Consider the following 54992-nt stretch of genomic DNA (forward strand, 5'->3'; position numbering starts at 1 on the left):
GAACGCGCCGGCGACGGCGAACAGCAGCGCCGCGGCCCACGGTTCCCCCGAGAGCGTGTGCGGCAAGGGAGTCGTCGAGTAGTCCACGACGTACGCGCGTCGCGGGAGCACGCCGTAGTCGGTGTAGAAGGCCGTCAGCGAACGCGAGCGCCGCGCGAGGTCGGCGAGCAACAGCGTCGCGAGCCCGATCCGAAAGGCGGCGAGCGCGCGCAGGTCGACCGCGACTCGCGCGGCGAGCGCCGCGGAGAGCCGATCGACGGCGTTCGAGAGTCGGGACCGAGCGGTGTCGGTGGAGGGCGTTCGTTCCATAATTTCGTAGCGGAGAGTTCAGCAGGAATCTCAGTTCGGCCGGGATAAGCTTGTTGTATATTGAAACGTTCGTTTGACTCTCGCCGCGTCGGCCGCGAGCGGGATACAGTCGGGGCCGCGGCGACCGGAAGCGTGAACTGGGGCGGGTGCGTACGACCATACCGATGGACGCAGAGACCGCTGAGGCCGACGCGATCGTGCTCTTCGACGGCGTCTGCAACCTCTGTAGCGGGTTCGTGCAGTTCATTCTCCCGCGCGACGACGAGGGCAAGTACCGGTTCGCCTCACTGCAGTCCGACGTCGGACAGGCGCTGCTGGCCGAGCACGACCTGCCGAGGGACGAGCTCGACTCGGTCGTCCTGATCCAGGACGGAGAGAGCTACGTCAAGTCGGCGGCGATACTCCGGATCGCGACGGGACTGGGCGGTTTCTACCGGCTCCTCTCGCCGTTCCGGTACCTGCCCCGATCGGTCCGCGACCGTCTCTACGACTTCGTCGCCGACCACCGATACCGGTGGTTCGGCAAGAAGGACCGGTGTATGATGCCGTCCGAAGACGTCCAGTCGCGGTTCTTGGAGTGAGCGGGCTCGCTCGGGCCCCTCGCGCTGCGACGGCTACCTGAGTGGCTCATCGCTCGCTGACTCGGTATCCGTCCTTCAGAAAGCGGGCCGGGCGCGAATGTTGAACTACGAGAAGACGATCGCTCGCTTCGCTCGCGCTGCGACTTCTCTACTTCAAATCGCGCGAATCGCTTCGCTCGTCGCGGAGTGCTCCTCGCAGAAGCGGGCCGGGCGCGATTTGAACACGCGACCGACGGATTAAGAGTCCGTCGCTCTCCCTAACTGAGCTACCGGCCCTCACCGAATTCTACCCGTGTCGGCGTAAAAGACCTTTTCATTCGGCGGCGTCGATTCACGCGGTGTCACGGTCATTTCTCGTCGGTGGGTCCCCCTGCCAGCGTCGTCGTCGGAGTCGCCCGAAGCCGGCGCCGCTCCCCGTCCCACGCGGAGAGCGCACTCGTTAAGTGTGGTCCCGGGGAAATCACGTGCAATGAGTAGTGGGGCATCCGGATCCGCGCGGACCCGATACGCGATCCTCGGCTGTGGAAGCGTCGGACACGCCGTCGCGGAGGAGCTGACGGACCGCGGCAAGGACGTGCTCATCCTCGACCGCGACGAGAGCCGCGTCGAGGCGCTCCGCGACCAGGACCTCAACGCCCGCGTGCAGGACATCGCCGAGCCCGACGTGGTCGCGGAGCTCGACGACCGTGACATCGTGCTGATCCTCGCCAGCGACGTCGAGGCGAACAAGGCGGCCGTCTCGGCGGTGCGCGACGTCGGCGGCGACCACTACGTCGTCGTCCGCGCTTCCGACCCCGTCAGCGAGGACGAGCTCCGCGACCGCGGCGCCGACGTGGTGATCAACCCCTCGACGGTGATCGCCGACAGCGCCCTCCAGTCGCTCGAAACGGGCGAGCTGGAGTACATGGCGCGCCAGCTCGCGGAGATCATCGAGGAGGGCGGCGGCCGGATGGCGATCCTGACCCACGACAACCCGGAGCCGGACTCGATCGCGTCGGCGACAGCGCTCCAGGCGATCGCGGACGCGTTCGGCGTCGAGGCCGACATCCTCTACTCGGGGGACGTGGGCCACCAGGAGAACCGGGCGTTCGTCAACCTCCTCGGGATCGACCTCGTGGCGCGGTCGGACGCGCCCGACCTCTCGGAGTACGAGACGGTCGCCGCGGTCGACCTCGCGAAGTCGGCCGACGACGGCTTCGACTTCGACGTCGGGATCGACGTGTACATCGATCACTTGAAGGCGGACGTCCCGTTCGACGCCCGGTTCGTCGACGTGCGGACCAACGTCTCCTCGACGTCGACAATCCTCACGAAGTACCTCCAGGAGTTCGACCAGTCGCCGACCGAGGCGGTCGCGACCGCGCTCCTGTACGGGATCCGCGCCGAGACGCTCGACTTCAAGCGGGACACGACGCCCGCGGACCTGACCGCGGCCGCGTACCTCCACCCGTTCGCGAACCACGACACGCTCGAACAGGTGGAGTCGCCGTCGATGAGCCCCGAGACGCTGGACGTGCTCGCGGAGGCGATCCAGAACCGCGAGGTGCAGGGGAGCCACCTCTTCTCGACGGCCGGCTTCATCCGGGACCGGGAGGCGCTCGCGCAGGCCGCCCAACACCTGCTGAACTTGGAGGGGATCACGACGACCGCCGTCCTCGGGATCGCCGACGACACAATCTACCTCGCCGCGCGCTCGAAGGACATCCGCCTGAACATCGGGAACGTCCTCGACGAGGCGTTCTCGGAGATGGGCGACGCCGCCGGTCACTCCACGCAGGGGTCGCTGGAGATCCCGCTCGGCATCTTCACCGGTATCGAGGCGAGCGGCGAGAACCGCGACACCCTCCTCCACCTCACCGAGGAGGCGGTCCGCCGGAAGCTGTTCGACGCGCTCGGCGTCGAAGGCGGGAGCGGGAGCGACGGCGGGAACGGGTCGTAAACCAGCTACCGGTTCGGCCTCCACCGCCGGATCCGTTTTACTCGTCTGACCCGTACCCGGAGCTACGCGGCTGCGCGATCACCATGCACGTTCCCGAGGACACGCCGGACGCCTGCCCCGCCTGCGGCGATCCCTACGAGTCGGTGTCTCGCCACGCCGACGGGTTCGTCGTCAACCTGCTCGACAACGAGCGGTATCAGCGTGTGTGCTTCGATCCCGCGAGCGACGGCGACGGCCCCGCGCTCGACTGTTATCACCACACCCACCGACAGGCCGGCGGCTCGGCGGGCGAGCGGTCGGAAGGCAGGTAACGTCGCACCCGACGAGCGGTTCGGTCGCCGTCGGTCAGAAGCCGTCGGTCAGAAGTCGTCGCCGTCGGTGATCGAGGTGTACGAGCCGATCAGCGCGCCGGAGAGGTTGACGCCCTCCAGCGTGACGCCCTCGTCGATGACGGAGTTACGGATATCGGAGTCGGTGATCGTCCCGTTCGGGAAGACGACCGAGCGGTCGAGCGTCGAGTCGGTGACGGTCGCGCCCGACATGACGTGGACCACGTCGCCGAGGTCGGACCCCTCGACGGTCGCGTCGTCGGCGACGAGCGTGCCGCCCTCGAGCGCGTACTCGACCGCGTCGAGGTAGCTGTCGGCGGTGCCGATGTCGAACCACGCGCCGTCGAAGGTGAACGCGTGAACCGGGCCGCGCCCCTGGAGCCACTGGAGGAACCAGCCCGGTTCGTCGGGGTTGTTCCCGTCCGAGAGGTACGTCGAGAGGTCGGGGAGCGTCTCCGCCGGGAACGCGTAACACGCGATGGAGACGAGCGTGCTCTTCGGGTCGTCGGGCTTCTCCTGGAAGTTCACGACCTCGTCGCCGTCGAGTTCGACGAGCCCGTACGACTTGGCGCGTTCGCGGTCCTCGACGTCGTAGGCGGCCAGCGTCGGCGCCCCCTTCGACTCGAAGAAGTCGGCGAACTCGGCGAGATCGAAGCTGATCATGTTGTCGCCGGCGACGACGACGAGGTCGTCGTCGACTCCCTCGCGGTCGACGAGCTGTTCGAGCGCTCCCACGACGCCGAACTTCTCGTCCTCCTCGACGGTCTCCTCGACCGAGAGCGTCGGCTTCTCGAACGGGCTGTCGCTGAGGTACTCGTCGAACGTGTCCGCGAACCGCTCGTTCGTGGAGACGAACACCTCGTCGACGCGGTCGTCCGCCTCGAAGTCCTCGAATATCTCGTCGATGACGGTGTTTTCCCCGACCGGGAGGAACATCTTCGGTCGGTGCTCGGTGATCGGCCAGAGTCGGGTGGCGTAACCCCCCGCGAGTACGACGGCTTTCATATCACCCCCGTCTCACCCCGGTGACATACTTCTTTTGCTCGTGTCAACCACCGAAAACGCAGGCGGCGGCTTCGTCTTAGTCGCTCAGGCGTTCGGTGTCGATGCTCACGCCCGGCGGAGTGACCACGAGGAACCCGCGGAAGTGCATCAGCTCGCCGCCCATGTCCTTCACCTCGCGGGCGAAGCCGGCGGCGAGCTCGTTGAGGTCGCCGTCGATCGACAACACCAGCGTGTTCCCGTAGTCGACGCTGCGGACCCACTCCTCGGGATCGGTGGTGCCGTCGAGGACGCCGAGGACGACGTCGCCGGCGGCCGCGAACGCCTCGTCCATCTGCTCTTCGGCGTCGCGTAAGTCGAGGTCCCAGTCGCTCATACCTCAGGGTCGCGAGGCGGCGGCAAAAACGTTCGGACCCGCCGAGTGCGTCGCACGCCGGGCGCCACCGCCCGGTCGCGGAGTCGTTAAGTGCGCTCCGGCCCCAGCGGGCAACATGGAACGCACGCGGCGGTCCCTGCTCGCGGGCGCGGCGTCGGTCGGCGTCGTCGGCGCGGCGGGATGTCTCGGCGGCGGAGGCGGCGGCACTACCCTCGACCTCAGCGGCGTCGACCTCGACACCGGCGAGTACGACTGCGACCTGGCGGAGCCGTCGGACCCGAACCTCGACCACCGGCCGACCCTCGGCGACCCCGAGTCAGACGTGGTCGTTCGGGCGTTCGAGGACTTCACCTGCGGTCACTGTGCGAGCTACACGCTCGATCACTTCCCGGCGATCCGCGAGGAGTACGTCGAGTCCGGCGAGATCCGGTACGAACACTGGGACTTCCCGATCCCCGTCAACGAGACGTGGGCGGTCCCCGTCGCCAGCGCGGCCCGCGGCGTCGGCGCCCGGAACGGCTCCGAGGCGTTCTTCGAGTTCGCCTCGGCGGCCTACGAGTCGCAGGGGAGCTACAGCGGCGAGGCGATCGGCGCCGCCGCCGAGGCCGCGGGCGCTGACCCCTGTGCGGCGATGTCGGACGCGCGGTTCGCGGCGTACGGGGAGGCGTCGGCGGACGACAGGTCGGAGGGAACGTCGATGGGCGTCGAGGGGACGCCGACGATATTCGTGAACGGCGAGCCGGTCGACACCTACGAGGCCGCGACCGTCGGGGCGGCGATCGACGAGGCGCTGTAGTCGCGACGACGACGCCCCCTCCCGTATCTCGCGCCGATGACCCCGTAGCGTCGGTCTTTTGCCCGTTCGACTCGTTTTATAAGGCAATGAGCGACGACGACCGCGGGGAGCGACGGCTGCTCGGCGCCGTCGTGCTCGCGGTGCTGATATCGCAGGTACTCCTCTACCCCGGCGTGCCGGACCTCGTGGTCGCCCTCGGCGCGCCGGCCGGCATCGACGCCGGGATGTGGTTCCTCGTCGCGGAGTTCGGCGCCTTCGTCTCCTTCGCGGTCGTCTGGGGGGCCGCCAGCGACGCGCTCGGGAAGCGGGTCCCGCTGATCGTCGCCGGCGCGCTCGGCGGGGCGACCTCCTACCTCGCGCTGGCGGCGGTTCCGGGGCTCGGACTCGGATTCCGAGCCGCCCTCGTCGTCCGCGTCGTCGGCGGTGCGCTCACGATCGGCGCGTTCTCGCTCGCGATCACGTCGCTGATGGATCTGCGCGGCGGCAACGGGCGGAACATGGGCGCCGCCGGCACGGCGATCGGACTGGGCGCGGCGGTCGGCTCCGTCGTCGGCGGCGCGCTCGCCGACCTCGACCCCTTCTACCCGGTGTACGCCGGGGCGGCCGTGCTGGCGGTCGCGGGGCTGCTCGCGTCGACCGTCGACGACTCGACGGCGACGCCCGGGCGGTCGGTCGAGGACAGCCGTGAGGACGCCGGCTTCCGTCACGTGCTCTCGCGGGCCCGGACGACGCGCGGGCTCCTGGTTCCGCTGGCGTTCGGGTTCGTCGACCGGCTCACGGCCGGCTTCTTCGCGCTGGTCGGCGTCTACTACTTCCAGGACCCGGGGACGTTCGGCCTCTCGGCGGCCGGTGCGGGGGCGACGCTCGCGCTCTTTTTCGTCCCGTTCGCGCTGCTCCAGTCCCCGTTCGGATCGCTCTCCGACAGGGTGGGGCGGTTCCTGCCAGTCGTGGTCGGCTCCGTCGCCTACGGGGTCGCCACCGTCGGCGTCGGCGTCGCGCCGGTCTACCCGCTCGCGGCCGGGCTGATGGTCCTCGTCGGCGTCTGCGGCGCGCTGATGGCGCCGGCGACGATGGCGCTCGTCACCGACCTCGTCGAGCCCGAGGCCCGCGGCGCGGCGATGGGGCTGTTCAACGTGTTCGGCTCGCTCGGGTTCCTCGCGGGCTTCCTCGTCGGTGGGAGCGCCACGGAGGCGTTCGGCTACACGCCGGCGTTCCTCGCGGTCGGCGGACTGGAGCTCGCCATCGCGCTGGCGCTGTTCCCGGCCGTGCGGGCGCTCGCGCCGGGCGAGGGCCTGCTCGGGCTCCGCGGCGACGCCGAGCGTTCGACCTCGGAGTAGGTCGCCGAGTCGAGCCTTTTTAAGCCTCGCGCGCCCTCCGTTCGGGCAACCGATGGACATACTCGTCGCGGGCGCGGGCGAGATCGGCCGGTGGATCGCCGACACGGTGTCGGCCGACGAGTCGCCGGTAGAGGCGACGCTCGCGTTCGCCGACCGCGACCCGGACGTCGCCCGCGACGCCGCCGCCTCGCGGGACGCGACGACGGTCCCGGTCGACGGCGACACGACCCACGACGCGGTGTGTCTCGCGGTGCCGATGTCGGCGGTCCCGGCCGCGGTCGAGGCGTACGCGCCCCGCGCGGATCAGGCGATCCTCGACGTCTCCGGCGAGATGACCGACGCGGTCGCCGCGATGCGCGAGCACGCGCCGGGGCTCGAACGCGCGAGCTTCCACCCCCTGTTCGCGCCGCCGCGGGTCCCGGGCAACGTCGCCTGCGTGGTCGACGAGGGCGGCCCGGTCGTCGAGGGGATCGCGGCCGCGATCGAGGCCGGCGGCAACGAGGTGTTCGAGACGACCGCCGCGGAACACGACCGGGCGATGGAGACGGTGCAGGCCGGCGCGCACGCGGCCGTCCTCGCGTGGCGGCTCGCGGGCGACGACGTGCGCGAGGAGTTCCACACGCCCGTCTCGGCCGCGCTCGACGACGTCGCCGACACCGTCACCGAGGGCGCGCCCGGCGTGTACGCCGAGATCCAGCGCGCCTTCGACGGCGCCGACGACGTGGCCGCCGCGGCCCGCGAGATCGCCGACGCCGACTCGGACGAGTTCGCCGACCTGTACGAGGCGGCGCGCGGCGACCGCGAGGGACGGGAGCGACACGAGTGACCGACCGACGACCACGAGTGAGCAGACCGACCACAACAGTGATTCCATGATAGACAGAGACGCGGTCCGGAACAACGCCAACTACCTGCGCAACGTCAGGCCGATCGACCCCGAGGAGATCGCGGAGTACGTCGAGGGGACGCCGCACCCGGCGGTCGTCCGCGAGACGCTCCGCGAGGAGGCGTTCGACCTCCGGCTCCGCGAGCGGGACGACGGGAGCTTCGAGCCGGTCCCCGAGGGGCCGATCCCCGACTCCGAGTGGTCGCCGACGGCGTTCCCCGAAAATTACGCGTTCGCCCTCGAAGACCTCCTCGTCGCCGAGTTCGGCGCGAACTGGCACCGCGGCGAGTCGGGCGCGGAGCTCCGCGAGGCGGTCCGGCGGCTGAAGACCGACTACCTCTACGAGAACGACGTCGAGTACGGTCGGATGGCGGCGCTCGGCTACGCGATATACCACCTCCCCGCCTACTACGCGACGATCGGGTACGTCCTCGACGACCTCGCGGAGAACGGGCTGCTCGACCGGACGCTCCGCGTCCTCGACGTGGGCGCCGGCGTGGGCGGGCCCGCGCTCGGCCTCCACGACTACCTCCCAGACGACGCCGTCGTCGACTACCACGCGGTCGAGCCGAGCGCCGCGGCCGACGTCCTCGACCGGCTGCTCGACGAGACCGGCCGCAACTTCCGCGCGACGATCCACGAGACGACGGCGGAGTCGTTCCTCGGAACCGGCGGGAGAGACGCGGAGTTCACGTCCGACGACCCCTTCGATCTGGTCGTCTTCGGGAACGTGCTCTCGGAGCTCGCGGACCCGGTGGCGGTGGTCGACGCCGCGCTCGACCGACTCGCCGACGACGGGAGCGTCGCCGCCTTCGCGCCCGCCGACCGCAACACCGCGATGGGGCTCCGGGAGATCGAGCGAGCGGTCGTCACGCCGACGAGCGACGTCGACACGTACTCGCCGACCGTCCGGCTGTGGCCGGATGCGACGCCCTCCGACTGCGGCTGGTCGTTCGACGTCGCCGACGACCTCGACGCGCCCCCGTTCCAGCGGCGGCTCGACGAGGGCGCCGACCGCGGCGCGACCGACGAGCCGGGCGAGTTCGTCAACGTCGACGTGCAGTTCGCGTACGCGATCCTCCGACCGGACGGGAAACGCCGGGTCGACGTCCGGGCGAACGACGGCCGCTGCGCGCGGATGGCGGACTCCGAGGAGCACGTCACCGACCGCGTGAACCTTCTCGCGGTGAAGCTCAGCCACGACCTCAGCGCGGGCGACAACGCCCTTTACCGCGTCGGCGACGGCTCGCAGACCGTGGATCACTACCTCGTCTGCACGCGCGAGACCGTGCTCAACGAGGACCTCCGGCGGGCCGACTACGGCGCGGTCGTCTTCGTCGAGAACGGCCTCGTGCTCTGGAACGACGACGAGGACGCGTACAACGTGGTCGTCGACGACGAGACGGTCGTCGACCTGGTCGCGCCCTGAGGACCGGTCGGCCTCCGTCGCGACGCGACGGCGACCGAACGCCGATCGCCCTCCCCCGGGATCACGGACGACCGTTCGCGGTCGACCCGTTCGGACCGCCGTTCACGGCCGACCCGCTCGGACCGACCTCGTCGCGGACGGCGAAGTAGAGGACCCAGACGACGACGCCGCCGAACAGCGCGGCGAGCGTCCACGCGATCGCGTGGCGGCTGTTCCGGTCCGTGGCGTCCAGATAGACGAGCAGGGACACGAGCAGCGCCGGAACGACCAGTATCCCGAGGAGGAGGGCGGCAACGAGCAGTTCCGGACCGCCGGCGACACCGATCTGCAGGGTGGAGGGCATGCTGTCCTTTCATTTGGAAAATAGGTAAAAAAGGATTACTTCCCGCCGACCGGCTCGATCAGCTCCGGCGCGTCGACTCCGGGCGAGTTCACCCGGCTCGACACCGGGTACGCCGTGAGCTCGTCGGCCGGGTACGGGTCCAGCAGCGCGGCGGCCTCGTCGGGGTCCCCGCGGAGCCACGTCTCCTCTTCGTCCGGCGCCAAGAGTACCGCCATCCGGTGGTGGAGGCCGGTGACGAGGTCGTTCGGCTCGGTCGTAACGATCGTGAACGTCTCCACGGGGCCGTCGGTCTCGCCGTCGTCGCTCTCCGCCGACCCGCCGCCGAACGCCCCGAGCCCAGTCTGCGTCGTCTCGGGCTCGGGCGGCTCCCACCGCTCGTAGAGTCCCGCCATCGCGAACGGCCGGTCGTCCTCGAACGCGACCCGGTAGGGCGTCTTTCCGGAGCCGCCCCGTCCGCCGGATCCGCTCCGCTCACTGGCTCCGTTCGGTCCGCCGCCGTCGACCCACTCGTAGAAGCCGTCCGCGGGCACGAGACACCGCCGTCGCTCGAAGGCGTCGGCGAAGCTCCGCTTCTCGCGGACCGTCTCGGCGCGGGCGTTGATGAGGCCGAACGACTCGTCCGCCCACGAGGGGGTGAGTCCCCACTCCATCCGCGTCGCGGCGGTCGGGTCCTCGTCCGTGATCACCGGGAGCTCCTGGCCCGGCGCGCAGTTGTAGCTGGGTTCGACGCCGCCGAAGTCGGCGCCGAACCGGGCCTCCAAGTCGGCGGCGGCGGTGAAAAGCGTATAGCGGCCGCACATTGATAGCGGATGTTGGCGCCGCCGATACTTAAGTAACGGTCGGCCTCGGCGTCGGTCCCCACCCGCGCCGCCTCCCGTCGGGTTTTTGCCCGCGCGCCGCCGCGGTCGGGTATGCGCATCGAGAACAGCTTCATCCCGGTCGAGGGAGTCGGCGAGACGACGGAGCGCAGGCTCTGGCGCGAGGGCGTCACCACCTGGGAGGCGTTCGACCCCGCGGTCGACGTCGCGGGCGTCGGCTCGACCACCGCCGACCGGATCGAGTCGTTCATCGCCGAGGCGCTGACGCGCCTCGACGACGGCGACGCGGCCTACTTCGACCGGACGTTCCCGAGCGGGGAGCGCTGGCGGCTCTACGAGAACTTCCGCGAGGAGACCTGCTTCTTCGACATCGAGACGACGGGGCTCGACGAGCACCGCGACCGCGTGACGACCGTGAGCTTCCACCGCGACGGGGAGACGACGACGCTCGTCGCAGGCGACGACCTCACCGCCGACAGCCTGCGCGAGCAGTTCGCCGACGCCAGCCTGCTCGCGACGTTCAACGGCGCGCGGTTCGACGTGCCCTTCTTGGAGGCCTCCTTCGGGATCGACGTCGACACGCCGCATCTCGACCTCATGTACCCCTGCAAGCGGATCGGGCTCTCCGGCGGGCTGAAACCCATCGAGAAGGAGATCGGGATCGACCGCGACCGCCCGGACCTGTCGGGCCGGGACGCGGTCCGGCTCTGGCGCGAGTACGAGCGCGGGGACGCGGACGCGCTCGACACCCTCGTCTCGTACAACCGCGAGGACACCGAGAACCTCCGAACGCTCGCCGACGTCGTCAGCGAGCGGCTCCACGAGGACGTGTTCGTCGGCGCCGCCGCGGAGCGCTAACGAGCGAGGCCCGACGGCTCGACGGCGGCTACGTCGGCTCCGCGTCGGGGTCGACCGGCGCCTCGGCCGTCTCTGAGCCCGTACCGTCCTCCTCACCGTTCCCGTCAGGAGTCGCGTCGGTCTCCTCGGAGACCGACTCGCCGTCGCTCTCCGGTTCCTCCCCCGCGGCCGCCTCCGCGCTGACGATCGGCGGGTCTTCGCGATCCGACTCCTCGTCTGGCACCGACTCCCCGTCGGGGTCCGACGCTTCGTCGGACTCGGCCGCGTCGTCGTCTCCGGCGCTCTCCTCGTCGACGGTGCTTTCTCCGTCTTCAGCACTTTCCTCGCCTCCGGCGCTCTCTTCCTCCCCGGCGCCTTCCTCGTCGCTCTCGGCGGCGTCCTCGCCGTCGTCGGCCGCTTCGACGCCCTCGTCCGACTCCTCTCCCGCCTCCTGGACCAGCTTCATTTCGCCGCGCGCCCGGAGAGAGCCGTCGATCTCGGCGCCGTCGTGGACGACGAGGTCGCCCGCCGAGACGTCGCCGAGCACCCGCGCGCCGGCCTCGATGGTGACCGTCCCGCCGCGAGTCGTGACGTCGCCGTGGATGACCGTGTCGGCGCCGACGGTCACGCCCTCGCGGGCGCGGAGGGAGCCGAACACCTCGTTGCGCTCGCCGACGTGTACCGATTCGGCCCGGAGGTTGCCGTGGAGCCGGCAGTCGTCCCCGACCGTCGCGGGCGTCGAGACGCGCCACGCGTCGTCGGAGATCTCGGCGCCGCGCGGCACCAACAGGGGGTCGCGCACGTCGTCGCCGTCGGCGAGCGCCTCCGCGAGCTCGTCGGCCGCGTCGGTCTCGCCGACCCGCAGGAGCTGGGAGAGGACGATGAAGTAGAAGACGATCGTTGGGACGGGGTTCCGGATGACGATCCAGCCGTTCGCCTCGAACCCCTCCTCGATCGACACGTCGTCGCCGATGTCGAGGTCCCCGGAGACCATCAGCCGGCCGGTGACGGTGACCCGCTCGCCGAGGTACGCGTCCTCGCCGACGAGCACGTTGCCGTCGACGGTACACCACGTGTCGAGCCGGCAGTCGCCCTCGGCCTCGATGTCGTTCCCGACGCGCACGCGCTCGCCGATGGCGACGTTGCGCCCGCGCAGGCCGAACTCCACCGTCGACTGGCCGCCGACGAGCACGTCGCCGTCGACGACGAGGTCGTGCTCCTCGACGGTCGTCCCGGACGGGACCGCGAGCTCCTCTATCGGACCGTCCCCTCGCAGCGACACACCGGGAGAACTCCCTCCGCGCGTATAAACCGTGTGGGGACGTCCGACGCGCGTCGGACGCCGGCGCGGAAGGGTCGACGCCCCGGCGGGCGCGAGCGGTCGGTCTCGCCCGAGCGGTCGGTCCCGCCCGAGCGGTCGACCCCCAGCGCCGCGCGTGCGACTCCCCCTCGGATCGTCGGCAGGTCACTACCCTTTTGAGTCCGGCGCGGATGGGTCAGGTATGGGATTCGGATCGTACGACGAGAGCGAGCAGAAGAACCAGGACGTTGACACCGACGACGACGCCGCGGTGAACGTCCACGAGCACGACCACGACGGCGAGGTGTCCATCGAGGGCGGCGCGTCCACCGACGACTTGGTCGGGCGGCTCTCGGAGATGAAAGACGACGGCGACGAGGAGTAATCGCCACCGCCCCCTCGCCGAATCGAGACCGGCGACCGGGGACCCGCGAGCGCCGGACCGAGGCCGTGTCACGCTCCTTTTATCCGGTCGACGCCTACGACGGCCCATGAGCACAGACCTGACCTTCACGGACGACGGCGTCGACGTCGTCTACGAGGGGACCGAGTTCGAGCTGGAGAAGGACCTGATCGAGGAGGCGACCGGCAAGGGGTTCCGCGACGTCACCGACCACGAGGTGTTACAGATCGTGGCCGAGGAGCCCGACTTGGACGGCGAGCCCGTCCGGATCGGCGACGTCTTGTAAGGCGGCTCCGCGAAGCGGTACGATTTTACGCGACGGTCGGTTCCGCCGCGGTATGAGTATCGGCACCGTTCTCTCCGCGCTCACGAGTTCGAAACTACGGACCGCTCTCGTCGGGCTGTTGGTCCTCGTGGGCGCCGTCGGCGGCGCGTTCGCCGTCGGGATGCTCGGCGTCCCGAGCGTCGCGACAGTCGACAACACCTTCGGCGACGTGACGAACGAGACCACCGAGGTCGAGACGGACCTGGTCGTCTCGAATCCGAACCCGATCGGCGTCGGGCTCGACGGCGTCTCGGTGAACTACACGGTGTCGATGAACGACATCGAGATGGCGCAGGGCGGTCGCGAGGGCGTCTCCGTCGACGCCGGCAACTCCACCGTCCCCCTCGAAACGGAACTGCGGAACGACGCGATCCCGCCGTGGTGGGTCAGTCACGTCCGCAACGGCGAGCGGACCGAGGTCGGCATCGACGCCAGCGTCACCTCGGACCTGCTCGGGCGGACCGTGGAGTTCAGTCGCGACCGCGAGATAACGACCGACCTGCTCGGCGCCTTCGACTCGAACGAGACCAGACCGGTGAACGCCGACAGCGCGCTGACGGACGATCCCGTCCTCTACGTCAACGAGACGCGGGGCGAGTGGGGGAGCGTCAGCGAGGCCGAGACGCCCATCGACATGGCGTTCACGGTGTACAACCCGAACCTCGAACCGTACGTCGTCACTGAGATCGGCTACGACGTCACGATGAACGGGGTCGAGATGGCCACGGGACGGACCGAGGAGGGGTACGTGATCCCCTCGCGGAGCTCCGAGACGATCGAGTTCACGACCGCGCTCCAGAACCGCCGGCTCGACGAGTGGTGGGTCACGCACCTCGACGAGGAGGTCCGCGGCCACCAGGTGAGCGGTCTCCGGATCGAATTCTACGCCGTCATCGAGTTCCCGGGCGGAGAGGAGGTCACCGTTCCGCTCGACGAGCTGACCTACGAGGAGACTATCGAGACCGACATCTTCGACGAGGGCGAGGACGTTCGGGGCTCGGGCGACACCGACGGGAGCGGGACCGAGGGCGACGGGTCCGGCACGGACGACACCGACGGCGGAAACGATACCGACGACGGAAGCGCCACCGACGACACCTCGGGAGACGGGGATTCCACCGGCGGCAACACCACTGACGACGGGAACGCAACCGACGACGACACCACCGACGACACCACCGACGACGGGTCGGACGACGGCGACGACGGCGTCCTCCCGCTGTAGGACCGCCGCCGGTATCTCTGACTGATAGTCGGGAGCGACCGACGTGACGCCCGCTCGTACGCGGCGTCGAGCCATACGACGCGACCGCGGTCGACGCGATCGACCCCCTCCGAATGAAACGCTGTTTTCATCGATCGGCGAGCAGGCTCGTCTGTCGCAAACGGGCCGCCAGATATACAACACTACTTTATTTGCGGCCGCCGAACAGCCGATAATGGCCGACGCCGATGGCGGAGGATCGCCGGACGTCCTCGAGAACAAGCGGAGCGCGACGCGGTATCAGGTGCTCGTGGAGATCGCGGCCCGCCAGCCCGCCGTGAGTCAGGGCGAGATAGCCGAGACGATCGGGGTGACCTCGCAGGCGGTCAGCGATTACGTTCGCGACCTCGTCGAGGCCGGATACGTCGAGAAGGGAGGTCGCGGCCGGTACGAGGTGACCAAGGAGGGCGTCGACTGGCTCATCTCCCGGACCGACGACCTGGAGACGTACCTCGAGCGAGTGAACTCCGACGTCCTCGGGAGCGTCGAGGTCGACGCCGCCATCGCGCTCGGGAACGTGGCGGAGGGGAGCGAGGTCGGACTGGTGATGCGGGACGGCGTCCTCCACGCCGACCCCTCGGGCGGGACCGCGACCGCGGTCACTGTCACGAGCGCTAAAAAGGGCGAGGCCGTCGGCGTCGCCGACTTCGAGGGCGTCGTCGACTACGACACCGGGACCGTTTCCGTGCTTCCCGTGCCCACCGTCACCGACGAGGCCCCGCCCGATCCGGACGTGATATCGGATCACGTCCCGGAAGGCGGGCTTCTCGCGGTCGCCGGGACGGAGGCGTACGCGCTCGTTTCCCGGAGCGACGCGACCCCGGACGTCCGGTTCGGAACCGCCGATGGCGTCGCCGAGGCCGGCATGCTCGGCCTCGACGTCCTGTTGGTGGCGGTTACAGACGAGATCCCGCGTCACACGTCCAAACTCCGCGACAGGAACATCCCGCACCGGGTACTCGATTCGGACGACCGCTGATCGGGCGTTCGGCCCGCGGTCGCCGCCGAACAAGACGGCGACGGTGCGGTCTCGATACGCCCTCTCAATCCGCCGCGTCGGTGACGCCCCGACTCTCGCCTTCCAACCTCGTCGGTAGCTTACCGTCGAACCCCTCCGGCACGTACGGACAGAGCGGGTCGCTTCCGGTCGGGTCCCCGGTCGCCGCGAACGCCCGGGAGCGGCTCCCGCCGCAGACCCGTCGGAACTCGCAGGCGCCGCACTTGCCCGCGAACTGATCCGGTTCCCGGAGCGACTCGAACAGGCCCGAGTTCCGATAGATGTCCACCACGGACCGGTCCCGGACGTTGCCCGCGGACTTCGGGAGGAACCCCGACGGGTACGTCTCTCCGGTATGGCTGACGAAGGCGAACCCCCGGCCGGCCGTGATGCCGCCGCGTCGACGGACCCCGGCGTCGTCGCCGTCGCGCTGAAGACCGACCCGGCGGTAAAACGGCGCCTCCGTGGTCTTGACGCCGAACCGTTCCGCCTCGGCGACGTCGTGGAGCCACTCCATGACCGCCTCCGCGCGCTCCGGGGAGATCGGGTCGAGGATCCGCCCGCGGCCCACGGGCACGAGGAAGAAGACGCTCCAGAGAACCGCGCCGAGGTCGCGGACCCGATCGCGAATCGCCGGGAGCTCCTCGACGGTCTCGGCGCAGACGGTGGTGTTGATCTGCAGCGGGAGCCCGTCCTCCCGGGCCGCTCGGACCGCAGTCACCGTATCGCCGAAGCTCCGCTCGCCGCGGAACCGGTCGTGGCTTTCTCGGGTCGCGCCGTCGAGGCTGACCGCCATCCGCTGAACGCCGGCCTCCGCGAGCGCCTCGACGCGGTCGGGGGTCAGCGATGCCGTCCCGCTCGGCGTAAGCGTCATGCGGTGGCCGAGGTCGTCGCCGTGCGAGATCAATTCCGTGAGGTCCTCCCGGGCGAGCGGGTCGCCCCCCGACAGGACGACCAGTTGGCCGTCGCCGAACTCGGCGGCGTCGTCGAGGAGCCGCTTCCCCTCGGCGGTCGTCAGCTCGTCGGGGTGACGCTCCGGCTTCGCGTCCGCCCGACAGTGACGACAGGCGAGGCCGCACGCCTGCGTCACCTCCCAGATCAGGACGAAGGGACGCCGGTCAACGTCGAAGTCGTCGAACATGTGCTCGTCCCGCGCTACGACCTTTGCCCCCTTGGGGAATACCCCGAACGTGTTCAGGTAACGTCCCGCTTCCCCGACCGCGGCTCAGCCCTCGCTCCGCCTGCGATCGGTCATCGAGAAACGCGTACCGACGATGTGCGATCGGCGTTCCGGGGAGCGCCGCTCTTCCCGTTCTCTCTGAGGGATTCGGGGGGACAGCGTGAATTCAGACGTGGGCGAAAATTCGTATAGCGGCATATGATTTATACGTCCGACTCGCGACGCGATCCACGTTGCTTTCAAGCCAACAAAATACGATTCGGTCCCCGAAACTATCCCAACAGTCGGTAGACGTTCGCCTCGTACGTCTCCCGGACCTGATCGCCCCAGTTGTGCGTGTAAGTGTCGATCACGTCGTCGGCGACGTCGCCCCGCAGGTATTTGACCACGCCGCGGTCACCGGTCCTGTCGCGCAGGTGCGTCGTGAAGAAGTGCCGGAAGTAGTGGGGCGTGACGTTCTCGGCGGCGCCGCCGCCCGTCCGGTACCAGCCCGCATCGCGGGCGTACCGCTCGACGACGTGTCGCACCGCCTGCGGATCGAGCCGCTCGCCCCATCCCTCCGCCGTCCCGAGGAACAGGGGGTCCGCCGGCGAGGGGCTGTCGGGGCGGATCGCCAGCCAGCGCTTCAGGGTTCGGGCGAGTTCCTCGTCGACGGGGATCACCGTCCCGCGCTTCCGCTTGTTAGACGCCGTCCGCACCTCGCCGTTCAGCTCTTCGCCGACGGTCGCGTCCGGCGTCACGTACAGCGAATTCGGGCGGTCCGCGAGGACGTGACGCGTTCCGAGGTCGTACTCGCCTCGGATCTCGGCGTCGTCGACGGCGAGATCGCGGAGATCGAGGTTACAGCACTCTCCGACCCGCATCCCGGTCTTGAGAAGCGTCACGACGAGGGCCCGATGGAGCGGATGGCGGATCTCGGCGACGAACTCCCGCATCACCGGCACGGGAATGTCTCGGCGAGCGGGGTCCTTATCGACCGTCTCGTCCATTTCCTCCATCACGAGCGTCATCGGGTTCCCCTCGAAGACGCCGACCTCGGTCATGTATCCGTAAAACCGGTGCAGGTAGGCGGCGTACGTCGCCACCGTGCTGTCCGCCACGTCGCCGCGCAGCGAATGGACGAACGACATGCAGTCGCGGTGCGTCGCCGCCGCGGGCGTCGTCTCCGGGCCGAGGAACGACTCGAATCGACGGAGGACGCGCTCGTAAGACTCGCGGGTGCGCTCCGTCTTCCCGTGATACGTGAGGTCCTCGATGAAGTACCCCACCGGGTCCGAGACCTCGTCCGGCGCGCGGGCACTACTCATCGGTGAGAGTGTACCCGCCCTTCCGGCCGTTGTACCGAACGCGGTTGCGATCCTGTAACTCGTCGAGCGCGCCCTCCAACCGGTCCTCGAAATCGCCGACCACCGCCTCGGTGAGTTCCTCCCACGAGAGCGGCCCGTCGGCGAGGGCCGCTTCCACCCGTGTTTCGAGGCCGTCACCCCTGGGGTCAGACCCGGAAGGATCGGGTTCGGCCGGCTTCCCGGAATCGTCCGTCGAGAACCCGCGGCGTCCGGCCTGTACCATCGTCCTGACGAACTCGCTCTGTGACATCCCGAGCTCGTCCGCGTGGTCTCGCCACCGATCCTTTTGCTCGGCGGGAACGTACGTCTTCACCGAGCGGCGATCGTCGCTCATCGTTCGGATTCGGCTTCTCCGGCCGCCGACTTCAATCTATCCCACAATTCCGGATAAAGTCACTTATACTGAGTTATAGGTCTCTCGATGCGGCGCCAAGATGTGTCTATCTTGGTTTCTAGGACTTACTGATCGTATATTAGTCCTAGAATATGGGATATATTATAGGGGCCGTTCTCAAAACCGCCGGATACTGCGGAACATAACTCGAGTAGAACCTCTCGCTCAGGAGGCCGCGCTCTCGCTTTTCGGTTTGGCCTACGCGTCGAGACGCGTCCCTTCGAGTTTTCATTCCCACTGCGACCACCGCGCCGCTGAGAAGCGCACAGCGCCGCGTCGACCGGCCCTGGTCGGCTCCCGGAGCGAGTGCCCGTCCCTCACACTGAGGGGTCCTCTCGTCGTCTCACCCGGCATGAGAGTTGGCGCCTCCTCACTGAAGAAGCAGAGGGCCCCGTCTCACGGGTCGTCCGCAACAGATGTATCGTATGTTGCTATAGAAACAGTGGAGATCAGATTCGGATCTCGGAGGCGGCGTCCTCGACGTCGAGGGCAGCTATCGCGCGCTCGACCCGCGGGTCGCTTTCGACCGCGTTCCGCATCAGGACGGTCTCACTCGGGAAGAGGTGTTCCCCGACGACGAGGCCGTGATCGCGGGCGGTCGACCCGGTGACGGTGAGATAGACGCCGACGCCAGCCCGGGCGATGCCCGCCTCTTCCTCCTCGTCGGGGTCCGGGTAGACGAACTCGACGCCGTCGAGCGCGTCCGTCCCCAGCACCGCGGTAACGAGCCGCTCGTACCGAGGCGAGATACAGAGCGGCCCCTCGTAGCCGGCGAGGAACGCGCGGTCGAGGTCGGTCCCCGGCTGGATCCGCTCCGGTCGGGCCATCAGGGTGTGGTACACGGTGTCACCGAGCCCGTTGACGACGCGGACGTCGGTGTCGACCGGGTCGATCCGCTCGTTGATGTCGGCGATCTCGCCGAGCCCCTCCGGGCGGATCCCGACGACCTCCTCCAGCACGAGGTCCGCCGAATCGAATCCGAGCGCGAACTCATGGGTCCGGAGGGCGCGGAACGGCTCCTCGCGGCCGACGAGCTTCAGCCTGACATCGCCGAGGTCGACGGTCGCCGCGTCGAAGACGATGCGGCGGGGCTTCCCGTCCCGGTCGTCGCGGAGCAGCGTGAACTCCGGCTCGGACGCGGCGTGCGGGTCCGAGTACTCGGCCAGCCGCTCGTAGGGGCCGTCGTCCGCCTCGACGCGGCCTTTCGTGATCGCCTTCTCGTAGCGGAGCGTGTTGCTCACGCCGTCCGCGAGCCCTTCCAGCCGGTCCTCGCGGCCGACGGCCGCGATCCGTTCGAGGACCGCTTCGAGGGGCCGGCCCTTCCGCGGGACGGCGACCGGTACCGGTTCGCTCATTACCCGAGTTGCGTCACCGCGGCTAAAACGGGTTGCGCTTTCGGTCGGGGGAGAACGGCGATCCGACGGGAACAGCGGTCGGGATCGGAACGAACGAATAGAGCGAATTCGGTCGAGAGGGCGCCGTTACGGTCCGAACGCCTCGTTGAGCCGCTTGCGGAACGCCTCGAGCTCCTCCAGGTGGTCGTTGATGGATTCGAGCTCCGTCTCGACGTCGTCGATGTCCTCGCCGAGCCGGTCTTCGATCTCCGTCAGCCGGGTGTCGACCTCCGCGAGGTCGTCCCACAGGTCGTCGAACTCCTCGTCGAAGCGGCCCAGCCGGGACTCCACGTCTTCGACGCGGTCCGCCGTCGCCTCTGCCGCGGCGGCGGCGTCGTCGACCTCTTCGTACAGCGTCTCCACGTCGTCGCCGACGTCGTCGAGCGCCTCGTCGAGCGCGTCCGTCTCCGCGTCGATCCGCGAGACGTCGTCGGTGACCTCCTCGACCGTCGCCTCCACGTCGCCGACGCTGGCTTCGACGCCCTCGACGGTGCCTTCGACGTCCTCGACGGTCGATTCGACCCCGTCGACGCGTTCGGTCACGCCGTCGACGCGTTCGGAAACGCCGTCCACGCGCTCGGTCACGCCGTCGACCTCCGTCGAGACGGTCTCGACGGAGTCGTCCACCCGACCGACCGTCTCGCGCAGGTCATCGCGGTCCGCGTCGGCCGCGTCGACCCTGTCGTCGAGCGCCGCCATCTCCGACTCGACGGTCTCCACCTTTCGGTCGAGCTCGTCGAGGATCTCACGGGCCGTCCCCTCGCCGTCGATGAACTCCGCGAGCGCGTCCGCGTACGCCTCGATGTCGGCGACGCTCGACTGGAGCCGCGAGATGCGGACGTCGACGCTCCGCGGGACGCCGACGTCGAGCTCCTCGCCGATGGTCTCGAGATCTTCGTCCGCGACGTCGCCAGCGCGGATCTCGGCCGCCAGCGCGGCCGCGAGACCGCTCTCGGGCGACGGATCGGGGGCGGAGTCGGAGGCGGACTCGTCCGATTCCGGAGACTCTTCGGTCGCGTCGTCGGCGTCTGTCGAGTCTGTCGCTGCGGCCGCTTCGGCCGCCTCGTCAGCGTCGCTCGCCTCTGTCGTGTCATCCGCTCTCGACTCCGCCGCCTGCTCCGTGTCGTCGACTCCGTCGTCGCCCGTCTCGTCGTGCATCGTCACCGCCGCGCTGCCGCCCGCGGTGACGGTCCGGGGTTCCGGGGCGTCCGCCTCGGCGGCGGTCTCCGCTTCCGGATCCGCCTCGGCGACGGTCTCCGCTTCCGCGTCCGCCTCCGCGTCGGAATCGGCCGCTTCCGCGCCCTCCTCTTCCGCGACCGACCCCTCCATGCCGGGCAGGGTCGCGCGGTCGCCCGAGAGGACTTCCCTGACGGCGTCGGTGTCGCCGGTGCCGAGGACGTCCTCGATCTCCTCGCCGACCGGGACGTGTTCGATCACCGGCGTGCCGAGGAAGCCGTCGAGGTCCGGATCGTCGTCGCGGATGCCGAACACGGTCTCGATCTCGTCTCCCGGGTCGAGCACGCGCTCGAACTCGACGCGGTGGTCCTTGTACGCCGTCCAGTTCTCGCTTTCGTACTCCGGGTGAAACCCGATGCGGTCCATCGGGAACGACTCCGGGATCCGGTCGACGATGCGCACGCGCACGGGCTCTTCGCGGGTCGAAGAGAGCTCGTACATCACCGCGGGTACGGGGAACGCGTCGTCGGTGAAGGATTTCTCGACGCGAATACCGTCCTCGTCGACGGTCGTCGTCGCTTCTGCCGTCCGTTCGCTCATAATCAGTCCCTCCCGGAGCAGGGGCTTAAATTCCACGGGCCGGGTTTCGGGGTTGATAACCCCGGGTGGGGGAGGCGTTTCGCCCGTCTCGGCCGGTCCGCCTACAGGTCGATCCGGTCGCCGATCTCGACTATCTCCAGCCGGTTCGGGTGTTCGAAGCTCCGCACGTGGTCGTGGAGCGCGGTCGGGTCCGCGGTCAGCCCCTTCCACATGTCCCAGTGCGTCGGGACGAGCCGGTCCAGCTCGAGGTCGCTCGCTGTCTTCGCGATCTCGTTCTCGTCGCTGTACCACTTCGTACGGACGGGCTCGCCGGTCTCCTTGTCGGCGATGTTACCGACGGAACCGAACGCGAGGATCCCGAGGTCGATATCGAACTCGTCGGCGAGGGCCGGGAACGACGCCGAGGGCTTGCTGTCCCCGGCGTGGAAGACGGTGCCGGCGTCGTGCTCGATCACGTAGCCGACGGGGTGCGTGGCGTCCGAGTCGTGCGTTTCCACGACGTGGACCGTGAACTCGCCGATCCGCAGTTCGTCGCCCTCGGTCACTTCCAGGAACGCCTCCCCGTCGACGTCCCAGTGTGCGGTCCACTCTTCGTCCTCTCGCGCGACCGCGAGCGAGTCGTCGGGGGCGACGAAGTCCGCGTCCGTGTTCGCGAGGATCGGCGCCTGCGAGGGGCCGTGGACGTGGTCGGTGTGTTCGTGGGTCGCGAGCACCGCGTCCGCCACGTCGATGTCGGCGGGGTCGAAGGGCACCGGGATCATCCGGACCGTGCGCGGCGGGTCGCCCGTCCCGACGTAGGGGTCGATCCAGAGGACGGTGCCCTCGCTGCCCTTGATCGCGAAGCCGTTACAGCCCAAGTACCACAGCGCAACCGTGTCGGGGTCGGCGTCCGCGACCGCGCGCGGCAGCCAGTCGCCCCAGTCGGAGTCGGCCATGTCCCACGCTGTGCGGGCGCGCGGGGTAATGATTCCGGAGTGCGCCAAAATTCCGACTCGCACACGGGGTCAGAAACGTGTCCGAGACCAGTCCCATAAACCGTATATCGCTATATAAAATAGCGCCCGAATCCGAAGCGGACTGGGACGCGAACGCACGGAACGAGAATCGACGAAAAACGGTGGTGTGAGCGCGTCTCTCAGCCGCCGAACTCCCACTCGGCGTCGAGCTCGCGGTGCGAGAACGGGAGCGCGTCCTCGCCGCTGTAGCTCGCGACGAGGTGCCCGTCGCCCTCCAGGTAGTACTTGTAGGTGGTGAGCCCCTCCAGCCCGACCGGGCCGCGCGCGTGGACCTTGCCGGTCGAGATGCCGACCTCGGCGCCGAGCCCGTAGCGGTAGCCGTCGGCGAAGCGCGTCGAGGCGTTGTGGAAGACGCTCGCGGCGTCGATGCCGGTCATGAACGCGTCGGCTGCCGACCGGTCCTCGGTGACGATGGACTCCGTGTGTTTCGAGCCGTGCGCGTTGACGTGGTCGACCGCCTCGAACACGTCGCCGACGAGCTTGATCGAGAGTTCGAGGTCGCCGTACTCCGCGTCCCAGTCGTCGTCGGTCGCCGCGCCGACGTCGACGATCTCGCGGGTGGCGGCGTCACCGCGGAGCTCGACGTTCGCGGCCTCGTAGCGGTCGACCAGTTCCGGGAGTAGGTCGGGCGCGACCGCCTCGTTCACGAGCAGCGTCTCGACCGCGTTACACACCGCCGGGTACTGGACCTTCGCGTCGAACGCGACGTCGGCGGCCATCTCCAGGTCGGCGTCGTCGTCGACGTAGACGTGACAGACGCCCTCCGTGTGGCCGAGCACGGGGATCTGGGTGTTGTCTTGGATGTACGAGACGAACTCCGAGGACCCCCGCGGCATCACCAAGTCGACCGCGTCGTCGCGTTCGAGGAGGCGGTCGACCTCCTCGTGGGCCTCGACGAGCCCCGCCCACCCGTCGGGGAGGTCGGCGGTCGCCTCGCGGATCACCCGGTGGAGGACGCGGTTCGACTCGCTCGCCTCGCTGCCGCCCTTGAGGATGACGGCGTTGCCGGACTTCAGCGCGAGGGCCGCGATCTGGACGAGCGCGTCCGGCCGCGACTCGAAGACGGTCGCGACCACGCCGATCGGCACGGACACCCTGTACAGCTCCAGCCCCTCGTCGAGCTCGCGGGCCGCGAGCGTCCGACCGAGGGGGTCGGTCTGCTCGGCGACGGACTCGACCATCCCGGCGATGTCGTCGAGCTTCGCGGCGTCGAGCTTCAGGCGGTCGACGAGCGCCTGCGTGTACTCGCCGCGCTCCAACATCGCCGCGGCCGCCTCGACGTCCCGCGCGTTCGCGTCGAGGATCTCGGCCTCGTTCGCGCGGAGCGCGTCGGCGATCGCCCGGAGCGCGTCGTCCCGGGTCGCCTCGTCGGCGTTGGCGAGCCGCAGGGCGGCCCGCTGGCTCCGCTCGACCAACTCGTCCGTGTCGCGCTCGATTTCCGTTGTCTCACTCATTCGTCTCACCCGCTGTCGGGACGAATAGCGTGCCCGTCGGTTTACCGGCTGCGATCCGCTCTAAGACGTCCCGGGTCGCCGAGCCGGCGATCACTCCGGGGGTGCCGCTCTCCGCCACGTCGCGGGCGCCCTCGACTTTCGTCTGTATCCCGCCGAAGTCGGTGGCCGTGCTGTCGCCGACCAGCTCCCGGACCGCGTCGTAGTTCGCTCCGACCGCCTCGATGACGGTCGCGTCCGGATCGCGCTTCGGGTTCCCGGTGTACACCCCCTCGACGTCGGTGAGCGTGACCAGCAGGTCGACGTCGAGCGCGATCGCGGCCGACGCCGACAGCATGTCGTTGTCACCGATCCGCAGCTCGTCGGTCGCGACCGCGTCGTTCTCGTTGATGACGGGGACGACGCCCCACTCGAGCAGGGTCTCGACGGTGTTGGTGAAGTTGTCGAACCGCTCGGGCGCGTCGAGGTCGGCCCCGGTCACGAGGATCTGCGCGACCGGCTGGTCGTAGCGGTCGAAGCTCTGCGTGTAGTGGCGCATCAGGAGGCTCTGACCGACCGTCGACAGCGCCTGGCGCTCGTCGATCACGTCGCTTCCCCGGTCGATGTCGACGTCGACCGCGGCGGTCCCGCCGCCGTTACCGAGCCGACCGATGCCGGCGCCGACGGCGCCCGAGGAGACGAGGACGACCTCCTTTCCGCGCCGGCGAAGGTCCATCACGTCGGCGACGAGCTTGTCGAGCTTCACGCGGTCGAGCCGCGAGTCATCGTCGGTGAGGGAGTTGGTCCCCGCCTTCACGACCACGCGGTCGGCCTCGGCGGCCGCGGTCCGCGCGCGGTCGACGGCGTCCGGGTCCACCGCCCCGACCGCGACGCCGTCACTCGTCATCGAACGCCTCGGCCAGTTCCCGCGAGCGCTCCTCGGCCGCCGCGACGGCGTCGACCACTGCCTCGTCGGCGTCGCTGTCCCAGAGGACCTCCATCCCCTCGATCGTCGTCCCGTTCGGCGAGCAGACGGCGTCGATCAGCTCGTCGACGCTCCGGTCGTCCCGGAGGACGGTCTCGGCGGCGCCCTTGAACGTCTGCGCGGCGAGCGTCTCCGCCTGCTCGGGCTCGAGGCCGCCGTCGATCCCGGCCCGCTTCACCGCGTCGATGAGGTAGAAAGCGAAGGCGGGACCGCTCCCGTTGACCGCGGTCGAGACGTCCATCAGCGACTCGTCGACCTCGACGAACTCCCCGGCGTCGTCGAGCATCGCGCGGACCTCGTCGGTGAGGCCCTCGTTCGTCGCCGCCGCGGCCATGTCGCCGGTCTCCGCCGCGAGGTTGGGCATGATCCGGACCACGCTCGCCGCGGTCCGCTCCGCGACGAACTCGCGGGGGAGCCCCGCGGCCAGCGTCACGAGCTGCTGGTCGGCGCCCAGGTCGAGGTCCGCGAGGACGTGCTCGGCGACGTCCGGTTTCACGGCGAGGACCACGACGTCGGCCTCTTTCGCCGCCGCCACGTCGTCGGTCGTCTCGTCCGCGGCGTCCGCGACGGCCGCGAGCGCGTCCGGGTCGAGGTCGATCGCCGTCAGGTGATACGAGTCGGTTCTCGCGAGGCCGCGCAACAGGGCACCCCCCATGTTCCCGCAGCCGATGACGCTCACGCGTGTCATGTTACCTGCACGGAGAACGCTCAGGGTCAAACCAACTGCGGTTTGGACAACACTGCCGGCGAGTGACCGAAACCCCCGAGGGCGGGCGATCGGCCCTCAGATCAGCCCGTCGTAGAGCGACCGGTACCGCTCCGCGATGGCGTCGAGCGAGAACGCCTCGCTGCGGGCGGCCGCGCTCGCCCCGAGTCGCTCGCGGAGCGCGGGGTCCGAGAGCCGACGTATCGCGTCCGCGAACGCCTCGGTCTCGGAGTCGGCGTCGACGGGGCCGACCTTGAGGCAGTCCTCGCCGTCGTCGAGCCACGAGAACGTCTCGATGTCACGGACGACGACGGCCTTGCCGGCGGTCATCGCCTCCAGCAGCGCGATCCCCTCGTTCTCCTCGTGGGTCGGGAACAGGAACACGTCGCCCGCGGCGAACGCGCCCCGGACGTCGTCGACGAACCCCGTGAACCTGCAGTTGTCGGGCGACTCCTCGATGAGCCGGGTCGTCTCGCGGCCCTTCAGCGACAGGTCGAGCGGCCCGAACCACGCGAAGTCGACGTCGGGGAGCGCGCGGGCGACATCGACGAACGTCTCTAACCCCTTCCGCTTGATCACGTGGCCGACGAGGAAGACGGTCGGCGGCTCTAGGTCGTACCGCTCGCGGTACTCCGCTTCGAGCGACTCGAAGCCCGCCAGCTTCTCGCGGTCGACGCCGTTCGAGATAACGGTCGTCGGGGCGTCCGCGTACCCCTCGATCACGCCGCGGTTGTACTCCGAGGGGCAGACGAGCGCGTCGGCGAGCCCGTACGCCCGGCGCAGGTAGGGCCGGAGCGGCTTCGCGAGCGCGTTCGTGAACCGGAAGCTGTCGCCGAAGTCCTCCGCGGTGACGTGAGTGTGCGCCACGACCGGAACGCCGCGGTCGCTCGCGCGCTTCGCGTACCACGCCGAGCGCGGTCCCATCAGGTTGCAGTGGAGCACGTCGGCGTCGAGGGTCGGGGCCGTGGTGTACTCGATGCCGACCCGGTCGAGCATCTTCCGCTGGTGGACGACCGACTCGCGGATCCCGCCCGTGACGTGGTCTTCGAACTCGAAGTAGTGGCTGACCTTCATCGGGGAATCGAGGACGGGACGGGGGTCGAGTCCGCGGCGGTCGAGTCGGCGACGGTCGCGGACGCGACCGCGAGGGGCGACGCCGGCGTCGGCTCCGTAGCGTTCAGTTCACTTCCAGCCACGGGACCTCCATCAGCGGCGGGATGTGCGTCTCGATGTGGTGTTCCCAGACGCCCTCCTCGCCGAAGGCCTCGCCGTGGTCGGCGGTGACGACGACGGTCCCGTCGAGCTCCTCGACCAGCTCCGCGACGGATTCGAGGGCGATCCGGAGGTTCTCCTCGTAGAGGCGGAGCGCGGTGACGCGCGTGCCGTCCGTGACGAGGTCGGCCGGGTCGAGCTCCAGCCACAGCCCCGCCTTCTGCGCGAACTCGCTGTCGTCGAGCCGGCTCTCGATCTTGGGCCGGACCGTGTCGCTGAGCGAGGAGAGGAGTCCGCCGCCGTCGTCGTCGTCGCCGGCCGCCTCCTCAGCTTCCTGCTCTCTGATACCCTTTTGGATCTGCTTGAGCTTCTGGCCCTTCCCGCGGGAAAGGTAGGGGGCGTGCGGCTGCATGTAGTGGAGCACCGTGCGGTCGGCCCGCTCGACCGCCTCGGCGTTGTTCCGGAACGCCTCCGCGATCCCCTCAGGGGGGACCGTGCCGAGGTCGTCGTCCCACCCGGTCTTCCAGACGTCGTGGATGTCGCTGATGTGCTCGGAGGCGGTCCACTCGTAGTCGCAGCTCGCGCCCCACTTCAGCTCGTTCAGCGGGATTCCCAGGTCGTTGATGAAGGGATTGCCGGAGAAGTAGGCGATGTCGTGGTCGCCGGTGAACGTCCGGTAAGCCCACTCCGGCGTCGACGAGCCGACGCTCCAGCGCTTCTCGAGGTCGCCGTCGAGGTACTCGTCGTACACGTCCTCGAACACGTCGTAGCGGCACGCGTCGAGGACCAGACAGTAGTCCCACTCTGACTCGAGGAACCGCTGGTCTTCCATAGGTTGCGCGACGCTTCTCCACCGACGGTTGTATTCTTGTTGGTGCTCGGTCGGCCGCCGTCCCGGAATCGCCGGACGGCCGCGATCAGACGTTTCAAGTTCGCCACCGACGCACCGCACCGTATGGACGGAAACCGCCGGCGCGGACTGGTCATCGGCGGGACCGCGGCGGTCGCGATTCTCGCGGTGCTGTTCGCGGTCGTCGGCGCCGGCCGCGTGGTCGACGCGCTGCTGGCGTCCGACCCTTGGCTGGTCGCGGCGACGTTCGGGCTCGCGCTCTGCTGGCTGATCGCGTGGAGCCTCATGCTCAGGACGGTGCTCGGCTCGCTTGACGTCGACCTCCCGGTCGCGACGTCGTTCCTCGTGTACGCGGGGGCCGTCTTCGCGAACAACGTCACGCCCTTCGGACAGGCGGGCGGCGAGCCGGTCACCGCGGCGCTCATCGCGAAGGTGTCCGGCTCGCGATACGAGACGGGGCTCGTCGGCATCGCGAGCGTCGACGTGCTCAACGTCGTTCCCTCGATCTCCTTAGTCTTCCTCGGGGTCGGCGCCTACGCCGCCACCGCCGCCATCGGCGAGCGCCTGGAGGTCGCCGTCGCCGTCGCCGTCGCGCTGATCGCGTCGATCGCGACCGCGATCGCGCTCGGCTGGCGCTACCGTCGGGAGCTCGTCGACCGCCTCCCGGCCGCCGTCGGCGGGCTCCTCGGTCGGCTGCGGCGGTTCGACGCCGCCGCGGTCGAGACGGCGCTCGCGACGCGCCTGCGGAACTTCTTCGAGGACATCGAGCGCGTCGGCACGAGACCCCGGCGCCTCGCGGCCGCGGTCGGGCTCTCCCTCGCGGGGTGGACGCTCCAGGCGACCGCGCTCGCGGTCGCGTTCGCCGCCGTCGGCAGTCCCATCGCACCGGAGGTCGCCCTGTTCGCGGTCCCGCTGGCGTACGTCGCGGGCGCCACGCCGCTGCCCGGCGGACTGGGCGGGATCGAGGCGGCGTTCGTCGCGCTGCTCGTCCCGACCACGGGCGTCGCCGCGGCGACCGTCACCGCCGCCGTGCTCGTGTTCCGCGGCGCCGTCTACTGGCTCCCGACGCTGATCGGCGGGATCTCCGTCTCGGCGATCGGGATCGACGCGATGCGGTGAGCGAGGCGCGCGACGACCCGGACCAGCGTCCCGTCGGTGGGAGAGGAGAGGGGGTCCCTGCGCTCGCCCTCAGCGACCGTCGGCCTCCACGACGCCGGTCAGCTCGTCGGCTTGGAGCCGCACGAGCGCGAACACCGCGTCCGCCGGCGCGTCGAACACGTGATAAAACGGGATCTCCATCTCGCGCTCAGCCTGACTGACCGAGCGGTCGCTCGGGCGGTGAGTGTCTAAGTCGTCGACGGTGCTGCGGTGTTCCGGCTCGCCGCGCGCGAGGACGCTTTTCCAGCCCGCCTCGGTCTCGGCGGCGACGACGAACGTCGCGCGCTCCGTCGCGTCGATGAACTCCCGCTTGCGGCTTCCCGGGGCGTATCCGAGCCTGAAGTAGACGTCTCGGTCGTCCGGGTCGAAGGTGAACGACACCGGGATAGCGTAGGACTCGTTCCCCTTCGCCAACGAGAGGGTCCCCACCGATTGCGTTTCGAGAAACGACTCGATCGCCGCGTCGTCGAGCGCCTCGCCCGTCAGTCGTGTCATGCGCGCACATGTGTCAGAGACAACCTAAATCCATCGCGGCCGTCGTCGGGTCTCTCCGGACCCGTGGCCTCGGTTCCGTCCACGGCGGCGACGCGTACCGTATTCCGAACGATCGCCCGCGGTCTAGCTCGTTCAGAAGAACAGCCACAGCACGAGCAGCGCGTACAGCGTCAGCAGCGCGATCACCGTCAGCCGGATGAGGATGTTGACGCTGAACACGAGCCCGTTGTAGTCGTTCTTGAGGAGCTTGAGGGGGTCCGTCTTCCGGCTCTCCAGCCCGACCGTCGCCGGCGAGACGTCGTCGAGTGCGCGCTCGATCGCCGCTTCGAGGGCGTCGACGTTGGACTGTTTCATGTTCGCGAGCTCGTAGATCGAGGCGTGGGTGTCCGTCGAGAACACGAGGACCTCGTCGAACGCCTCCCCGTAGCGGTCCTCCATCTCGCGGATGTCCGGCGTGACGCCGTTCGTGTCGATCCCGATCGTCAGCACGTCCTGGCCGTCGACGGTCTCGACCACCGCGATCATGTCCTGATCGGTGCGCTCGACCGCGAACCCGGCGGCGTAGCCGTGGAGCGACTCCTCGGCGAGCCGTTCGCGGAAGTCGTCGAAGCGGTCTTTCAGTCGGTCGGCCTCGCTGGAGCCGTACTGCACCTCCTTCGTCGGTCCGTCCTGGATGTCGTGCTTGTGGAGGTCGACCAAGAGCACCTCGGACTCGTCGACGTCCCGCATGAACACCCCGGTGTCGTAGTCGTCGATCCCCTCGCTGTGGAGGTAGACGACCTGCTTGTCGCCGATCCGTCGCCCGTAGAACTCGATCTCGCCGTAGTCCTCGTGGACGAGCCTGGAGGCGCGACCGACGCCGTCGGGATCGGCGACGGCGTCGAGGATCTTCCGGGCGTCGGTCGGGTTCGAGAGGTCCTCCTTGTGCGTGCACGGGACGTGGAGGAAGAAGCCGTGGCTCTCGCCCTCGTTCAGCGCCTCGATGACGTTCCCGCTGAGCTGACCGCCCCCGAACCCGCCCAGCGGCCCGGGGTGGACCCACGGGGCGGCGAGCGTCAGCCGTCGCCCGTTGTCGATCGCGAGGGTCTCCACGACGGGCTCGGCCTCGACGCCGAGGTCCAACGACTCCCGGTCGTTGCGGAGGATCCCGGACGTTAGCGCGAACGCGGAGACGTCCGTGTTGCTCCGGATGAGGTAGTCGACGAGGGCGAGCACCGACACGAGGAACGCGGCCGCGATCAAAAGCGACGCGAACGCGAACACGTGACGGTACGTCGAGAAGCCGAGGTCGCCGCCCGCGAACGCGTAGAAGGCCGCGATCAGCGCCGCCGGCTCCGCGAGCGACACGAGGAGGATCCGCTTGTAGCGGTCGATCCCCGTCGAGACGACGAGCGCGAGGATGTTGATCAGGTAGATCGTGATGAAGAGGAGCCAGACGATACTCCAGACGTTCCCGACGTCGTTGGCGCCGGAGAGCACCAGCGAGTAGACGAACAGGACGAACTGGTTGACGGCGGCGAGAAAGAAGCTCCACGACCGGGGGTAGCTAGGCAGCAGCCGGTGGAACAGCTCCCCGGCGAACAGGAAGGGGAGCAGGAAGAGGAGGACCGCGACCGGCAGGACGCTGGACGGCGCCGGGGAGAGCGGCGTGAACATCGAGAACGCGACGAAGGCGAGGAGGCTGTACACGCCGCTGAGCCCGACGAGCGCCGGTATCTGTACCTTCAGCGGCGGAACGCTGAACACCAGGCGCTGGAAGACGTCGACGTTGTCCGCCCCCATCTACGAGGACACCCCGTAGATGGACTCGAGCTCGTCTATCGTGCGCGTCACGGAGAACCCCTCGACCGCCTCCCGAGTCCGCCGATCGCCGTCGAGACAGTCCCTGACCGCGCGCTCCATGTCGTCGCGGTCGCCGTACGCGAAGCGGGCGCCGTTGGCCTCGCCGATGGTCTCGTCGAACGGGGAGACGTCGGCCGCGGCGACCGGCGTCCCGCAGGCGTTCGCCTCCAGCGTCGAGAGACCGAGAGTGTCGCAGGTCGAGGCGGTGGCGAAGACGTCGAGCGCGGAGTAGAACGCCGGCAGATCCTCCCGCGGGAGGAAGTCTCGGAACCGGGCGTTGTCCGGGGCGTCGCGTTCGAGGGCGTCACGCGCGGGCCCCTCTCCGACGAGTTCGAAGCGCACGTCCGGCATCCGCTCGGCCAGTCGCAGTATCTCGTCGACGTTCTTGTTGCGGGTCATCCGGCCGCTGTAGCCGACGGTCGGCCCGTCGCGCTCGAACCGCGAGTCCTCGACGGGGCGGAACGTCTCCATCTCGATACCGACGGGGAGCTTTCGCGGGGCCACGTCCCGCCGGATCCGCGACGTCGACGCGGTGACGCAGTCGAACGAGCTGAGAAACCGGTTCTCGTAGGCGACGTACAGGCGCCCGGCGACGTCGGAGAGCGACTCCAGCTTCAGCCCCTGAACGAAGTAGTCCTCGACCGGCGTGTGGTGGGTGTACACCGACTTCACGCCGCGCTTCTTCGCGTACCGGCGTCCCATCAGTCCGGTCGACGCGGGACCGTGGCAGTGGACCACGTCGAGGTCGGGAAGCGTGGAGAGCCGGCGGTAGACGGGAACCCGGTACTGGCGGTAGAAGGGGTTCGGCAGCGACCGCACGGGGATCTCCCGCTCGTCCGGCTCGTGGCTGCTCGCCGGGTAGACGACGAACACGTCGTGGCCCCGGTCCTCCAGGCGATCCCGCCACGCGCGGATCGTGTAGGTGACGCCGTCGACGCCGGGAAAGTAGCTGTCTGTGAAGAATCCGATGTTCATACGAGGGTCCGTCGTTCGCGTGTCGTCCGCCGGAGACCGCTCTGCGGAGGGGTGCGGACGACGTTCTGACGAGCCGATCCGCCGACCGCCGCGTCCGCGGCGGACGGGAGCCGGTCGGGCCGCGTCGGCGCGTCTGGATGTGCAGCGGGTCGCACGGGTTCTGTCTCCCGGATTCCCCACCGAAAAGCTTCAACATTTTCATTCCGAGCGCGACCGAGTCGCCGGGGCCGGCCTGCGGCCGTCCCTTGCCACCCCCCTCGCCGCCCGCTCGCCGCTACCTCGCCGCGACCCCACGCTTAATCCGACGGGGCGCGGATCCAGAGGCATGATATCGACGGAACGCATGGCCGCGGTCGACGCCAACGCCGCCGCCCTCGGCGTGCCGCGCAAGCAGCTGATGGAGTCGTCGGGCAACGCGGTCGCTCGCGAGGTCCGGGCCGTCGCCGACTCGGGCGCCGAGGTCGCGCTGCTGTGCGGGCGCGGGAACAACGGGGGCGACGCGTTCGTCGCCGCGCGGTTCCTCTCCGCGTACGACGCGACGGTGCACCTGCTCGGCCGGCCGGAATCGATCCGCAGCGACATCGCGCGGGAGAACTGGGCGGCGCTCGACGCGGCCGAGATCCCGACCGAGACCGTCACCGACTCGGCGGACCTGTCGCTCGGCGACCCCGACGTCGTCGTCGACGCGATGCTCGGAACGGGGGTCACGGGCGCGCTCCGGGAGCCCGAGCGGACGGCGGCGCGGCTGGCGAACGAGAGCGACGCGACGGTCGTCGCCGTCGACGTCCCCTCCGGGATCGACGCCGACACGGGCGAACCGACGGGAGCCGGTGGCGGTTCGGACGGCCGGGCCGACGCCGGCCGTCGCGTCGAGGCCGACCGCGTCGTCACCTTCCACGACGAGAAGCCGGGGCTCGGCGCGCTCGACGCCGCGGTGACGGTCGCGGACATCGGGATCCCGGCGGCCGCGGAGCGGTACACCGGGCCCGGCGACCTGCTCGCGCTCGGTCGCGACCCGGACTCGCACAAAGGGGAGAACGGCGAGGTGCTCGTCGTCGGCGGCGGCCCCTACACCGGCGCGCCGTCGCTGGCCGCGCGGGCCGCGCTCCGGGCCGGCGCCGACCTCGTGCGCGTCGCCTGCCCGGAGACCGTCGCGCGGGAGGTGCAGGGGTACTCGGCCGACCTGATCGTCCGCGGGCTCCCGGGCGGCCGGCTCGGCCCGGCCCACGTCGACCGCGTCGCGGAGTTGGCGGCCGACAACGACGTCGTCGTGTTCGGGCCGGGACTGGGCGACGACGACGCCACGCTGGAGTTCGTCCGCGAGTTCCTCGCCGGCTACGACGGCCGGGCCGTGGTCGACGCCGACGCGCTCCGCGCGGTCCCCGAGGTCGACACCGACGCGACGCTGGTCTGTACGCCCCATCAGGGCGAACTCGTCGGGATGGGCGGCGAGACCGCGGCCGACCCCGACGAGCGCGCGGCGCTCGTTCGGGCGTTCGCCGCCGACCTCGGTCACACCTTGCTCGTGAAGGGCGCGGTCGACGTGATCAGCGACGGCGACGGCGACGCCGTGCGACTGAACCGGACGGGGAACCCGGGCATGACGGTCGGCGGAACGGGCGACGTGCTCGCCGGGACCGTCGGCGCGCTGGCGGCCGTCACCGACCCGTTCCGGGCGGCCGCGATCGGGGCGTACGTCAACGGGCGGGCCGGCGACGCCGCGGCCGCCGCCCGCGGGAACGGCCTCGTGGCGACGGACTTACCCGACCGGCTTCCCGAGGCGATGCGTGATGAGTGACGAGCGCGAGCCCGCCGACGGAGCCGCCGACGAGCTGACCCACACCGACGACTCCGGCGAGGTCCGGATGGTCGACGTCGGCGCGAAGCCGGACACGAGCCGCCTCGCGGTCGCGCGCGGCGAGATCCGACTGACGCCCTCGACGATCGCGGCCGTCGAGGCCGACGAGGTCGGGAAGGGAGACGTGCTCGCGACAGCTCGGATCGGCGCCGTGCAGGCCGTCAAACACACGTGGGAGACGATCCCGATGTGTCACCAGATCCCGATCACGAACGTCGACACCGACTTCGCGGTCGGCGACGACCGGATCGAGCTGACCGTCGCGGTGGAGACGACCGGCAAGACCGGCTGTGAGATGGAGGCGCTGGAGGGCGTCACCACCGGGCTCAACACGGTCTGGGACATGGTGAAGGCCGCCGAGAAGGACGCGGACGGCGGCTACCCCGACACGCGGATCGCGGACGTCGAGGTCGTCGAGAAGACGAAGCGGGCGATCGACGGGTAACCGCTCCGGGCGAGGCGACGGCGGGCCGGAAGCGACGGTCCCGGTGCGGACGGGAGCGGTCCGTCCCGTCAGTCGTCCGCGGGCTCCGCGTCGTCCGCGGACTCTCCGCCGTCTGTCACGGTAACCGCGATGTCCGCCGCCGCGGCCTTGTACTCCGGAATCTTCGCGCGGTCGTCCAGCACGTCGTTCGTGAGGCGGTTCGCCGAGGCGGCGGCGAAGTGCGGCGTCGTCCAGACGACGCCCTCCTTGATGTCCTCGGTCACCTGCGCCTTCACCTCGATCTCGCCGCGACGGGAGCGGAGCGTGACCACGTCGCCGTCCTCGATGCCGTACTCCGCGGCGTCGTTCGGGTGGACGTCGACGAAGTTCTCCGGGTGCTGACGCGACAGCGTCGGCGAGCGCCGGCTCATCGTCCCCGTGTTGTAGTGTTCCTCGAGTCGCGCGGTGGTGAGGATCAGCGGGTACTCCTCGTCCGGCACCTCGGCCGGCGGCTGGTGGCGGACGCCCTCGATCTGACCGAGGCCGTTCTCCGTGTCGAAGGAGTCCTCGTAGAGGTACTGATCGCCCTCGTCGCCCTCCTCGTAGCAGGGCCACTGGATCCCTTCCTCGCCGAGCGCGTCGTAGGTCATCCCGTGGTAGCTCGGACACACCCGGCGGAGCTCCTCGAAGACGGCCTCGGCGTCCTCGAAGCGGAACTCGTCCTCGCTGAAGAGGCGGCTCCCGACCTCCATCAGGATGTCGAGGTCGTGCTTCGTGTTCTCGTGGACCGTGTCGACGCCGCGCATCCGTTGGACGCGGCGGTCGGTGTTGGTGACTGTGCCACCGCGCTCTGCCCACGTCGTCGCCGGCAGGACGACGTCGGCGAACTTCGCGGTCTCGGTCATGAAGATGTCTTGGGCCACCATGAACTCCAGCGACTTCAGCCGCTCTTCGACCTCGTTGCCGTCGGGTTCGCTCATGACGGGGTTCTCGCCCATGACGTACAGGCCGTGGACGGAGTGGCCCGCCTCGTGGGAGATCTCGACGTTCGTGAGCCCGGGTTCGTCGGGCACCTCGAAGCCCCAAACGTCCTCGACGCTCTTCCGGGCCTCGTCGTCGTCGACGAGCTGGTAGCCCGGTAGGACGTTCGGCATCGCACCGACGTCACACGTGCCCTGGACGTTGTTCTGGCCGCGGAGCGGGTTGACGCCGGTGCCGGGCCGGCCGAGGTTCCCCGTGATCAGCGCGAGGTTGATCTCGTTCTGCACGTTGTCGACGCCGCAGGTGTGCTGGCTCATCCCCATCCCGGTGAAGATGGCGGCGTTGTTCGCCATCGCGTACTTCTCCGCGGCGAGCTCGATGTCCTCGAGGGGGACGCCCGCCTCCTCGGCGGCCGCCTCCTTGTCGAAGTCCGCGAGCGTCTCTTTCAAGTGCTCGAACCCCTCGGTGCGCTCCTCGACGAACTCCTCGTCGATCCAGCCCGCGTCGGGCTCTTCCTCGTGGCGTTCGAGGATCGTCTTCAGAACGACGTTGAGCAGAGGAATGTCGGCTCCCGGGTTCAACTGGAGGTGCATGTGCCGGTCGGTCTCGTCGATCTCGAACGACCGGGTCGTCTTGTTCGCGTGGGGGTCGACCTGGATGACGGTCGCGCCCTCCAGGACGGCCTGCCGGAAGTACTGGCTGTTGGCGATCGGGTGCTGCTCGCCCGGGTTCGCCCCCTGGATCCAGAACACGTCGGCCGCCTCCTCGAGGTCCTCCATGCTGTTCGTCATCGCACCCGCGCCGAGGCTGGTCCGGAGCGCCCACACCGTCGAGGCGTGGCACATCCGCGTGCAGTTGTCGACGTTGTTGGTGCCGTACCGGCGCGCGAGCTTCTGGAGGAGGTAGTTCTCCTCGTTCATCGTCTTCGAGGACCCGAAGAAGCCCATCGCGTCGGGGTCGTAGTCGTCCCGGATACGCTCCATCTCCGAGACGATCCGGTCGTACGCCTCCTCCCACGTCGCCTCGCGGAACTCGCCGTCCTCCTTTATGAGCGGCTCCGTGAGACGGTCCTCGTGGTCGACGACCTGCGTCGCCGCGCCGCCCTTGATGCAGACGCGCCCCTCGTTGACCGGGGCCTCGCCCCACGGCATGAAGTTTACGTCGCCGGGGTCGTCGCCTTGGTTCACCTTGATCCCGCACCCGACGCCGCAGTACGGGCAGATCGTTTTCACCGCCTCGTCTCCCTCAGTCGACATGGTACTCACCCTGACGTGCAGTCATATATCACGATTTGTGATGCCTCCTGCATCAGTGTATCGGTCGTTTCAACAGTGTGATGCGTCGTGAGCGGGGGCGGCGCGCCCGCGAAGGCCGACTCGGACTCCGGACGCCCGCTCCCAACGCCCCCTCGCTGCACGCTCGCATTCCGGACGCTCGCCGCCAACGCCCGCCGAACCGTTTTGTCGACGGCCGGCGTTCGGCCGGTATGGACGCGACACTCGCCGACGTCGAGACGCGCGTGGACGAGCACGTCGAGACGTACCGCGAGACCGCCCCCTTCCACCCGGTCGAGGCGGAGTCGATCGAGACGCTCCCGGACGCGTTCCGCGCCGGCGACTACGGCAGGCGGGACGTCGAGTGGGTCGTCCGCTGGTACTTCCGGCGCCGCGTCGACGCGATCGACCAGGAAGAGCGTCGGGCGGTCGAGGGGGCCGTCGAGGACGCGGACCCGAGCGAGCTCCGCGGGGCGATGTGGGACGCGATCGACGCGCTCGACGAGGCGGCCCCCGAGGAGGGCGGCGACGGCGACCCGCGAGCGCCCGCCCACCACCGCGCCCTCGACGCGCTCGCGGACCTGCCCGGCGTCGACGTCGCGATCGCTTCCGCGCTGCTCTGGTTCCTCGACCCGGACCGGTTCCTCGTCGTCGGCGACCGCGAGTGGCGAGTCGTCGCGGCGCTCACCGACCTCGACCCGGCGTATCCGGACCCGATGACGCCGGCGGCGTACGACCGCTACCTCGACGCGGCCCGGACGCTGGCGGACCGGCTCGGCGTCGACCACTGGCGACTCTACATGGTGATACAGCGGGTGTACGCGGAGGAGTTCGGCGGCGAGGGCGGCGACGCCGACGGGTGACCGCGAGTAGCCGGACGGCTACCGGTCGAGGAACGGCGGGATCACGATCTCGGCGCGCTTCTCGTCGCCGCGCACGACGACGCTCACCTCGGCCCCCGGCTCGACGTAGCTCTCGTGGAGGTAGCCGAGGCCGATCGGCTCGTCGAGCGTCGGGCTCATGGTCCCGGAGGTGAGGTGTCCAATCCGAGTGAGGTCGCCGTCGGTCACCGCGTAGCCCCCGCGGGGGACGCCGCGCTCCAGGAGGCGGACGCCGACGAACCGCTCGTCGACCCCCTCCGCCTTCTGTCGCTCGAGCGCGTCGCGGCCGACGAACTCCGTGTCCAGCTTCACGACGAACCCGATCCGCGCCTCGTAGGGGGTTCGGGGCTCGTCGTCGGGGTCGAAGTCCTGCCCGGAGAGGAGGTAGCCCATCTCCGTCCGGAGGGTGTCTCGCGCGCCGAGCCCGCACGGCTGTGCGGCCGGCTCGGCTCCGCCTTCGCCGGCGAACGCCGACCAGACGCCTTCGACCGCGTCGGTCGGACACAGTATTTCGAACCCGTCCTCCCCGGTGTATCCGGTTCGGGCGACCCAGCTGTCGGCGCCCGCGACCGCGGCGACCGTCGCCTCGAACTTCGGGAGGCCGACCACGCGGTCGGCGGGGGTCGCGTCGTCGACCGCGTCGGCCGCGTCCGGGCCCTGCACCGCGAGCATCGCCCAGTCGTCGGTGACGTTCGCGACGGTCGCGTCGAGCCCCGCCTCGTCGCGGTACTCCGTCCACCGGTCGGTCATCTGGTCGTCGTGGCCCGCGTTCGGGACGAAGAGGTACGCGGGGTCGCCGGCGGCGGCGTCGAGGTCGCGGTCCATGCCGGCCAGCGCGTCGGCGCCCGTCCCGGCCTCGATCCCGTCAGGGAGCCGGTAGACGACGGTGTCGTCGAGCATGACCCCCTCCTCGTCCGTGATCGCCGCGTACTGCGAGTCGCCCGGGTCGAGCGCCGCCGCGTCGTTGGTCGTCAGGCGGTTCATCAGCGCCGTCGCGTCCGGGCCGGACACCTCGACCTCGCTCATGTGCGAGACGTCGAAGACGCCGACGGACTCTCTGACCGCGGCGTGCTCCTCGCGGATCGACCCGAACTCGACCGGCATCTGCCAGCCGCCGAAGTCGGTGAACTTCGCGCCGCGCGCCTCGTGGGTCTCGTGGAGGGGTGGAAGCCGATCGGTCATGGCCGAACGGTCGCCGGGACGCGCCTAAGGTCTTGCCATCGGGGCGGTCTCGGCGCCCGGAGTCGCAGGGTCTCGGCGCCCGACCGCCGCCGGAAGGGGCGGGGGCGCCGACAGGCTCAAGCCGCTTCCCCACTCCCTGACTCGCGTGAAGCGGAACGTCTCCGAACTCCTCGCGCCCGCCGCGGCGGTCCTGCTCGTGGCGCTCGTCGTCGCGGCGGCCGCGGGCGTGTGGCCCCCGTTCGTCGCCGTCGAGAGCGGGAGCATGGAGCCGACCGTCGAACGCGGCGACCTCGTGGTCGTCACCGCGACGGAGCGGTTCCCCTGGCGCGGGCTGGTCGGACACGCCGAGCCCGACGCGCCCGCGCGGCTCGGGGGCGCGGGAGACGTGGTGGTGTTCGACCCCCCGGACGGGGAGACGCGGCCGATCCTCCACCGGCTCGCGTTCCGGGTCAGCGCGGGCGAGGACTGGACCGACCGCGCTGACCCCGCGCTGCTCGACGGCGACTGCGCAGACCTGGCGAGCTGTCCCGCGCCCTACGACGGCTACATCACCTTCGGCGACGCGAACGGCGAGTACGACCAGAGCGCGGGGATCGCCCCGGTCGTCCGGGAGGAGTGGATCTCCGCCAAGGCGCTGGTGTCGGTCCCGAACCTCGGCTGGTTCCGGGTCGGCGTCGACGCCGCGATCGCCCGCCTCGGGCTCCTCCCGACCGCCGTCGGTATCGGCGGCGCCGCGGCGATCGCGGGCGGCTTCGGCGCGGTGCTGATCGGGTGGGCGGGTCGCGGACGCGGCGGCGGGCGGCGGTAGCTCGGTGCCGGACGTTACTCGGGTTGGGAGTCCGCGGCCGCGTCCGACCCGATCGCCGCGTCCCCCTCGACCGCGTTCGGTTCGCCGGGCTCGCCGCCGTCCGAGCCGGCCTCCCCGTCGTCCGCGCCGACCTCGTCGAGCGTCACGGACCCGGTCGCGGCGTTCCGCAGGGCGTCGGACCGCCCGAACTCGCCGGGCGCGATGGCGAGGGTCCGGATCCCGTAGCCGTTCGCCGTCTCGACGACGGGCTTGAAGTCGGTGTCGCGGGAGGCGATCGCGAGGACGGACATCCGGTTCTCGGCCGCGAACTGGGCGGCGTCGACCGCGAGCTTCACGTCGACGTCGCCGCTCGTGATCACGACCTCGAACCCGCGCGCCTCCGCGGCCTGTATCAGCCCCGGGGTCGCGTGCTCGTCGAGGTAGAGCCGCGTCGTCACGAGCGGCCCCTCGGCCTCGGCCGCCCGTCGGACGTCGTCGAGGTCGACGTCGAACTCCTCGCGCAACACGTTCGGCCCGTCGACGAACAGCGCCACGCCGACCGGCTCCTCGTCCTCCCGACTGGATTCCATGCGTCGGGGTCGGCGGCGGGCGGAAATATGCGTGCTGGTCCGAGACGACCGCCGACCGCTCCGTTCCCCGCGTCGCCAGCGGCGTTATACACCTTATATCCGTTTTACCACCTGATTGACGACCGTAGTGAATATACGGAGAATTAAAGTAGTATGTCCAAGAATAACGGGTTAAGATGTCGAACTACGACACCTTCACTGTAATTTCCGAACAGAACGATCACGAATGCACCACGGTTCGTGCACATCCGCGCAACGAGACGTACCACGTCGTCGACTACGCCGACGACGACGCCCGCGAGGAGGTGGCCGACCTGCCGGTCGGCTCGGTCGTCAAGATGGAGCTGTCGCGCGCCGGTCGCCGCAGCAACGTCTGGCGCGCCGAGTCGGTCCGGACCGCGCACACTGACGGGGGAAAACGGGAGTAGACGGCGGCGAATCGTCCGGTCTCGCCGCTCTCACGGCCGCGCGCCTCAGGTCTTTCCTCGCCCTCTATTTCAAACGAACTCCGGTTACCTAACGGTCCCGCGTCAGCCGCGGGTTCGTCACCGCGCCGTCGGCCGCCGAGGCGAAGTCGCGAGCGTACTTCGCGAGGATACCGCCCTCGTACTGCGGCGCGGGCGCCTCCCACGCCTCGCGGCGCTCCTCGAACTCCTCGTCGGAGAGGTCGACGCTGAGGTCGCGCTCGGGGATGTCGACGGTGACGTGGTCGCCGTCCTCGATGAGGCCGATCGGGCCGCCGTCGGCCGCCTCGGGGGCGACGTGGCCGATCATCGGGCCCCGCGTCGCGCCGGAGAAGCGCCCGTCGGTGAGGAGCGCCACGTCGTCCTCGTGGCCCGCGCCGACGACGGCGGCGGTGACGCCGAGCATCTCGCGCATCCCCGGCCCGCCGGTCGGCCCCTCGTTGCGGATCACGATCACGTCGCCGGAGTCGACCGCGCCCGACTGGACGTACTCCATCGCGTCCTCCTCGTGCTCGAACACGCGGGCGGGCCCCTCGTGGTAGAACTCGTCGTCGCCGGTCACCTTCAGCACGGAGCCCTCGGGCGCGAGGTTCCCCTTGAGGATCTTGATCGCGCCCTCCTCCTCCTTCGGCTCGTCCACGGTGTAGAGGAAGTCGGCCTCGATCTCCGAGTCGTCGGGGAGCGCGCCGCTCTCCTCTAGTTCCGCGATCTCCTCGGCGAGGGTGCGGCCGGTGACGGTCATCGCGTCGCCGTGGAGCAGATCGGCCTCCAGGAGGCGGCGGAGCACGACCGGCACGCCGCCGACCTCGTGGAGGTCGTTCATCACGCGGCTCCCGCCGGGCTGGAGGTCGGCGATCTTCGGCGTGCGCCGCGAGATCTCGTCGAAGTCCTCGATCGAGAGGTCGACGTCGGCCTCGGCGGCCAGCGCGAGCAGGTGGAGGACGCCGTTCGTCGAACCGCCGATGGCGGTCTGGAGAGCGATCGCGTTCTCGAACGACTCCCGCGAGAGGACGTCGGAGGGGCGGCGGTCGTTCTCGATGCAGTCCAAGACCAGCTCGCCGGCCCGCTCCGCGACCTCGTAGCGCTCTTTGTCCTCGGCGGGCGCGGAGGCCGAGCCGAGCGGCGCCATCCCGAGCGCCTCGGAGATGGAGGCCATCGTGTTGGCGGTGAACATCCCGCCGCACGAGCCCGCGCCGGGGCAGGCGTGGCGCTCCAGCTCGTCGAGCTCCTCGCCGCTCATGTCGCCCTCGGCGTAGGCGCCGACGCCCTCGAACACCTGGACGATGGTGACGTCGCGCCCCTCGTGTTCGCCGGGCATGATCGAGCCGCCGTAGAGGAACACGGAGGGGAGGTCCGTGCGGATCGACGCCATCAGCATGCCGGGGAGGTTCTTGTCGCAGCCGGCGACGGTCACCAGCGCGTCCACGCGCTCGCCGAACGAGACGAGCTCGACCGAGTCGGCGATGACCTCGCGGGAGATCAGGCTCGCCTTCATCCCCTCCGTCCCCATCGAGATGGCGTCCGAGATGGTGATCGTTCCGAACTCGATCGGCATCCCGCCCGCCGCGTCGATCCCGTCGATCGCCGCGTCGGCGACGTCGTCGAGGTGGACGTTACACGGCGTGATGTCGGCGGCGGGGTTCGGCACGCCGACGAGCGGCGAGGAGAGGTCCTCGTCGTCGAACCCCATCGCCCGGAACATCGAGCGGTGGGGGGCGCGCTCGGCGCCCTCCGTCACGTCTCTGCTCCGCAGGTCCTCGTCCTTCTCCCCCGCGAACCGGTCCGCGTCGCCTCCGCGTCGCCGAGGGGCCTCTCCCTCGTCGGATCGTGGCTGCTGTTCGCTCATACCTCACCCTGTCGCTCGGGGGTCTTAAACGACCGCAAGGGGGCGAGGGTTGCTCGCGGAGACGAACGGGTTCGGGTCCGGGCGGACTACCACTCGCCGTCGAAAGAGATGTCGACACCGCACGGGTCAGCGAAGTCGATGAGGTGTCGTTTCTTGTCTCCCTTGTTCAGCGATGTATACACGTAATAGCCGCCGCCGACCGCACGATACAACCGCATCTCTTCGCCCGACGGATGAGTCGGCTCGTCGTTCAGGATCGCGATTTTCTTTCCCGGAACGTACGGAAGCGGGGCATACGCGTCGATCAGTCCGTGTTCCCTAATGAGATGGTCCACGACCGTTCCCATGAGGTCGGCCTGACTGTCGTCGCTGAACGAGGTAGATTCCGTTTGATCAGCGATTTTGACCACGTATGTATCGGACGGATCGTCGGTCTCGGTCTCTTCACCGTCGCCTGACGCAGTTTCCGATTGCGTGGAATTCCCACCGGAGTTTCGACCGTCGTTTTGATCACTTTCCAGCTCCGAGATTAGGTCATCGACAAAGGTCTTCGAGAGGGACTCCGCCGGCTGTGAAACAACTTCGCCGACGCGGTCGATAACGGTTTTACGGATCGCCTCGGCGATTTCCGATTTTCCGTCGGAGAGTGCATTAATCGCCTGTCGACGGCGTTCGACACGCTCGTATATCTCCGTCGATGCGCCCGACTGGATCGATTCTTTAGATAATGCCGCAAGCAGCCAGTCGTTTGCAGTGAGATCGGCCAGTTCGATGCGCCTAAGCAGTTCCACGTCGGGCTTGTCCCCGTCCTTTTTGAGTCGGAAGACAAGGAATGACTTTCCGTTCGTGAGAAGCCCCCAGTCGACCCACTCTTGGCGCATGTAGCTCCGGAGCTGATCAGCGTGCGACTCGGAAATAGTCGTGTCACAGCCTTTCGCTTCGACGAACACCGCCGGAGATCCGTCGGCGAATAGCGCGTAGTCGACCTTCTTTTTAGTCGACCCCATCTGGACCGAGTACTCCATCTCGATCGATGTCGAATAGAAGTCCCAACCGAGTACGTCTTTTATAAACGGATCTATCAGCCGCGCCCGGGTGTTCTGCTCGTCCATCTGCGGGGACTCCTCTACGAGCGACCGCGAGCGTTCAATATATCTCGTCACCGTCTCCTCGTCCATCCTCCTGATACGTCGCGTGCGTGTCCTCTTAAAAGTACAAGCGTCGATACTGTCGGTTTTACACCCGCGCCTTCAGTTCGACCCGGTAGCCGAACGGGTCTCTGACGTACACCGCCGGCGCCTCCCCGGTCGCGCCGAGCGGCTCGTCGAGCGTCTTCTCGATCTCGACGCCGGCCGCGTCCAGTTCGGCCTCGATCTCGTCGATCGACTCCTCGACGACGACGGCGACGTGGTCGTAGTTCGTCGCCGTCGTCGGCTCGAACTCGTCGGTCGGCCAGAGGTGGACGACCGCCGTCGCCGACAGCCGCACGTCGAAGAACGGCTTCTCGTCGGCCGCGTACAGCGCGTCCTCGATGCCGAACCCGAGCCGCTCGCCGTAGAACTCCCGCGCGTCGTCGACGCCGTCCGCGGGGATCCGGAGGTTGACGTGGTCGATGTGACGTGCCTGCATGGGACGCGGTTGGTCGCCGACCGCAAAAAAGTGAGCCGGTCGCGACGGGACTCGTCAGGCGAACGCCTTCAGGATCCCCGCCCCGTCCGTGCTCCGGCCGAGGTCCGGGAGCGTGGCGCGCTCGGGATGCGGCATGAGGACGGCGACCGTCTCCCGCTCGCCGATGACGCCGGCGACGTTGTCGGTCGAGCCGTTCGGGTTGGCCGCGTCGGTGACGTTCCCGTCGACGTCGCAGTAGCGGAAGAGGACGCGGTCGTCGGCGACGAGGTCGGCGTGGGCGTCCTCGCCGATCTCGAATCTCCCCTCGCCGTGCGCGATCGGGACCTCGATGACGTCGCCCTCGTCGTAGGCGGCGGTCCACGGCGTGTCCGCGCGCTCGACGCGCAGATGGACCGGTTCGCACTGGAAGCGCGCGGAGGCGTTGGTGGTGAACGCGCCGGGGACGAGCCCGGACTCCGCGCCGATCTGCGCGCCGTTACAGACGCCGATCACGGGGACGCCGTCGGCGGCGGCCTCCCGCACCTCGGTCATGACCGGGGCGCGGGCGGCCATCGCGCCGGCGCGGAGGTAGTCGCCGTACGAGAAGCCGCCGGGGAGGACGATGCCCTCGGTGTCGGCCGGGAGACCGTCCTCGTGCCAGACGCGCTCGGCCTCGACTCCGAGGTGCTCCAGCGCGCGGACCGCGTCGCGGTCGCAGTTGGAGCCGCCGAACTGGACGACGGCGACCGTCACGCCGACCACCCCGCGTGGGCGGCCGCGACGACCGCGCCGGTGACGAGCGGCGTCGTCTCGACGACGGCGACCGTCATCGCTCCGCGACCGCGACGTCGTAGTCGTGGATGGTCGGGTTCGCGAGGAGCCGCTCTGCCATCTCATCGGCGCGGTCGGCGGCCTCGTCGGCGTCGGCCGCATCCAGGTCCACCTCGAAGCGGTCGGCCGACCGGAGGTCAGACAGCTCGAACCCGAGGCGTTCCAACGCCTGCTGGGTGGTCTCGGCCTCCGGGTCGAGGACGCCCCGCTTCAGCCGGACCGTCACCGTCGCGGTGTATGCCGTCATGCCCGATACTGCGAAGTCGTGTGTAAAAACCGTTTTGGAACGCCTCTTATATCCATGTTCGTGGGTATATATTGGTCGATCATGCCGGTGGCAGACCCCGCGCGGAACGAAAGGGAAAAACCCCTCCGCGCTCTGGCCGGAGTGTATGCAGCCGCTCGAACCCGCGGAGGTGATCGTCGCATGACCCGCGAACTGACCGAGATCACGGTCGTCGGAGGAGACAAGACCGGACTCATCGCGCGGGTCACCTCCCTGCTGTTCGAGCGGGGAATCAACATCGAGGACTTGGACCAGGCGGTCCGCGAGGGCGTCTTCCGGATGACGACCCGCGTGGACGCCTCGGAGATGGAGACCTCGCGCGGCGAGCTCCGCCGCGCCCTCGCGGAGCTCGGCCGCGAGCTCGGCGTCGACATCCAGGTGCGCTTCCCGAGCGACCGGGACGCGCGCCGGATCGCGCTGCTCGTCACGAAGGAGACGCACGCGCCCGAGGCGCTGCTGGATGCGGAGGCCAACGGCGACCTCGCCGAAGACGGCGAGGAGGCCGAGATACCGGTCGTCATCGGCAACCGCGGCGACCTCCGCTCGCTCGCGGAGCGCTACGACAAGCCCTTCTACGACGTTGGCGACGGCAACGGCAACACCGACGAGGGGCGGCTGCTCGACCTGCTGGCCGAGTATGACGTCGACCTGATCGCGCTGGCCCGCTACATGCGCATCCTCTCGCCCGAGGTCGTCTTCCGCTACGAGGGGCGGATCATCAACGTCCACCCCTCGCTGCTCCCGGCGTTCCCCGGCGCCGAGGCGTACCGGCAGGCGAACGACGCCGGCGTCCGCATCGCGGGCGTCACCGCCCACTACGTGACGACGGACCTCGATCAGGGGCCCGTGATCTCCCAGCGCGCCTTCGATGTCCCCGCTGGCGCGGGCGTCGACGAGATCAAGCGCCGCGGGCAACCGCTCGAGGCCGACGTGCTGCTCGACGCCGTCCGGCTCCACCTCGCCGACGCGATCGCGATCCACCGCGGCACGGTCCACGTGCGCGAGGACGCCGACGTCGACGCCCAGCTCGGGCTCAGCGAGGCGGCGATCGACGCCAACCCCGACGAGCCGGTCGACGGCGAGCCGCTGTCGCGCTCGGGGACGCCGCCGGTCGAGAGCGACTGACCGGCGGCAGTCGGCGGCGACCGCCGACCGGCTCGCGCCGTGTAACGCGGGTCCGCCTATCGTCGTGCGACCCTTTTACCGTACCGGGCGCGTACGAGCGGGCGATGCCGATCGGCGGATCTCTCTCGGAAATCGCCGGCGACGCCCGCGCCGTCGTCCGGAGCGACGAGCGACTGATCCTGCTGTTCCTCCTGCTTCTTTCGGTGGTCGCCCTCGCCGTGTTCCTCCACTACACCACGCTGATCCTCGACGGGCTTCCGGACGTGATCCCCTCGGAGCCCCCGCGACCGTGAGCGGGCGCGCTCCGACGTCGACGCTCACTCGCCGTCGCCGTCCTCGATCGACTCCGTGACGCGGGCGTGGAACTCCCGGAGGACCGCCGACTCGTCGTCGGCGAGCACCGTGTCGGAGTCGACGAGCGTCGCGAGCCCGAACGAGAGCGGGGCCGGCGAGTCGACGGTGTGGTGCACGACATCGACGTCGCCGTCGGCGACCCCGACGAGCACCTCGCGGATGCCGGCGAGGTCGAGCCGGTCCTCCAACAGCTCCCGGTACGTCTCCTCGGTGACGGCGAACTCGTCGAGCTCCTCCGCGAACGAGAGCAGCATCTCCGCCGACACCTGCTGTTCGGCCGCCGTCTTCTCGTACCCCTTGTAGCGCTTCAGGATGAGCAGCGAGCGGGCCGCGTCGATGCGGAAGTAGCGCTGGAGGAGGTCGGTCCCCTGCACCGCCTCCCGGAGGTCCTCGCGGACGGTGTCGGGGGACAGATCCCGGAGGATCCCGGCGACGTCGACCTTGCGGTTCAGCGGGAGCGCGAGCGAGAAGCCGCGGTCGGCGACCGCGACCGCGACGTTCGCGTCCGTGCGGTTCGCGACCCGGGCCCCGACGAGCCGCGAGAGGCCGTCGTTGAACCGCCGGCCGTAGTTCGAGTGGACGTAGAACCGGCGCTTGTACTCGGCGCGGTCGAGCTCCTCCTCGACGACGAGCCGCCCGGGGGTGGGCACGCTCTCGGCGCCGGCGTACGCGACCTGTTCGTCGTACATCCGGGTGATCGCGCGGACCGCGCTCCCGTCGAGAGGGAACTCCCGGAGCCACGCGCGGACCGCGGGCGGCCCCCCGTCCCGGAGCCGGTCGAGCAGCTCGCCTTGGAACGCGAGCACCTCGCGCGCGAGGTCGTAGGAGAGCGGGAGCCGCTCGGAGTACCACGAGGGGACGGTCGGGCGCTCGCTCGTCCGGTCGACGTACACCTTCGAGCCGCGGCGGTACCGGAAGGCGAACCGCTCGCCGCCCAGCGCGAACACGTCGCCCGGATCGAGCGTGTCGAGGTAGCTCTCGTCGAGCGTCCCGACCGGCTCCCCGTCGCGCGTGAGCACCTGACAGCTGAACGAGTCCGGGATCGTCCCCACGTTCGTCATGTAGATCACCCGCGCCAGCCGGCCGCGCTTCCCCACGAGGAGTTCGCCTACGGGATGTTCTTCGTGGTGGTGCTCCCCGCCCGGCGGGTCGTTCTCGTCGCGCCACACCTTCGGGTAGACGTTGCGGTCCGCGAGCCCCTCGTAGTCCGCTGTGAGGTACCGCATCAGCCGCTCGTAGTCGGCCTCGCCGAAGTCGCGGTACGGGTGGGCGCGCCGGAGGATCTCGCGGACCTCGCGGTCGGGACGGATCCGGTTTATCGCCATCCCGTATACGTGCTGGGCGGCCACGTCGTAGGCGCCCTCGGGGAGGAAGACGCGGTCGACGAAGCCGTCCTCGGCGCGGGCGAGCATCGCCGCGCACTCGACCAGCTCGTCGCGGTCCAGTGCGAACACCCGCCCCTCGACCGTCTCGCCGGGGCTGTGGCCCGCGCGGCCGACGCGCTGGAGCAGCGCCGCGACCGACTTCGGCGAGCCCACCTGCACGACCAGGTCGAGGTGGGGCATGTCGATCCCGAGCTCCAGGCTCGTCGACGTGGTGACCACGTCCAGGTCACCCGCCTTCAGCCCCTCCTCGATCCGAGTGCGTTGCCCCTCGCCGAGGCTCCCGTGGTGACAGCCCGAGTCCGACTCGTCGTAACCGTACCGCTCGCGGAGCTCCTGCAGGGTGCGTTCCGCGCCGGAGCGGGAGTTCGTGAACACCAGCGTGTTCTCGTGGTCGGCGATAAGCTCGTGGAGCGCGTCGTAGAAGCGGTCGGTGACGGCCGACCGGGGGGTGTGTATCAGGTCGGCCGCCGGGGTGCGAAGCTCCAGGTCGAACTCCCGGACGAACCGCGCGTCCACCAGCTCGTACGGTCGGGGTTCGAGGCCGGACTCGTCGCCGACCCCGCCGGCGACGCGCTCGCGGCCGACGAGGAACTCGGCGACCTCGTCGAGCGGCTCGACCGTCGCGGAACAGCCGATGCGGGTCGGCGACCCGTCGGCCAGCTCCGTCAGCCGCTCCAGCGAGACGGAGAGGTGGGTGCCGCGCTTGTTCGCCGCCAGCGAGTGGATCTCGTCGACGATGACGTACTCGACGGTCCGGAGCTTCTCCTTGAACTTCGGGGAGTTGAGCAGGATCGCCAGCGTCTCCGGCGTGGTGTTGAGCACGTGCGGCGTCTCCGCCAGCATGGCCTGCCGGTCGGCCTTGCTCGTGTCGCCGTGGCGGATCGCCTGCCGGACGCCGGGGTCGTGTGCGTCCCCGTCCCCGTCTCCCTCTCCGTCCCAGTCTCCGGAGCACGTCTCCGCCGCGATCCCCTCGATCGGGACCTCCAGGTTCCGCTTGATGTCGTTTGCGAGCGACTTCAGCGGCGAGACGTACAGGCAGTACACCGAGTTCTCCAGCTCTCCGGCTCGCTCCCGGGCGAAGAGGTCGTCGAGCACGGCCGTGAAGGAGGCGAGCGTCTTCCCGCTGCCAGTCGGCGCGGCGACGAGGCAGTTCCGGTCGGCGTCGACGTGGGGGATCGCCTCGCGCTGCGGCGGGGTGAAGAAGCCGCCGTTCTCCCCGACGTACGCGCCGAACTCCGACACCCACCAGCGGCGGACCGGGGGCGAGAGCCGGTCGAGCACGTCGGCGTCCGGGAGCGGCACCGTCTCCGGGTCGAACTCCACGGTCGGGGCGCCGTCGCCGGAGGCGCTTCGCACCTCTCCGTCGTCGGACTGCGTCCGACTGCTAGAGGGACTTCGTCCCTCGCTGTCCCCGGCGAGCGCCTCCCGGAGGAGCGCTCGCGCTGAGGGCCGCTCCGCCTCGCGATCCGTGAGTTCGCTCACTACCGTGTACGTGGGCGTGCGGAGGGATATCGGTTGTGTCGGCTCTGTAGAAGCCCTCGGCCGCTGATGGTTTGGAGAGGCTACGCTGACTACAGGGCGCGAGTCGAGCACCCAGACGACTATCTCGACCAGAGCGGAACAGCACACCGATGAACCCTCGCTGGACGACCACGCGGCAGCTCCAGTCCAATGCCGAGACAGCGAGGAAACCGATGAGTCTGATGAGAAGACAGGCCCGCGACGCGCCCTTCGTCTTCGATAACCTGAGTCGGTTCTGGTCTCACGCACACGAAAACGACTGGCCCCCTGACCGATGTCCTGCTCGGACCCGGTCCATCGCTCGCTGGCCGAGTTGGTGTTGCGGTCGCTTTCAGCTTTGTAGCTGAAGTCGGTATACAACGCCGCTTCGGGGAGCACGAACTGCGTGCTCCGGTGTCCCCCGTACGGCTCATACTCATATATAATACATTTTGTTCACATATACAGATTGAAACTTCTGGCGCGAGCAATAGGAATTGCTATGGCAGAAACCGCATCCGTCCGCGTTGGTCACTGTTGTCCGGACGCACCGAACGTCGATGTCCACGTCGACGGCGAAATCGCCTTCGAAGACGTGCCATTCGAAACCATCAGCGAGTACGCCGAGCTGCCAGCTGAAAGCCACGAGATCGCTGTCACGCCGCATGGCGACGACGAGGCAGTCCTCGATCTGACAGTCGAACTTGAGGCAGACCGCGCGTACTCGGCGCTTGCGACTGGTATGCTCGCTGAAGCCGAGTGTACAGTACTTTCCGACGCCCCCGGTGATGTCGCAGCCGACCAAACTCACGTCCGGTTTGTCCACGCCTCACCGGACGCTCCCGCCGTCGACGTGCGAGTCGCTAACGGTGGTCCGACCCTGTGTGAAAATATCGAATTCCGAAGCGCCAGCGAGTACGTTCCTGTTGACGCTGGCTCCTACGATCTTGAGGTCCTCCCGCACGGAAGCGACGACATCGCGCTCTCGCTGCCTGACACCGAACTTGACGGCGGCGCCGCAGTCTCAGCAATCGCGGTTGGGCAGGCAGGTGACGACTCGCTCGGCGCAGTGTTCGCGGACGACACCCAGTAGTCTCCCGACCTCGATTTTTCACGCTACTGGTCGCTAGAGCTGGCCGCTTAGTCGGCTTCGCACGATGTCTCCATGCGTTACACACCAATATGAACGAGCAGCACTCACCGAGTTTGAAATGCCTCGCTACGGCTCCGTTGAAATTCTCAACAAGTGATCTGTTCTCGGTGTCCTGCTGAATACAGCGCGCGAATGTGGTACGAACCGAGGCCGAGTTACGGGAGAGAGTAATTGCTCAGTACAGACGCTCTATTGTTCCTCACCGGTGTCTTCTGTAGCTGTTTGTTTGACTGGAAAAATCTCCGTGTCAGGTGCGTCAAATGGACTATCCGGCCCAGTCAGCCATGCGGAGAGATAGACAGCGCAGGCGGCGATGATGGCGAGAGGAAGTTGTAGTGAGACAGCGCCGTAGACGATTGTGACACCGATTGTGACACGGGTGAGTGTCTTGCGGTCAGTACCTCCATAATATACGAACACAGCAATAACGAGGAACGAGAGTGCGATGCTCACGCCAAGGAGGAGTTCCTGTGTGACGACTATCGAATATAGAAGCGCAACGACGCCGGCTACGATTAGCGCTGCTCCTATCTGAATACGACGTTTGGGGGAGGGCATTCGATTAGTATATTTTTAATCACATGTTTAAATAAGGTATGTTCTCATCGTCCGACCTTGTTTAGACGTAGATCAACAACTCATTCTTCTCGGTAGTGAAGCCACGAGTCTACTGCTCAGTGTGTAAGCGAATTCTATCGGCTAATTCAGGATTCAGATGGAGAAAATAACGCAATCCCCGCGCTGACTGTACGCTCTGAGTCTTGCACGCTTATTCTGACAGCTTCCGAAAACGTTGAATCGGACGTGCAAGATACAAGGCGCGTATCTCGCACAGAATATCTGCCGATTCAATCAGATTGGTCGGTTTGGCGGGCGCATTTATTGGTGCAGGCTGTGTACTCTCTCTTGTATGCCTGAAGAAGTTCTGTTCAAATCAGAGAGCGACCAGAGTCGAGAAGAGATCGCATCGTACCTTCGGAAAGTCGCAGATACTCTCGACAGCGGAGATGCTATCAACCTGAAAGCAGGCTCCGAGTCTGTAACGCTGAATCCCCCGGCCCGACCGACCTTCGAAGTCAAAGCTGAACGCGAAGGCCCGGCTGGCAACATGACTGAACGAAGTATCGAGTTCGAACTCGAATGGGATGAGAACGACGGTGAGGAGGGTGGCGGAAGTGATCAGTTAGAAATCGAGTAGTCACTCCGCACGCACGCTGAGCGGGTGGTTCAAGCGAACTTCTCTGGAACAAATGTAGCCTCTGTGCTTACTTCACCCTCTATATACAGCAGCCGGAACCGATCAATCACTGACGATTTTAAGAGAGCCGCCGTGTCGGTGGAGCCGACCGCTTCCGCCGACGCCCCGGACGCGGCCCCCTCGTCGCGGTGTGCGAACCGGCCCGTTTATCCGGGATCCGTCCGTGGCGGCGCACGTATGAGTGGAACCTCGCCGGCGACGGAGCGGGAGATCGACCGCAACCTGTTCGTCACCGTCTCCGGCCCGCCCGGCTGCGGGGCGACGACGCTGGTCGAGGCGCTGGCGGAGGCGCTCGACTGCGGCTACGTCTCCGGGGGGGAGCTGTTCCGAGAGATCGCCGCCGAGCGCGACATGAGCCTCTCGCAGCTCATCGCGAAGACGGGCGAGTCCGAGGAGATCGACCGCGCGCTCGACCGCCGGCTCCGCCGGATCGCCGAGAAGTGGGGCGCCGCGAACAAGGCGTTCATCCTGGAGTCGCGCCTCGCCGGCTGGATCGCCGGCAACCGCGCCGATGTCCGGATCTGGCTCGACGCGCCCGACGAGGTGCGCGCCGACCGGACGCTCGACCGCGAGGAGATGACCTCCGAGATGCAGGTCCGCGAGGTGATAGAGGAGAAGCGGTACAAGTCGTACTACGGGATCGACCTCTCCGACCGCTCCATCTACGACCTCGCGATCAACACGGGACGGTGGGATCCGGAGACGACGCTCGACGTCGCGCTCACCGCGATCGAGGGCTACGACGTCGAGGCCGACGAGGGCGCGTTCGACACGCCCGACTTCGAGATCTAGCGGACCTTCTCGGCCCGCGTCCTTCCGGGCCCGGCCTTCTCGCCCTGTCTTTCCGGACCCGTCCTTCTCGCCCTGCGGTCCCTCGCCTACAGCGTGATCACGTGGTCGACGCCGACCTCGCCGAGCGCCGCGTAGAGGTCGGGGAAGCAGCCGACGGTCGCGCCCTCGACCGTGTTCGTCGGCTCGTACCGGTCCCGGCCGTGCTCGTCGGTGCGGTCGAACTCGGCGAGCCCGCGGCGGGTCGCGCACTGATCGCAAAGCATGAGGAGGATGTCCCGCTCGGCCGCCACGTCGGCGAGCCGCTGCCCCAGCGGGTCGCCCCCGCGGAGCGCGTAGGTGTTGTCGTGGAAAAAGAACATCCCGACCACGTCGGCGCCGTGCGCGTCGGCCTCCAGCTGCGGGAGGATCATGTCCCCGAGCACGTAGTCGATGGTCTGTCCGGCCGTCGCGAAGACGTAAGCGACCTTCATACCGCGTGGTCGAGCGGTCCGCTGATTGCTCCGCGGGCATCGGCAGCGTTCCCCGGTGTCTGTGACGGCGGTTCGCGGCCCCGACCGCCGGACCGCGCTCAGACCACGACGGACCCGAAGGGGTACGCGCCCGTCTCCGCCGTCCATATCGGACCCCGCGAGACGTCGACGAGCGAGACCCGGTCGTCGTCGTAGTGCGAAACGACCAGCCGGTCGCCGACGCGGGTCGCGGCGAGCCCCGGCGCCGGGGTGTCGACGATCGCGCCCGAAAGCGAACGGAGGCCGTCGGCGGCCGCGTCGAGCACCCACCGCTCGCCGCCGATCCTGAACAGGTCGACGGGCCGGTCGAACCCCTCGTGGACCGCCGCGAGCCCGAGGTCGCGGTCGAACTCGTGGACGACGCCGTCGCCGCGGCCGGGGACGAACACCCGGTCCGCGGTGACGACGAGGTCGTACGGGTCGGCGCCGACCGCGGCCTCGCCGAGGACGGAAGCGTCGGAGGCGTCGCCCGGCTCGTCGGCGCCTCCCGCCGCGTCGGGCCTTCCCGGCGCGTCGGCCCCTCCCGGCGCGTCGACTCCCTCCGGATCGAACGCGACGACGCGGGCGCCCGCCTGATCCACGGCGTAGCCGCGGTCGCCCTCGGGGCCGACCGCGACGCCCTGCACTCGGGCGTCGGGACCGACATCGACGGCGCCGAGTCGCTCGCGGGCCGCGGGGTCGACGACGTCGACGACGCCCTCCCGGCGGCTGCCGGCGTAGAGCCGATCGCCGTCCTGAGAGACGGCGACCTCGTGGGGCTCGGCGCCGACCCCGATCCGGGCGACGAGGGTCAGCGACTCGGGGTCGACGACGGCGAGCGCGTCGCCGGCGGTACAGGAGACGAACAGCTCCCCGTTCGCGGTCGCGAAGTGCGAGGGGCCGAGCACGCCCGTCTCGACCCGCGAGACGGCGCCGTCCGCGTCGACCGCCGTGACCGCTCGCTCGCCCATCGTCGCGACGAACGTCCGTCCCCCGCGGGTCGTCGCGTGGACCGGGTGGCTGCCGACCGGGACCTCGCCGAGGGGCTCGCCGTCGGCGAGCGCGAACAGCGCGAGCGCGTCGTCGCCCTCGCAGGGGACCGCGACGATTCGGTCGGGCGGACCGTCTGAGCCGCTCTCGCTCATCCGGTACAGGAGAAGTCGCCGCCGCCGTCGTCGCCGCCGACGCTCCCCTCCGTCTCGATCACGGCGCTCGTCTTGGTCTCGACGGGGTACCGCCCGCGGTCCCCCTCGACGTTCGACCACTCGCCGAACCCGCCGTCGTACAGCCGCACGTCCTCGAAGCCGATCGCCCGCAGCGTCAGCCACGTGGACGTGGGGTCGACGTTGTCGTCGCCGTAGACGACCACGGTGCCCGAGCGGTCGAGCCCCGCCCGGTTCTCGTACAGCTGCACGAGCTCGCCCGGGTCCGTCATCTGCCGGCCGTCGACGTTGCCGACCCAGTGGACGCCGATCGCCCCGGGGAGATGTCCGTGGCGGTCGTTGTCGGGATTCAGGGCGTCGGCGGCGGGCGCTCCGAGGTACGCCTCCGGGACGCGCACGTCGACGAGCCCCGGCCCGTCGCCGTTGAACGTCCCGACGCGGTCGGCGAGCCACTCGNNCTCCTCGCGGAAGCGCTCGGTGTCGCGAGCGTCGAGGACGACGACGTCCCCCCGGTTCTCGGCGAGCCAGCTCGGTCCGACGAAGTGCGAGACGTTCCCGCTCAGCCCGTACTGCGCGGCGGTGTCGGCCGGGGTGGTGATCCCGAGACAGCCGGCCGTGCTCGCCGCGCCGGCGGCCGTCGCACCCGCCGCGGCGCGGAGGAGGCCTCGGCGAGTCGACGCGGGATCGGACCCGCTCGTCTCGTCTGCTCCGGCCGCGTCGCTCTCGGCGGGG

The 54992-nt window shown here is 69.2% G+C and carries 55 protein-coding genes, 1 tRNA gene and 2 pseudogenes; 23 read left to right on the forward strand and 35 right to left on the reverse strand.

Features of this window, described 5'->3' with window-relative positions; genetic code table 11:
* A pseudogene (locus tag DJ73_RS12440) lies at nt 1-309 on the reverse strand (HTTM domain-containing protein); the annotation flags it as partial.
* 164 nt (nt 310-473) lie between these two features.
* On the opposite strand from DJ73_RS12440, the gene DJ73_RS12445 reads away from it, so the two are divergent.
* Nucleotides 474-890 (forward strand): thiol-disulfide oxidoreductase DCC family protein, encoded by a 417-nt coding sequence (locus DJ73_RS12445; protein ID WP_094558124.1) that lies wholly within the window; start codon nt 474-476, stop codon nt 888-890.
* Between the two features lie 202 nt (nt 891-1092).
* Here the strand turns inward: DJ73_RS12445 and DJ73_RS12450 are convergent.
* Nucleotides 1093-1166: transfer RNA gene (locus tag DJ73_RS12450), tRNA-Lys, on the reverse strand.
* Between the two features lie 193 nt (nt 1167-1359).
* Between DJ73_RS12450 and DJ73_RS12455 the strand changes: the two genes are divergently transcribed.
* Entirely contained in the window at nt 1360-2829 is a 1470-nt protein-coding gene (locus tag DJ73_RS12455; RefSeq protein WP_094522368.1) for a DHH family phosphoesterase, read from the forward strand.
* 83 nt (nt 2830-2912) lie between these two features.
* Nucleotides 2913-3140: a hypothetical protein gene (locus tag DJ73_RS12460; protein ID WP_094522367.1), complete on the forward strand. Its 228-nt coding sequence runs from the start codon at nt 2913-2915 to the stop codon at nt 3138-3140.
* A gap of 48 nt (nt 3141-3188) precedes the next feature.
* Here the strand turns inward: DJ73_RS12460 and DJ73_RS12465 are convergent, their stop codons facing one another.
* Together DJ73_RS12465 and DJ73_RS12470 are read right to left on the reverse strand one after the other, a co-directional pair.
* The gene (locus tag DJ73_RS12465) at nt 3189-4163 is read right to left on the reverse strand and encodes a sugar phosphate nucleotidyltransferase (protein ID WP_094558125.1); all 975 of its coding nucleotides are present in this window, start codon (nt 4161-4163) and stop codon (nt 3189-3191) included.
* A 79-nt stretch (nt 4164-4242) separates the two neighbouring features.
* Nucleotides 4243-4536, reverse strand: a pseudogene (locus DJ73_RS12470) (DUF5779 family protein); the annotation flags it as partial.
* A gap of 115 nt (nt 4537-4651) precedes the next feature.
* Here DJ73_RS12470 and DJ73_RS12475 point away from each other — a divergent pair.
* The 4 genes from DJ73_RS12475 to DJ73_RS12490 all read left to right on the forward strand — a co-directional run bounded on the left by DJ73_RS12475 (nt 4652) and on the right by DJ73_RS12490 (nt 8984).
* Nucleotides 4652-5332: a thioredoxin domain-containing protein gene (locus tag DJ73_RS12475; protein WP_094522364.1), complete on the forward strand. Its 681-nt coding sequence runs from the start codon at nt 4652-4654 to the stop codon at nt 5330-5332.
* 86 nt (nt 5333-5418) lie between these two features.
* Entirely contained in the window at nt 5419-6669 is a 1251-nt protein-coding gene (locus tag DJ73_RS12480) for an MFS transporter (protein ID WP_094522363.1), read from the forward strand.
* Between the two features lie 52 nt (nt 6670-6721).
* Nucleotides 6722-7495 (forward strand): prephenate dehydrogenase, encoded by a 774-nt coding sequence (locus DJ73_RS12485; RefSeq protein ID WP_094522362.1) that lies wholly within the window; start codon nt 6722-6724, stop codon nt 7493-7495.
* Between the two features lie 46 nt (nt 7496-7541).
* A complete protein-coding gene (locus DJ73_RS12490; RefSeq protein ID WP_094558126.1) occupies nt 7542-8984 on the forward strand; it encodes a small ribosomal subunit Rsm22 family protein in 1443 nt (480 codons plus the stop codon).
* A gap of 61 nt (nt 8985-9045) precedes the next feature.
* On the opposite strand, the gene DJ73_RS12495 is transcribed toward DJ73_RS12490, so the two are convergent.
* Nucleotides 9046-9327, reverse strand: a complete 282-nt coding sequence (locus tag DJ73_RS12495; RefSeq protein ID WP_094526761.1) for a hypothetical protein — start codon at nt 9325-9327, stop codon at nt 9046-9048.
* A gap of 35 nt (nt 9328-9362) precedes the next feature.
* Nucleotides 9363-10127 (reverse strand): SOS response-associated peptidase, encoded by a 765-nt coding sequence (locus DJ73_RS12500; RefSeq protein ID WP_094522359.1) that lies wholly within the window; start codon nt 10125-10127, stop codon nt 9363-9365.
* Between the two features lie 111 nt (nt 10128-10238).
* Between DJ73_RS12500 and DJ73_RS12505 the strand changes: the two genes are divergently transcribed.
* A complete protein-coding gene (locus DJ73_RS12505; protein WP_094522358.1) occupies nt 10239-11003 on the forward strand; it encodes a ribonuclease H-like domain-containing protein in 765 nt (254 codons plus the stop codon).
* Between the two features lie 28 nt (nt 11004-11031).
* On the opposite strand, the gene DJ73_RS12510 is transcribed toward DJ73_RS12505, so the two are convergent.
* Nucleotides 11032-12264 carry a polymer-forming cytoskeletal protein gene (locus DJ73_RS12510; RefSeq protein WP_094522357.1) on the reverse strand — a complete coding sequence of 411 codons (1233 nt, stop codon included), beginning with the start codon at nt 12262-12264 and terminating at the stop codon, nt 11032-11034.
* 220 nt (nt 12265-12484) lie between these two features.
* On the opposite strand from DJ73_RS12510, the gene DJ73_RS12515 reads away from it, so the two are divergent.
* The 4 genes from DJ73_RS12515 (at nt 12485) to DJ73_RS12530 (ending at nt 15253) form a co-directional block, all read left to right on the forward strand.
* Nucleotides 12485-12667, forward strand: a complete 183-nt coding sequence (locus tag DJ73_RS12515; RefSeq protein WP_094522356.1) for a DUF5786 family protein — start codon at nt 12485-12487, stop codon at nt 12665-12667.
* Nucleotides 12668-12773: 106 nt separating this feature from the next.
* Nucleotides 12774-12971, forward strand: coding sequence for a DUF5800 family protein (locus DJ73_RS12520; protein ID WP_094522355.1), 198 nt, complete (start codon nt 12774-12776; stop codon nt 12969-12971).
* A gap of 52 nt (nt 12972-13023) precedes the next feature.
* The gene (locus DJ73_RS12525; RefSeq protein WP_094558127.1) at nt 13024-14235 is read left to right on the forward strand and encodes an LEA type 2 family protein; all 1212 of its coding nucleotides are present in this window, start codon (nt 13024-13026) and stop codon (nt 14233-14235) included.
* 214 nt (nt 14236-14449) lie between these two features.
* A complete protein-coding gene (locus DJ73_RS12530; protein WP_094522353.1) occupies nt 14450-15253 on the forward strand; it encodes a MarR family transcriptional regulator in 804 nt (267 codons plus the stop codon).
* A gap of 64 nt (nt 15254-15317) precedes the next feature.
* On the opposite strand, the gene DJ73_RS12535 is transcribed toward DJ73_RS12530, so the two are convergent.
* From DJ73_RS12535 to DJ73_RS12585, 12 genes are all read right to left on the reverse strand, one after another.
* Nucleotides 15318-16412 carry a radical SAM protein gene (locus tag DJ73_RS12535; RefSeq protein ID WP_094558128.1) on the reverse strand — a complete coding sequence of 365 codons (1095 nt, stop codon included), beginning with the start codon at nt 16410-16412 and terminating at the stop codon, nt 15318-15320.
* 311 nt (nt 16413-16723) lie between these two features.
* A complete protein-coding gene (locus tag DJ73_RS12540; protein WP_094558129.1) occupies nt 16724-17758 on the reverse strand; it encodes a tyrosine-type recombinase/integrase in 1035 nt (344 codons plus the stop codon).
* Nucleotides 17751-18131 (reverse strand): DUF5805 domain-containing protein, encoded by a 381-nt coding sequence (locus DJ73_RS12545; RefSeq protein ID WP_094558130.1) that lies wholly within the window; start codon nt 18129-18131, stop codon nt 17751-17753. Before DJ73_RS12545 ends, DJ73_RS12540 begins: the two co-directional genes overlap by 8 nt.
* 509 nt (nt 18132-18640) lie before the next feature.
* Nucleotides 18641-19546 carry a hypothetical protein gene (locus tag DJ73_RS12550; protein WP_094522345.1) on the reverse strand — a complete coding sequence of 302 codons (906 nt, stop codon included), beginning with the start codon at nt 19544-19546 and terminating at the stop codon, nt 18641-18643.
* Between the two features lie 126 nt (nt 19547-19672).
* A complete protein-coding gene (locus tag DJ73_RS12555; RefSeq protein ID WP_094558131.1) occupies nt 19673-21361 on the reverse strand; it encodes a hypothetical protein in 1689 nt (562 codons plus the stop codon).
* 101 nt (nt 21362-21462) lie between these two features.
* Nucleotides 21463-22296 carry an MBL fold metallo-hydrolase gene (locus DJ73_RS12560; protein WP_094558132.1) on the reverse strand — a complete coding sequence of 278 codons (834 nt, stop codon included), beginning with the start codon at nt 22294-22296 and terminating at the stop codon, nt 21463-21465.
* 200 nt (nt 22297-22496) lie between these two features.
* Nucleotides 22497-23831 carry a glutamate-5-semialdehyde dehydrogenase gene (locus DJ73_RS12565; protein ID WP_094522342.1) on the reverse strand — a complete coding sequence of 445 codons (1335 nt, stop codon included), beginning with the start codon at nt 23829-23831 and terminating at the stop codon, nt 22497-22499.
* Nucleotides 23824-24714 (reverse strand): glutamate 5-kinase, encoded by an 891-nt coding sequence (gene proB, locus DJ73_RS12570; protein ID WP_094522341.1) that lies wholly within the window; start codon nt 24712-24714, stop codon nt 23824-23826. Before proB ends, DJ73_RS12565 begins: the two co-directional genes overlap by 8 nt.
* On the reverse strand, nt 24704-25480 hold the full coding sequence (gene proC / locus DJ73_RS12575; RefSeq protein ID WP_094522340.1) for a pyrroline-5-carboxylate reductase: 777 nt from the start codon (nt 25478-25480) through the stop codon (nt 24704-24706). Before proC ends, proB begins: the two co-directional genes overlap by 11 nt.
* Nucleotides 25481-25576: 96 nt before the next feature.
* A complete protein-coding gene (locus DJ73_RS12580; protein ID WP_094522339.1) occupies nt 25577-26572 on the reverse strand; it encodes a glycosyltransferase family 4 protein in 996 nt (331 codons plus the stop codon).
* Nucleotides 26569-26694: a hypothetical protein gene (locus tag DJ73_RS21005; protein WP_254921647.1), complete on the reverse strand. Its 126-nt coding sequence runs from the start codon at nt 26692-26694 to the stop codon at nt 26569-26571. The genes DJ73_RS12580 and DJ73_RS21005 overlap by 4 nt, the downstream gene beginning before the upstream one ends.
* Nucleotides 26676-27542 (reverse strand): hypothetical protein, encoded by an 867-nt coding sequence (locus DJ73_RS12585; protein ID WP_094522338.1) that lies wholly within the window; start codon nt 27540-27542, stop codon nt 26676-26678. The genes DJ73_RS21005 and DJ73_RS12585 overlap by 19 nt, the downstream gene beginning before the upstream one ends.
* Nucleotides 27543-27665: 123 nt before the next feature.
* On the opposite strand from DJ73_RS12585, the gene DJ73_RS12590 reads away from it, so the two are divergent.
* Complete coding sequence (locus DJ73_RS12590; protein WP_094522337.1) at nt 27666-28679, forward strand: lysylphosphatidylglycerol synthase transmembrane domain-containing protein; 1014 nt, start codon at nt 27666-27668, stop codon at nt 28677-28679.
* 69 nt (nt 28680-28748) lie between these two features.
* On the opposite strand, the gene DJ73_RS12595 is transcribed toward DJ73_RS12590, so the two are convergent.
* The 3 genes from DJ73_RS12595 to DJ73_RS12605 form a co-directional block, all read right to left on the reverse strand.
* Nucleotides 28749-29213, reverse strand: a complete 465-nt coding sequence (locus tag DJ73_RS12595) for a pyridoxamine 5'-phosphate oxidase family protein (protein WP_094522336.1) — start codon at nt 29211-29213, stop codon at nt 28749-28751.
* 132 nt (nt 29214-29345) lie between these two features.
* Entirely contained in the window at nt 29346-30995 is a 1650-nt protein-coding gene (locus tag DJ73_RS12600; protein ID WP_094558133.1) for a DUF2070 family protein, read from the reverse strand.
* Nucleotides 30996-32030 carry a glycosyltransferase gene (locus tag DJ73_RS12605; RefSeq protein WP_094522334.1) on the reverse strand — a complete coding sequence of 345 codons (1035 nt, stop codon included), beginning with the start codon at nt 32028-32030 and terminating at the stop codon, nt 30996-30998.
* Between the two features lie 325 nt (nt 32031-32355).
* On the opposite strand from DJ73_RS12605, the gene DJ73_RS12610 reads away from it, so the two are divergent.
* Nucleotides 32356-33828 (forward strand): NAD(P)H-hydrate dehydratase, encoded by a 1473-nt coding sequence (locus DJ73_RS12610; protein ID WP_094558134.1) that lies wholly within the window; start codon nt 32356-32358, stop codon nt 33826-33828.
* Nucleotides 33821-34333, forward strand: a complete 513-nt coding sequence (moaC, locus tag DJ73_RS12615) for a cyclic pyranopterin monophosphate synthase MoaC (RefSeq protein ID WP_094558135.1) — start codon at nt 33821-33823, stop codon at nt 34331-34333. The genes DJ73_RS12610 and moaC overlap by 8 nt, the downstream gene beginning before the upstream one ends.
* Nucleotides 34334-34401: 68 nt before the next feature.
* Here the strand turns inward: moaC and fdhF are convergent, their stop codons facing one another.
* The gene (fdhF, locus tag DJ73_RS12620) at nt 34402-36549 is read right to left on the reverse strand and encodes a formate dehydrogenase subunit alpha (RefSeq protein ID WP_094522331.1); all 2148 of its coding nucleotides are present in this window, start codon (nt 36547-36549) and stop codon (nt 34402-34404) included.
* Nucleotides 36550-36779: 230 nt separating this feature from the next.
* Between fdhF and DJ73_RS12625 the strand changes: the two genes are divergently transcribed.
* A complete protein-coding gene (locus tag DJ73_RS12625; RefSeq protein ID WP_094558136.1) occupies nt 36780-37430 on the forward strand; it encodes a hypothetical protein in 651 nt (216 codons plus the stop codon).
* Between the two features lie 18 nt (nt 37431-37448).
* On the opposite strand, the gene gcvT is transcribed toward DJ73_RS12625, so the two are convergent.
* Nucleotides 37449-38630, reverse strand: coding sequence for a glycine cleavage system aminomethyltransferase GcvT (gene gcvT, locus DJ73_RS12630; protein ID WP_094558137.1), 1182 nt, complete (start codon nt 38628-38630; stop codon nt 37449-37451).
* Nucleotides 38631-38775: 145 nt separating this feature from the next.
* Here gcvT and DJ73_RS12635 point away from each other — a divergent pair, with 145 nt between their 5' ends.
* Nucleotides 38776-39438, forward strand: coding sequence for a S26 family signal peptidase (locus DJ73_RS12635; RefSeq protein WP_094526780.1), 663 nt, complete (start codon nt 38776-38778; stop codon nt 39436-39438).
* 14 nt (nt 39439-39452) lie between these two features.
* On the opposite strand, the gene DJ73_RS12640 is transcribed toward DJ73_RS12635, so the two are convergent.
* The gene (locus DJ73_RS12640) at nt 39453-40007 is read right to left on the reverse strand and encodes an NYN domain-containing protein (RefSeq protein WP_241881434.1); all 555 of its coding nucleotides are present in this window, start codon (nt 40005-40007) and stop codon (nt 39453-39455) included.
* Nucleotides 40008-40183: 176 nt separating this feature from the next.
* Between DJ73_RS12640 and DJ73_RS12645 the strand changes: the two genes are divergently transcribed.
* The gene (locus tag DJ73_RS12645) at nt 40184-40435 is read left to right on the forward strand and encodes a hypothetical protein (RefSeq protein ID WP_094522327.1); all 252 of its coding nucleotides are present in this window, start codon (nt 40184-40186) and stop codon (nt 40433-40435) included.
* An 88-nt stretch (nt 40436-40523) separates the two neighbouring features.
* On the opposite strand, the gene ilvD is transcribed toward DJ73_RS12645, so the two are convergent.
* The 5 genes from ilvD to purS form a co-directional block, all read right to left on the reverse strand.
* The gene (gene ilvD, locus DJ73_RS12650) at nt 40524-42317 is read right to left on the reverse strand and encodes a dihydroxy-acid dehydratase (RefSeq protein ID WP_094558138.1); all 1794 of its coding nucleotides are present in this window, start codon (nt 42315-42317) and stop codon (nt 40524-40526) included.
* A gap of 86 nt (nt 42318-42403) precedes the next feature.
* Nucleotides 42404-43495 (reverse strand): type I restriction enzyme HsdR N-terminal domain-containing protein, encoded by a 1092-nt coding sequence (locus DJ73_RS12655; RefSeq protein ID WP_094522325.1) that lies wholly within the window; start codon nt 43493-43495, stop codon nt 42404-42406.
* 58 nt (nt 43496-43553) lie between these two features.
* On the reverse strand, nt 43554-43946 hold the full coding sequence (locus tag DJ73_RS12660; RefSeq protein WP_094522324.1) for a VOC family protein: 393 nt from the start codon (nt 43944-43946) through the stop codon (nt 43554-43556).
* A gap of 54 nt (nt 43947-44000) precedes the next feature.
* Nucleotides 44001-44678 carry a phosphoribosylformylglycinamidine synthase I gene (gene purQ / locus DJ73_RS12665; protein ID WP_094522370.1) on the reverse strand — a complete coding sequence of 226 codons (678 nt, stop codon included), beginning with the start codon at nt 44676-44678 and terminating at the stop codon, nt 44001-44003.
* 73 nt (nt 44679-44751) lie between these two features.
* Nucleotides 44752-45003 (reverse strand): phosphoribosylformylglycinamidine synthase subunit PurS, encoded by a 252-nt coding sequence (purS, locus tag DJ73_RS12670; RefSeq protein ID WP_004595793.1) that lies wholly within the window; start codon nt 45001-45003, stop codon nt 44752-44754.
* Between the two features lie 180 nt (nt 45004-45183).
* Between purS and DJ73_RS12675 the strand changes: the two genes are divergently transcribed.
* Nucleotides 45184-46167 (forward strand): formyltransferase family protein, encoded by a 984-nt coding sequence (locus tag DJ73_RS12675; RefSeq protein WP_094558139.1) that lies wholly within the window; start codon nt 45184-45186, stop codon nt 46165-46167.
* Between the two features lie 104 nt (nt 46168-46271).
* Entirely contained in the window at nt 46272-46460 is a 189-nt protein-coding gene (locus tag DJ73_RS12680; protein ID WP_094526785.1) for a hypothetical protein, read from the forward strand.
* A 24-nt stretch (nt 46461-46484) separates the two neighbouring features.
* Here DJ73_RS12680 and DJ73_RS12685 read toward each other — a convergent pair whose 3' ends face one another.
* Nucleotides 46485-49388: an ATP-dependent helicase gene (locus DJ73_RS12685; RefSeq protein ID WP_094558140.1), complete on the reverse strand. Its 2904-nt coding sequence runs from the start codon at nt 49386-49388 to the stop codon at nt 46485-46487.
* 520 nt (nt 49389-49908) lie between these two features.
* Between DJ73_RS12685 and DJ73_RS12690 the strand changes: the two genes are divergently transcribed.
* Entirely contained in the window at nt 49909-50499 is a 591-nt protein-coding gene (locus tag DJ73_RS12690) for a DUF4397 domain-containing protein (RefSeq protein WP_094558141.1), read from the forward strand.
* 249 nt (nt 50500-50748) lie between these two features.
* On the opposite strand, the gene DJ73_RS12695 is transcribed toward DJ73_RS12690, so the two are convergent.
* Entirely contained in the window at nt 50749-51117 is a 369-nt protein-coding gene (locus DJ73_RS12695; protein ID WP_094522319.1) for a hypothetical protein, read from the reverse strand.
* A gap of 352 nt (nt 51118-51469) precedes the next feature.
* Between DJ73_RS12695 and DJ73_RS12700 the strand changes: the two genes are divergently transcribed.
* The gene (locus DJ73_RS12700; protein WP_094558142.1) at nt 51470-51757 is read left to right on the forward strand and encodes an amphi-Trp domain-containing protein; all 288 of its coding nucleotides are present in this window, start codon (nt 51470-51472) and stop codon (nt 51755-51757) included.
* A 237-nt stretch (nt 51758-51994) separates the two neighbouring features.
* Complete coding sequence (gene cmk / locus DJ73_RS12705) at nt 51995-52609, forward strand: (d)CMP kinase (protein ID WP_094525474.1); 615 nt, start codon at nt 51995-51997, stop codon at nt 52607-52609.
* An 86-nt stretch (nt 52610-52695) separates the two neighbouring features.
* Here the strand turns inward: cmk and DJ73_RS12710 are convergent, their stop codons facing one another.
* The 3 genes from DJ73_RS12710 to DJ73_RS12720 all read right to left on the reverse strand — a co-directional run.
* Nucleotides 52696-53079, reverse strand: coding sequence for a SaoD/DsrE family protein (locus tag DJ73_RS12710; RefSeq protein ID WP_094525475.1), 384 nt, complete (start codon nt 53077-53079; stop codon nt 52696-52698).
* Nucleotides 53080-53177: 98 nt separating this feature from the next.
* Nucleotides 53178-54242 (reverse strand): YncE family protein, encoded by a 1065-nt coding sequence (locus DJ73_RS12715; protein ID WP_094526791.1) that lies wholly within the window; start codon nt 54240-54242, stop codon nt 53178-53180.
* Nucleotides 54239-54992: rhodanese-like domain-containing protein (locus tag DJ73_RS12720; RefSeq protein ID WP_094558143.1), on the reverse strand; the 754-nt coding region annotated here is incomplete at its 5' end. The genes DJ73_RS12720 and DJ73_RS12715, both read right to left, overlap by 4 nt.

The sequence above is a fragment of the Halorubrum sp. Ea1 genome (assembly GCF_002252965.1).
Lineage (GTDB): Archaea > Halobacteriota > Halobacteria > Halobacteriales > Haloferacaceae > Halorubrum.

Bases quoted from the DNA above. Each gene is read 5' to 3' on its own strand.
- DJ73_RS12445 (WP_094558124.1), top strand. From the start codon at position 474: ATGGACGCAGAGACCGCTGAGGCCGACGCGATCGTGCTCTTCGACGGC.
- DJ73_RS12455 (WP_094522368.1), top strand. From the start codon at position 1,360: ATGAGTAGTGGGGCATCCGGATCCGCGCGGACCCGATACGCGATCCTC.
- DJ73_RS12460 (WP_094522367.1), top strand. From the start codon at position 2,913: ATGCACGTTCCCGAGGACACGCCGGACGCCTGCCCCGCCTGCGGCGAT.
- DJ73_RS12465 (WP_094558125.1), bottom strand. From the start codon at position 4,163: ATGAAAGCCGTCGTACTCGCGGGGGGTTACGCCACCCGACTCTGGCCG.
- DJ73_RS12475 (WP_094522364.1), top strand. From the start codon at position 4,652: ATGGAACGCACGCGGCGGTCCCTGCTCGCGGGCGCGGCGTCGGTCGGC.
- DJ73_RS12480 (WP_094522363.1), top strand. From the start codon at position 5,419: ATGAGCGACGACGACCGCGGGGAGCGACGGCTGCTCGGCGCCGTCGTG.
- DJ73_RS12485 (WP_094522362.1), top strand. From the start codon at position 6,722: ATGGACATACTCGTCGCGGGCGCGGGCGAGATCGGCCGGTGGATCGCC.
- DJ73_RS12490 (WP_094558126.1), top strand. From the start codon at position 7,542: ATGATAGACAGAGACGCGGTCCGGAACAACGCCAACTACCTGCGCAAC.
- DJ73_RS12495 (WP_094526761.1), bottom strand. From the start codon at position 9,327: ATGCCCTCCACCCTGCAGATCGGTGTCGCCGGCGGTCCGGAACTGCTC.
- DJ73_RS12500 (WP_094522359.1), bottom strand. From the start codon at position 10,127: ATGTGCGGCCGCTATACGCTTTTCACCGCCGCCGCCGACTTGGAGGCC.
- DJ73_RS12505 (WP_094522358.1), top strand. From the start codon at position 10,239: ATGCGCATCGAGAACAGCTTCATCCCGGTCGAGGGAGTCGGCGAGACG.
- DJ73_RS12515 (WP_094522356.1), top strand. From the start codon at position 12,485: ATGGGATTCGGATCGTACGACGAGAGCGAGCAGAAGAACCAGGACGTT.
- DJ73_RS12520 (WP_094522355.1), top strand. From the start codon at position 12,774: ATGAGCACAGACCTGACCTTCACGGACGACGGCGTCGACGTCGTCTAC.
- DJ73_RS12525 (WP_094558127.1), top strand. From the start codon at position 13,024: ATGAGTATCGGCACCGTTCTCTCCGCGCTCACGAGTTCGAAACTACGG.
- DJ73_RS12530 (WP_094522353.1), top strand. From the start codon at position 14,450: ATGGCCGACGCCGATGGCGGAGGATCGCCGGACGTCCTCGAGAACAAG.
- DJ73_RS12535 (WP_094558128.1), bottom strand. From the start codon at position 16,412: ATGTTCGACGACTTCGACGTTGACCGGCGTCCCTTCGTCCTGATCTGG.
- DJ73_RS12540 (WP_094558129.1), bottom strand. From the start codon at position 17,758: ATGAGTAGTGCCCGCGCGCCGGACGAGGTCTCGGACCCGGTGGGGTAC.
- DJ73_RS12545 (WP_094558130.1), bottom strand. From the start codon at position 18,131: ATGAGCGACGATCGCCGCTCGGTGAAGACGTACGTTCCCGCCGAGCAA.
- DJ73_RS12550 (WP_094522345.1), bottom strand. From the start codon at position 19,546: ATGAGCGAACCGGTACCGGTCGCCGTCCCGCGGAAGGGCCGGCCCCTC.
- DJ73_RS12555 (WP_094558131.1), bottom strand. From the start codon at position 21,361: ATGAGCGAACGGACGGCAGAAGCGACGACGACCGTCGACGAGGACGGT.
- DJ73_RS12560 (WP_094558132.1), bottom strand. From the start codon at position 22,296: ATGGCCGACTCCGACTGGGGCGACTGGCTGCCGCGCGCGGTCGCGGAC.
- DJ73_RS12565 (WP_094522342.1), bottom strand. From the start codon at position 23,831: ATGAGTGAGACAACGGAAATCGAGCGCGACACGGACGAGTTGGTCGAG.
- proB (WP_094522341.1), bottom strand. From the start codon at position 24,714: ATGACGAGTGACGGCGTCGCGGTCGGGGCGGTGGACCCGGACGCCGTC.
- proC (WP_094522340.1), bottom strand. From the start codon at position 25,480: ATGACACGCGTGAGCGTCATCGGCTGCGGGAACATGGGGGGTGCCCTG.
- DJ73_RS12580 (WP_094522339.1), bottom strand. From the start codon at position 26,572: ATGAAGGTCAGCCACTACTTCGAGTTCGAAGACCACGTCACGGGCGGG.
- DJ73_RS12585 (WP_094522338.1), bottom strand. From the start codon at position 27,542: ATGGAAGACCAGCGGTTCCTCGAGTCAGAGTGGGACTACTGTCTGGTC.
- DJ73_RS12590 (WP_094522337.1), top strand. From the start codon at position 27,666: ATGGACGGAAACCGCCGGCGCGGACTGGTCATCGGCGGGACCGCGGCG.
- DJ73_RS12595 (WP_094522336.1), bottom strand. From the start codon at position 29,213: ATGACACGACTGACGGGCGAGGCGCTCGACGACGCGGCGATCGAGTCG.
- DJ73_RS12600 (WP_094558133.1), bottom strand. From the start codon at position 30,995: ATGGGGGCGGACAACGTCGACGTCTTCCAGCGCCTGGTGTTCAGCGTT.
- DJ73_RS12605 (WP_094522334.1), bottom strand. From the start codon at position 32,030: ATGAACATCGGATTCTTCACAGACAGCTACTTTCCCGGCGTCGACGGC.
- DJ73_RS12610 (WP_094558134.1), top strand. From the start codon at position 32,356: ATGATATCGACGGAACGCATGGCCGCGGTCGACGCCAACGCCGCCGCC.
- moaC (WP_094558135.1), top strand. From the start codon at position 33,821: ATGAGTGACGAGCGCGAGCCCGCCGACGGAGCCGCCGACGAGCTGACC.
- fdhF (WP_094522331.1), bottom strand. From the start codon at position 36,549: ATGTCGACTGAGGGAGACGAGGCGGTGAAAACGATCTGCCCGTACTGC.
- DJ73_RS12625 (WP_094558136.1), top strand. From the start codon at position 36,780: ATGGACGCGACACTCGCCGACGTCGAGACGCGCGTGGACGAGCACGTC.
- gcvT (WP_094558137.1), bottom strand. From the start codon at position 38,630: ATGACCGATCGGCTTCCACCCCTCCACGAGACCCACGAGGCGCGCGGC.
- DJ73_RS12640 (WP_241881434.1), bottom strand. From the start codon at position 40,007: ATGGAATCCAGTCGGGAGGACGAGGAGCCGGTCGGCGTGGCGCTGTTC.
- DJ73_RS12645 (WP_094522327.1), top strand. From the start codon at position 40,184: ATGTCGAACTACGACACCTTCACTGTAATTTCCGAACAGAACGATCAC.
- ilvD (WP_094558138.1), bottom strand. From the start codon at position 42,317: ATGAGCGAACAGCAGCCACGATCCGACGAGGGAGAGGCCCCTCGGCGA.
- DJ73_RS12655 (WP_094522325.1), bottom strand. From the start codon at position 43,495: ATGGACGAGGAGACGGTGACGAGATATATTGAACGCTCGCGGTCGCTC.
- DJ73_RS12660 (WP_094522324.1), bottom strand. From the start codon at position 43,946: ATGCAGGCACGTCACATCGACCACGTCAACCTCCGGATCCCCGCGGAC.
- purS (WP_004595793.1), bottom strand. From the start codon at position 45,003: ATGACGGCATACACCGCGACGGTGACGGTCCGGCTGAAGCGGGGCGTC.
- DJ73_RS12675 (WP_094558139.1), top strand. From the start codon at position 45,184: ATGACCCGCGAACTGACCGAGATCACGGTCGTCGGAGGAGACAAGACC.
- DJ73_RS12680 (WP_094526785.1), top strand. From the start codon at position 46,272: ATGCCGATCGGCGGATCTCTCTCGGAAATCGCCGGCGACGCCCGCGCC.
- DJ73_RS12690 (WP_094558141.1), top strand. From the start codon at position 49,909: ATGGCAGAAACCGCATCCGTCCGCGTTGGTCACTGTTGTCCGGACGCA.
- DJ73_RS12695 (WP_094522319.1), bottom strand. From the start codon at position 51,117: ATGCCCTCCCCCAAACGTCGTATTCAGATAGGAGCAGCGCTAATCGTA.
- DJ73_RS12700 (WP_094558142.1), top strand. From the start codon at position 51,470: ATGCCTGAAGAAGTTCTGTTCAAATCAGAGAGCGACCAGAGTCGAGAA.
- cmk (WP_094525474.1), top strand. From the start codon at position 51,995: ATGAGTGGAACCTCGCCGGCGACGGAGCGGGAGATCGACCGCAACCTG.
- DJ73_RS12710 (WP_094525475.1), bottom strand. From the start codon at position 53,079: ATGAAGGTCGCTTACGTCTTCGCGACGGCCGGACAGACCATCGACTAC.
- DJ73_RS12715 (WP_094526791.1), bottom strand. From the start codon at position 54,242: ATGAGCGAGAGCGGCTCAGACGGTCCGCCCGACCGAATCGTCGCGGTC.